Origin of the sequence: Streptomyces sp. NPDC058195, from assembly GCF_042883525.1 — a bacterium.
GTDB lineage: Bacteria > Actinomycetota > Actinomycetes > Streptomycetales > Streptomycetaceae > Streptomyces.
Genome location: NZ_JBHVVM010000006.1, coordinates 170,011 through 225,047, shown reverse-complemented (window position 1 = coordinate 225,047; position 55,037 = coordinate 170,011). Strand labels below are relative to the sequence as shown.

General features: G+C 71.0%; 51 protein-coding genes, 3 pseudogenes and 1 riboswitch (1 of these 55 running past the window's edge). Of the genes and pseudogenes, 17 read left to right on the top strand and 37 right to left on the bottom strand.

The window, feature by feature from the left end:
* The 6 genes from ACFVWY_RS10550 to ACFVWY_RS10525 all read right to left on the bottom strand — a co-directional run.
* Positions 1-492: the 5' portion of an ABC transporter substrate-binding protein gene (locus ACFVWY_RS10550; protein WP_389869498.1), read on the bottom strand. The gene continues 459 nt to the left of window position 1, outside the view; the window shows 492 of its 951 coding nt (coding positions 1-492); it begins with the start codon at positions 490-492; its stop codon lies beyond the left edge, outside the window.
* A complete protein-coding gene (locus tag ACFVWY_RS10545) occupies positions 489-1,166 on the bottom strand; it encodes an ABC transporter permease (RefSeq protein ID WP_389869496.1) in 678 nt (225 codons plus the stop codon). The genes ACFVWY_RS10550 and ACFVWY_RS10545 overlap by 4 nt, the downstream gene beginning before the upstream one ends.
* The gene (locus ACFVWY_RS10540; protein WP_389869494.1) at positions 1,163-1,840 is read right to left on the bottom strand and encodes an ABC transporter permease; all 678 of its coding nucleotides are present in this window, start codon (positions 1,838-1,840) and stop codon (positions 1,163-1,165) included. Before ACFVWY_RS10540 ends, ACFVWY_RS10545 begins: the two co-directional genes overlap by 4 nt.
* 136 nt (positions 1,841-1,976) lie before the next feature.
* A complete protein-coding gene (locus ACFVWY_RS10535) occupies positions 1,977-2,423 on the bottom strand; it encodes a nitroreductase family deazaflavin-dependent oxidoreductase (protein WP_389869492.1) in 447 nt (148 codons plus the stop codon).
* Between the two features lie 393 nt (positions 2,424-2,816).
* Positions 2,817-3,833, bottom strand: coding sequence for an aminoglycoside phosphotransferase family protein (locus tag ACFVWY_RS10530; protein WP_389869490.1), 1,017 nt, complete (start codon positions 3,831-3,833; stop codon positions 2,817-2,819).
* Positions 3,834-3,897: 64 nt separating this feature from the next.
* Positions 3,898-4,407, bottom strand: a complete 510-nt coding sequence (locus ACFVWY_RS10525) for a DUF664 domain-containing protein (RefSeq protein WP_389869489.1) — start codon at positions 4,405-4,407, stop codon at positions 3,898-3,900.
* Between the two features lie 81 nt (positions 4,408-4,488).
* Here ACFVWY_RS10525 and ACFVWY_RS10520 point away from each other — a divergent pair, with 81 nt between their 5' ends.
* A complete protein-coding gene (locus ACFVWY_RS10520; protein WP_389869486.1) occupies positions 4,489-5,400 on the top strand; it encodes an aminoglycoside phosphotransferase family protein in 912 nt (303 codons plus the stop codon).
* Here the strand turns inward: ACFVWY_RS10520 and ACFVWY_RS10515 are convergent.
* The 3 genes from ACFVWY_RS10515 to ACFVWY_RS10505 form a co-directional block, all read right to left on the bottom strand.
* Positions 5,397-6,455, bottom strand: coding sequence for an MsnO8 family LLM class oxidoreductase (locus ACFVWY_RS10515; protein WP_389869485.1), 1,059 nt, complete (start codon positions 6,453-6,455; stop codon positions 5,397-5,399). The two genes, ACFVWY_RS10520 and ACFVWY_RS10515, sit on opposite strands and share 4 nt — an antisense overlap.
* A 149-nt stretch (positions 6,456-6,604) precedes the next feature.
* Positions 6,605-6,796, bottom strand: a complete 192-nt coding sequence (locus tag ACFVWY_RS10510) for a DUF6381 family protein (RefSeq protein ID WP_389869482.1) — start codon at positions 6,794-6,796, stop codon at positions 6,605-6,607.
* Positions 6,797-6,798: 2 nt separating this feature from the next.
* Positions 6,799-7,242, bottom strand: coding sequence for a hypothetical protein (locus ACFVWY_RS10505; RefSeq protein ID WP_389869479.1), 444 nt, complete (start codon positions 7,240-7,242; stop codon positions 6,799-6,801).
* A 378-nt stretch (positions 7,243-7,620) separates the two neighbouring features.
* Between ACFVWY_RS10505 and ACFVWY_RS10500 the strand changes: the two genes are divergently transcribed.
* The 3 genes from ACFVWY_RS10500 to ACFVWY_RS10490 all read left to right on the top strand — a co-directional run bounded on the left by ACFVWY_RS10500 (position 7,621) and on the right by ACFVWY_RS10490 (position 10,825).
* Complete coding sequence (locus ACFVWY_RS10500) at positions 7,621-8,682, top strand: tetratricopeptide repeat protein (RefSeq protein WP_389869476.1); 1,062 nt, start codon at positions 7,621-7,623, stop codon at positions 8,680-8,682.
* Complete coding sequence (locus ACFVWY_RS10495; RefSeq protein ID WP_389869474.1) at positions 8,679-9,731, top strand: polyprenyl synthetase family protein; 1,053 nt, start codon at positions 8,679-8,681, stop codon at positions 9,729-9,731. The genes ACFVWY_RS10500 and ACFVWY_RS10495 overlap by 4 nt, the downstream gene beginning before the upstream one ends.
* 101 nt (positions 9,732-9,832) lie before the next feature.
* Entirely contained in the window at positions 9,833-10,825 is a 993-nt protein-coding gene (locus ACFVWY_RS10490) for an Acg family FMN-binding oxidoreductase (RefSeq protein ID WP_389869471.1), read from the top strand.
* 51 nt (positions 10,826-10,876) lie between these two features.
* Here ACFVWY_RS10490 and ACFVWY_RS10485 read toward each other — a convergent pair whose 3' ends face one another.
* Complete coding sequence (locus tag ACFVWY_RS10485) at positions 10,877-12,499, bottom strand: amidohydrolase (protein WP_389869469.1); 1,623 nt, start codon at positions 12,497-12,499, stop codon at positions 10,877-10,879.
* A gap of 272 nt (positions 12,500-12,771) precedes the next feature.
* Here ACFVWY_RS10485 and ACFVWY_RS10480 point away from each other — a divergent pair, with 272 nt between their 5' ends.
* Positions 12,772-12,933: a hypothetical protein gene (locus ACFVWY_RS10480; protein ID WP_389869466.1), complete on the top strand. Its 162-nt coding sequence runs from the start codon at positions 12,772-12,774 to the stop codon at positions 12,931-12,933.
* A 177-nt stretch (positions 12,934-13,110) separates the two neighbouring features.
* Here the strand turns inward: ACFVWY_RS10480 and ACFVWY_RS10475 are convergent, their stop codons facing one another.
* From ACFVWY_RS10475 to ACFVWY_RS10435, 9 genes are all read right to left on the bottom strand, one after another.
* A complete protein-coding gene (locus ACFVWY_RS10475) occupies positions 13,111-13,368 on the bottom strand; it encodes a hypothetical protein (protein WP_389869464.1) in 258 nt (85 codons plus the stop codon).
* Between the two features lie 76 nt (positions 13,369-13,444).
* Positions 13,445-14,077, bottom strand: a complete 633-nt coding sequence (locus ACFVWY_RS10470) for an SGNH/GDSL hydrolase family protein (protein ID WP_389869461.1) — start codon at positions 14,075-14,077, stop codon at positions 13,445-13,447.
* 41 nt (positions 14,078-14,118) lie between these two features.
* Positions 14,119-14,931 carry a sugar phosphate isomerase/epimerase family protein gene (locus ACFVWY_RS10465; RefSeq protein WP_389869456.1) on the bottom strand — a complete coding sequence of 271 codons (813 nt, stop codon included), beginning with the start codon at positions 14,929-14,931 and terminating at the stop codon, positions 14,119-14,121.
* Positions 14,928-16,355 (bottom strand): polysaccharide lyase 6 family protein, encoded by a 1,428-nt coding sequence (locus ACFVWY_RS10460; RefSeq protein ID WP_389869454.1) that lies wholly within the window; start codon positions 16,353-16,355, stop codon positions 14,928-14,930. Before ACFVWY_RS10460 ends, ACFVWY_RS10465 begins: the two co-directional genes overlap by 4 nt.
* A 132-nt stretch (positions 16,356-16,487) precedes the next feature.
* On the bottom strand, positions 16,488-17,924 hold the full coding sequence (locus tag ACFVWY_RS10455) for a polysaccharide lyase 6 family protein (RefSeq protein ID WP_389869452.1): 1,437 nt from the start codon (positions 17,922-17,924) through the stop codon (positions 16,488-16,490).
* A 44-nt stretch (positions 17,925-17,968) separates the two neighbouring features.
* Positions 17,969-19,282 (bottom strand): alpha-L-fucosidase, encoded by a 1,314-nt coding sequence (locus tag ACFVWY_RS10450; protein WP_389869449.1) that lies wholly within the window; start codon positions 19,280-19,282, stop codon positions 17,969-17,971.
* A 94-nt stretch (positions 19,283-19,376) separates the two neighbouring features.
* Positions 19,377-20,243, bottom strand: a complete 867-nt coding sequence (locus tag ACFVWY_RS10445; protein ID WP_389869446.1) for a carbohydrate ABC transporter permease — start codon at positions 20,241-20,243, stop codon at positions 19,377-19,379.
* The gene (locus tag ACFVWY_RS10440; RefSeq protein ID WP_389869444.1) at positions 20,240-21,202 is read right to left on the bottom strand and encodes a carbohydrate ABC transporter permease; all 963 of its coding nucleotides are present in this window, start codon (positions 21,200-21,202) and stop codon (positions 20,240-20,242) included. The genes ACFVWY_RS10445 and ACFVWY_RS10440 overlap by 4 nt, the downstream gene beginning before the upstream one ends.
* On the bottom strand, positions 21,199-22,446 hold the full coding sequence (locus ACFVWY_RS10435) for an ABC transporter substrate-binding protein (RefSeq protein WP_389869442.1): 1,248 nt from the start codon (positions 22,444-22,446) through the stop codon (positions 21,199-21,201). The genes ACFVWY_RS10440 and ACFVWY_RS10435 overlap by 4 nt, the downstream gene beginning before the upstream one ends.
* A 560-nt stretch (positions 22,447-23,006) precedes the next feature.
* Here ACFVWY_RS10435 and ACFVWY_RS10430 point away from each other — a divergent pair.
* On the top strand, positions 23,007-24,017 hold the full coding sequence (locus tag ACFVWY_RS10430) for a hydroxyacid dehydrogenase (protein ID WP_389869441.1): 1,011 nt from the start codon (positions 23,007-23,009) through the stop codon (positions 24,015-24,017).
* Between the two features lie 145 nt (positions 24,018-24,162).
* On the opposite strand, the gene ACFVWY_RS10425 is transcribed toward ACFVWY_RS10430, so the two are convergent.
* Positions 24,163-24,399, bottom strand: coding sequence for a hypothetical protein (locus ACFVWY_RS10425; RefSeq protein WP_389869440.1), 237 nt, complete (start codon positions 24,397-24,399; stop codon positions 24,163-24,165).
* Between the two features lie 112 nt (positions 24,400-24,511).
* Positions 24,512-28,108, bottom strand: coding sequence for a cobaltochelatase subunit CobN (gene cobN / locus ACFVWY_RS10420; RefSeq protein ID WP_389869438.1), 3,597 nt, complete (start codon positions 28,106-28,108; stop codon positions 24,512-24,514).
* Between the two features lie 70 nt (positions 28,109-28,178).
* Positions 28,179-28,330: riboswitch (cobalamin riboswitch) on the bottom strand.
* A 57-nt stretch (positions 28,331-28,387) separates the two neighbouring features.
* Between cobN and ACFVWY_RS10415 the strand changes: the two genes are divergently transcribed.
* From ACFVWY_RS10415 to ACFVWY_RS10405, 3 genes are all read left to right on the top strand, one after another.
* Positions 28,388-29,713: a hypothetical protein gene (locus ACFVWY_RS10415; protein ID WP_389869710.1), complete on the top strand. Its 1,326-nt coding sequence runs from the start codon at positions 28,388-28,390 to the stop codon at positions 29,711-29,713.
* 64 nt (positions 29,714-29,777) lie between these two features.
* Positions 29,778-30,404: a precorrin-8X methylmutase gene (locus ACFVWY_RS10410; protein ID WP_389869708.1), complete on the top strand. Its 627-nt coding sequence runs from the start codon at positions 29,778-29,780 to the stop codon at positions 30,402-30,404.
* A 2-nt stretch (positions 30,405-30,406) separates the two neighbouring features.
* A complete protein-coding gene (locus ACFVWY_RS10405) occupies positions 30,407-31,912 on the top strand; it encodes a precorrin-2 C(20)-methyltransferase (RefSeq protein WP_389869436.1) in 1,506 nt (501 codons plus the stop codon).
* 2 nt (positions 31,913-31,914) lie between these two features.
* On the opposite strand, the gene ACFVWY_RS10400 is transcribed toward ACFVWY_RS10405, so the two are convergent.
* Entirely contained in the window at positions 31,915-32,772 is an 858-nt protein-coding gene (locus ACFVWY_RS10400; protein ID WP_389869434.1) for a cobalt-precorrin-6A reductase, read from the bottom strand.
* A gap of 11 nt (positions 32,773-32,783) precedes the next feature.
* Between ACFVWY_RS10400 and ACFVWY_RS10395 the strand changes: the two genes are divergently transcribed.
* Positions 32,784-33,920 (top strand): cobalt-precorrin-5B (C(1))-methyltransferase, encoded by a 1,137-nt coding sequence (locus ACFVWY_RS10395; RefSeq protein ID WP_389869432.1) that lies wholly within the window; start codon positions 32,784-32,786, stop codon positions 33,918-33,920.
* A gap of 10 nt (positions 33,921-33,930) precedes the next feature.
* Here the strand turns inward: ACFVWY_RS10395 and tpg are convergent, their stop codons facing one another.
* From tpg to ACFVWY_RS10380, 3 genes and pseudogenes are all read right to left on the bottom strand, one after another.
* A complete protein-coding gene (gene tpg, locus ACFVWY_RS10390) occupies positions 33,931-34,512 on the bottom strand; it encodes a telomere-protecting terminal protein Tpg (RefSeq protein ID WP_389869429.1) in 582 nt (193 codons plus the stop codon).
* A gap of 15 nt (positions 34,513-34,527) precedes the next feature.
* Positions 34,528-35,122, bottom strand: a pseudogene (locus tag ACFVWY_RS10385) (transcriptional regulator); the annotation flags it as partial.
* A gap of 161 nt (positions 35,123-35,283) precedes the next feature.
* Positions 35,284-39,063: a helix-turn-helix domain-containing protein gene (locus ACFVWY_RS10380; RefSeq protein WP_389869427.1), complete on the bottom strand. Its 3,780-nt coding sequence runs from the start codon at positions 39,061-39,063 to the stop codon at positions 35,284-35,286.
* A gap of 474 nt (positions 39,064-39,537) precedes the next feature.
* Here ACFVWY_RS10380 and ACFVWY_RS10375 point away from each other — a divergent pair, with 474 nt between their 5' ends.
* Complete coding sequence (locus tag ACFVWY_RS10375) at positions 39,538-39,774, top strand: hypothetical protein (RefSeq protein WP_389869425.1); 237 nt, start codon at positions 39,538-39,540, stop codon at positions 39,772-39,774.
* Positions 39,775-40,449: 675 nt separating this feature from the next.
* Here ACFVWY_RS10375 and ACFVWY_RS10370 read toward each other — a convergent pair.
* The 3 genes from ACFVWY_RS10370 to ACFVWY_RS10360 form a co-directional block, all read right to left on the bottom strand.
* Positions 40,450-40,737 carry a hypothetical protein gene (locus ACFVWY_RS10370; protein WP_389869423.1) on the bottom strand — a complete coding sequence of 96 codons (288 nt, stop codon included), beginning with the start codon at positions 40,735-40,737 and terminating at the stop codon, positions 40,450-40,452.
* 414 nt (positions 40,738-41,151) lie between these two features.
* On the bottom strand, positions 41,152-41,307 hold the full coding sequence (locus tag ACFVWY_RS10365; RefSeq protein WP_389869422.1) for a hypothetical protein: 156 nt from the start codon (positions 41,305-41,307) through the stop codon (positions 41,152-41,154).
* Between the two features lie 224 nt (positions 41,308-41,531).
* Positions 41,532-41,894 (bottom strand): hypothetical protein, encoded by a 363-nt coding sequence (locus ACFVWY_RS10360; protein ID WP_389869419.1) that lies wholly within the window; start codon positions 41,892-41,894, stop codon positions 41,532-41,534.
* A gap of 434 nt (positions 41,895-42,328) precedes the next feature.
* Here ACFVWY_RS10360 and ACFVWY_RS10355 point away from each other — a divergent pair.
* Positions 42,329-43,443, top strand: a pseudogene (locus tag ACFVWY_RS10355) (IS630 family transposase).
* A 28-nt stretch (positions 43,444-43,471) separates the two neighbouring features.
* Here ACFVWY_RS10355 and ACFVWY_RS10350 read toward each other — a convergent pair.
* Both ACFVWY_RS10350 and ACFVWY_RS10345 read right to left on the bottom strand, forming a co-directional pair.
* Positions 43,472-43,789: an Imm51 family immunity protein gene (locus ACFVWY_RS10350; protein WP_389869417.1), complete on the bottom strand. Its 318-nt coding sequence runs from the start codon at positions 43,787-43,789 to the stop codon at positions 43,472-43,474.
* A 479-nt stretch (positions 43,790-44,268) separates the two neighbouring features.
* A pseudogene (locus tag ACFVWY_RS10345) lies at positions 44,269-44,646 on the bottom strand (transposase); the annotation flags it as partial.
* Between the two features lie 92 nt (positions 44,647-44,738).
* Here ACFVWY_RS10345 and ACFVWY_RS10340 point away from each other — a divergent pair.
* Together ACFVWY_RS10340 and ACFVWY_RS10335 are read left to right on the top strand one after the other, a co-directional pair.
* Positions 44,739-45,743: a helix-turn-helix domain-containing protein gene (locus tag ACFVWY_RS10340; RefSeq protein ID WP_389869414.1), complete on the top strand. Its 1,005-nt coding sequence runs from the start codon at positions 44,739-44,741 to the stop codon at positions 45,741-45,743.
* Between the two features lie 261 nt (positions 45,744-46,004).
* Positions 46,005-46,553: an RICIN domain-containing protein gene (locus ACFVWY_RS10335; RefSeq protein ID WP_389869413.1), complete on the top strand. Its 549-nt coding sequence runs from the start codon at positions 46,005-46,007 to the stop codon at positions 46,551-46,553.
* A gap of 301 nt (positions 46,554-46,854) precedes the next feature.
* Here the strand turns inward: ACFVWY_RS10335 and ACFVWY_RS10330 are convergent, their stop codons facing one another.
* Both ACFVWY_RS10330 and ACFVWY_RS10325 read right to left on the bottom strand, forming a co-directional pair.
* On the bottom strand, positions 46,855-47,391 hold the full coding sequence (locus ACFVWY_RS10330; protein ID WP_389869411.1) for a hypothetical protein: 537 nt from the start codon (positions 47,389-47,391) through the stop codon (positions 46,855-46,857).
* 369 nt (positions 47,392-47,760) lie between these two features.
* Positions 47,761-48,027 carry a hypothetical protein gene (locus ACFVWY_RS10325; protein WP_389869409.1) on the bottom strand — a complete coding sequence of 89 codons (267 nt, stop codon included), beginning with the start codon at positions 48,025-48,027 and terminating at the stop codon, positions 47,761-47,763.
* A 339-nt stretch (positions 48,028-48,366) separates the two neighbouring features.
* Between ACFVWY_RS10325 and ACFVWY_RS10320 the strand changes: the two genes are divergently transcribed.
* Both ACFVWY_RS10320 and ACFVWY_RS10315 read left to right on the top strand, forming a co-directional pair.
* A complete protein-coding gene (locus ACFVWY_RS10320) occupies positions 48,367-49,392 on the top strand; it encodes an ArsR/SmtB family transcription factor (protein ID WP_389869406.1) in 1,026 nt (341 codons plus the stop codon).
* Between the two features lie 231 nt (positions 49,393-49,623).
* Positions 49,624-50,265: a transposase gene (locus ACFVWY_RS10315; protein WP_389869404.1), complete on the top strand. Its 642-nt coding sequence runs from the start codon at positions 49,624-49,626 to the stop codon at positions 50,263-50,265.
* Between the two features lie 20 nt (positions 50,266-50,285).
* Here ACFVWY_RS10315 and ACFVWY_RS10310 read toward each other — a convergent pair whose 3' ends face one another.
* The 4 genes from ACFVWY_RS10310 to ACFVWY_RS10295 all read right to left on the bottom strand — a co-directional run bounded on the left by ACFVWY_RS10310 (position 50,286) and on the right by ACFVWY_RS10295 (position 53,968).
* Positions 50,286-50,741: an alpha/beta hydrolase family protein gene (locus tag ACFVWY_RS10310; RefSeq protein ID WP_389869401.1), complete on the bottom strand. Its 456-nt coding sequence runs from the start codon at positions 50,739-50,741 to the stop codon at positions 50,286-50,288.
* Positions 50,738-51,325, bottom strand: a complete 588-nt coding sequence (locus ACFVWY_RS10305; RefSeq protein ID WP_389869398.1) for an alpha/beta hydrolase family protein — start codon at positions 51,323-51,325, stop codon at positions 50,738-50,740. The genes ACFVWY_RS10310 and ACFVWY_RS10305 overlap by 4 nt, the downstream gene beginning before the upstream one ends.
* A 156-nt stretch (positions 51,326-51,481) precedes the next feature.
* Positions 51,482-52,132, bottom strand: a complete 651-nt coding sequence (locus ACFVWY_RS10300) for a fasciclin domain-containing protein (protein WP_389869395.1) — start codon at positions 52,130-52,132, stop codon at positions 51,482-51,484.
* Between the two features lie 246 nt (positions 52,133-52,378).
* Positions 52,379-53,968: a molybdopterin-dependent oxidoreductase gene (locus ACFVWY_RS10295; protein WP_389869393.1), complete on the bottom strand. Its 1,590-nt coding sequence runs from the start codon at positions 53,966-53,968 to the stop codon at positions 52,379-52,381.
* Positions 53,969-54,228: 260 nt separating this feature from the next.
* On the opposite strand from ACFVWY_RS10295, the gene ACFVWY_RS10290 reads away from it, so the two are divergent.
* A complete protein-coding gene (locus ACFVWY_RS10290) occupies positions 54,229-54,648 on the top strand; it encodes an ATP-binding protein (protein WP_389869390.1) in 420 nt (139 codons plus the stop codon).
* A 140-nt stretch (positions 54,649-54,788) separates the two neighbouring features.
* Here ACFVWY_RS10290 and ACFVWY_RS10285 read toward each other — a convergent pair whose 3' ends face one another.
* Positions 54,789-55,028 (bottom strand): chaplin, encoded by a 240-nt coding sequence (locus ACFVWY_RS10285; protein ID WP_389869387.1) that lies wholly within the window; start codon positions 55,026-55,028, stop codon positions 54,789-54,791.
* Positions 55,029-55,037 lie beyond the last annotated feature (9 nt).

Genomic DNA, 55,037 nt, shown 5'->3' with positions numbered 1-55,037 from the left:
GGTCCTGAGGTGGTGGCGGGCCGCGTAGCGGGCGGTGACGGCGAAGGCGTTCTGGTCGACGGCGCGCCCGGGGTCGAGGACGGTGAGGCCGCGGGGCCCGGCCAGCGCGCGCAGGGCCTTCATGGTGGCGCCGAGGTCGGGTGAGCCGGCCGGGGCGGCGTCGGGGCCGTTGCTCCTGGCGTTCAGCCAGTCGGCGAAGGTGGCGGCGTACTCCGGTACGACGTCGATCCGGCCGCTCTCCAGCGCCGGTTCGTAGATCTCCCGGTTGGTGACGGAGATGATCTTCGTGGTGTATCCGGCGTGGTTCAGCAGCAGCGCGTACAACTGGGCGAGCAGGTCGCTCTCGGTGAATCCGGCGGAGCCGATGGTCAGGTGTCTGCTGTCGCCCGGCGGTGCGGTGACCTCGCTCCGGTTCTCCAGGGCCGGGCCGGTGGCGCAGGCCGCTGCCCAGAACAGCACCAGCAGCGCGGGGACGCCGCTACGGGCCCTCATCCTGGTCCTCGGTCACCGAACCGGGCGGGGGCGAGCAGCCGGCCCGCCTCGAAGAGCCCTTCCACGACCAGCGCGAAGGCGGCGACAAGCACCGCCCCGGCGACCACCTGGGGGGTGGAGGCGAGATTGAACCCGGCCGTGATGATGCGGCCGAGCCCGCCACCGCCCGCCAGCGCGGCGAGGGTGGCGGTCGCGACGAGCTGGACGGCGGCGATCCGTACGCCGGTGAGGATCAGCGGCAGGGCGAGCGGCAGTTCGACGCCCAGCATCAGCTGTCTGCCCGTCATGCCCATGCCCCGGGCGGCGCGCACCACGTCGCGGTCGACCTCCCGCATGCCGACGTAGGCGTTGGTGAGCAGCGGCGGTACGGCGAAGAGGACCAGCGCGATGATGGTCGGCCAGGCGCCGTGGCCGCCGATCGGGGTGAGGATCAGCAGCACCAGCACGGCGAAGGTGGGCACGGCGCGGCCGATGTTGGAGAGGTTGACGGCGAGTGCGCCACCCCGGCCGAGGTGGCCGAGGAGCACCGCGGTCGGCAGCGCGATGAGGCTGCTGATCAGCAGGCAGACGACCGTGAGGAAGAGGTGCTGGCCCAGGCGGTTGGTGATGCCGTCGTCGCCGGACCAGTGCGTGGCGGTGGTGAGCCAGGACCAGGTGTCGGCGAGGGTCTTCACGACCGCCTCCGGGTCCAGGGGGTCAGCAGCCGCTGCGCGAGCAGGAGCAGCAGGTCGGCGGCGACGGCGATGACGACGCAGAGGACGGAGGCGGTGAGCACCTGGGCCTTGAAGTAGGTGTTCATCCCGGAGTAGATGAGGTTGCCGAGTCCGCCGTAGCCGACGATCGCGCCGACGGTGACCAGGGAGACGGCGGAGACGGTCGCGATCCGCAGCCCTGCCATGGCCGCGGGCAGGGCGAGGGGCAGTTCCACGGTGAGCAGCAGCCGCAGCGGCCCGTAGCCCATGCCGCGTGCGGCCTGCCGGGTCTCCTCGGGCACGGCGCGCAGCCCGGCGAGAAGGTTGCGGACGAGCAGGGTGAGCGAGTACAGCACGAGTCCGGTGACGACGAGCGAGGCGGAGAGTCCGTAGACCGGCAGCAGCAGCGAGAACATGGCGAGCGACGGCACGGTGTAGAGGACGGTCGTCACGCCGAGCACGGGGCCCGCCGCCCAGCGCCACCGCCGGGCCGCGAGGGCGAGCGGCACGGCGATGGCGAGGCCGATGAGCACCGAGACCGCGGTGAGCTCGATGTGCTGCACGACGGCGTCCCGGAGGATCTCGCGACGGCTGGAGAGGTAGGCACCGCAGAGCCACTCGTTGCGCGCGAGGCAGTCGTCCGGGGGCGCGGTCACCTGCTCATTGGAGCCCGCCCGGCCGGGCGGGCGCGCGTCCTGATCGGCTGTCCGGGGCAGGACGTCCGCGGCTCCGGCCCGAGCGGTGCGCCGTGCGGGTGAGGTCAGCCCGGTCGCGGCCCCGGCACGGGCGGGGTCAGTGCGGCTGGTCCGCCGGTTCGAGGACGAAGACCGGGATCTGCCGGTCGGTCTTGCGCTGGTAGTCGGCGTAGTCCGGGAACGCCTCGACCGCGCGCCGCCACCAGAGGTCCTTCTCTTCTCCCGTGACCTCGCGGGCGGTCATGTCCTGGCGTTCCGGGCCGTCCTGGAGCTCGACGCGCGGGTCGGCCACGATGTTGTGGTACCAGAACGGGTGGGTGGGAGCGCCTCCCTGGGAGGCGACGACGGCGTACGTCCCGTCGTGCTCGACGCGCATCAGCGGCGTCTTGCGGATCTTCCCGCTGCGGGCACCGCGGGTGGTGAGGATGATGACGGGCATGTCCCGCATCGTGGTGCCCTCGGTGCCACCGGAGCCCTCGAACAGCTCGACCTGGTCGCGGACCCACTGCTGGGGGCTCGGCTCGTACTCTCCCTGGAGCGGCATGAAGGATGTCCCCTCGTCTCGTCGTCGCGGCACACGGCCGGTGGCGGCAGGCGTGTCCTGCCACACGGAGAACTCTCGCACCCTCGCGCGCAATCGGCGCCCGGTCCGCCCGGTCCGGGTACGCGCCCGGCTCCCGTGAGGGAGACGAATCTGATCATGGTGGGACCAACGGGGCGGAATACCTGAGGCGTCTGGTCTCCCGGCATCAGGTGCGGGCCGGGTACGACGCCCGTAGGGCCGTCGTGTTCCAGGTGTGCGCACCGGCGACCGCCGGGCTCCGGCACAGCGGCCGCTGCCGCCCGAGCGGGTCTGTCCGGTGCCCCGGCCATGACAAGGAACCCGCGGACCGGCGCCCGAGAGGCCCTGACGGCGCTCCGGCAGGGCCCGGTCGCGCTACAGCGGCGGTTCGGCGGCGAGTTCCCGCAGCCAGTACGCGCCTTCCGGGTCACCGGCCCCGCCCAGGTCGTCGGCCGTACCGGGGAAGAGCCGCCCCCAGGCCCCGGCCCGGCCGATCGCTCCGAGCCGCCAGGCCAGGCTCAGCGCGCGCCGCAGTTCGGTCCGGGTGTGTCCGTCGCCTGTCCACTGTTCCAGGTACGCGTCCCGCAGCCGGGGCAGGACCTCGGGGCCGAAGCGTTCGCGGGCCGCGCGGGCGGGGATGAGGAAGCTGTGGAAGGGGTGGCCGATCAGCGCGTCGCCCCAGTCGAAGAAGGTGTAGCGGCCCTGCTCCGGTGCGAACAGCTGGCCGTCGTGGAGATCGCTGTGGTCGAGCGTATCGGCGATGCCCGTCGCCGCCAGCTCCTCGCACCAGCCGGCGAGCCGGGGCCGCAGCGCCCGCAGGGTGTCGCGCTCGCCGGGCTCCAGCGCGGTGTTGTCCCGGACGGCCAGGTCGAAGAGGTCCGGCAGCACGGCGGCGGGGGCGCCGGGCACTCCGAGCGCCGCGATCTCGCCGACGTGCGGGGTGAGTGCGCGCTGCACCGCGGCGTACTGGCGCAGCGGCTCCTCCCAGGCGCGGGGGTCGGCCGCGCTGCCGGTGGCCGTGTCGAGCACGTCCCGGAAGAGTGCTCCCCCGTCCGGGAGCAGTACCCAGCCCCGGGCCGCGTCGACGGCGAGCGGGGCGAGCACCCGCCCCGGCACCCACCCGGCCAGGGCCTCGGTGAGTGCCGCCTCGAAGGCGCTGCCGGGCGCGTTGGCCTTGAACCAGACGGCGCGGCCGTCCTCGACGGAGAGCCGCACCAGCACGGACCACGGGCGCAGCCGCGCCTTCCGGGCCCCGGTCTCCCGCAGCCCGTGAGCGGCCAGGGCCCGCTCCGCCCAGCCGAGGGCGTCCGCCCGCCACTCGTCCCGCTCCCAGGGCGTCCTCGCTTCCGGATATCGTCCCCGGTCCACGGCTGTCGGCACATCGATACGCATCGCGCCATCCCATCACCGCCCGGCCCGGACCTCATCCGGTTTTCCGGCCCCGGAACGGCCCGCGCTATCTGCGTTCCAGCACGCCCCGGACGAAGGCGGCCTGACCGGCGTGCTGGAGGTCGTCCGCGATGACGCTGATCAGCCGTACGCCGAGGGTGACCGGCGGCGACCACGACGCGTCGACGATGTCGCCCAGGGCCCGTCCGTCCAGGTCGCTCACGAAGTCGAGGGTCTGTTCGTGGACCGCGTCGTAGTAGCCGAGGAGCAGGTCGCCCGATTCCACGCGCAGCGCGGCGACGTCCGCGCTGCTCTGTCCGTAGCCGGTGGCCTCCCCCGCGAAGGGCAGGCGGAACCGGCCGACCCAGTCGTCCCGGAACCACACCTGTTCGATCCCCGCGGCGTCGGCGACATGGTCGTCCTGGACCCGGGTGAGGTGCCATACGAGCCAGGCGATCGAGTTCGCCTCGCCGCCGATACGGGCGTGGAGATCGGCGTGGGACAGGCCCTCGACCGCCGAGTGCACGGTCTCCTGGACGCGGTGGAACGCGTCGGTCACAAGGTCAGCGCTCTTCATGCCCTCACCTTGGCCGTCGGCGGGGCGCTCCCGGGCCATCGACACGCCTCGCGCGCGACGACACCCCTTAGGGTGGACGGCATGCCCATCGATGTTCCTGCCGCCTTCGTCGCTTCGTATGGTGTGAACGGCGGTGAGTCCGGCCGCGCATGGCTGTCCGCGCTGCCTGAACTGGGCGCGGAGTTCCTGGACCGCTGGGCCCTGCGGCCGGACGGTCCTCCGGCGCACGGCATGGCCTCGCTGGTGCTGCCGGTGACCCGCGCCGACGGCACGCCCGCCGTGCTCAAGCTCCAGCAGATCACGGAGGACAACGCCGGGGCGGCTGCGGGGCTGCGGGTGTGGAACGGCGACGGGGTGGTACGGCTGCTCGACCACGACGCGGAGAGCGGCACGATGCTGCTCGAACGGCTGGACGCGGCACGGCCGTTGTCGGTGGTGGCCGATGACGTGGCCGCCGTCCAGATCCTCGCCGAGCTGATGGCCCGGCTGGTCGCGGTGGCCGCGCCGCCGGGGTTCCGCACGCTGGCCGAGGTGGCCGGGGCCCTGGTGGACGGGACACCGCGCGCCGTGCCCATGCTGCACGACCGTGCCGAACAACAACTGCTGCGCACCTGCGCGTTGGCGGTGTCCGACCTGCTGCCTGAGCCCGGGGACCGACTGCTGCACTGGGACCTGCATTTCGACAACGTCCTGGCGGGCGAGCGCGAACCCTGGCTCGTCATCGATCCCGAACCCCTGTCCGGCGACCCCGGATTCGAGCTGCTGCCCGCCCTGTCCAACCGCTGGGCCGAGGCGGAGGCGACCGGCGGCGTGACCGGGACCGTGCTCCGCCGCTTCGACCAGCTGACCGAGGTGCTGGGACTGGACCGGCAGCGGGCGACCGGCTGGACGCTGGGCCGCATCCTGCAGAACGCGCTGTGGGACGTCGAGGACGGCAAGAGGGCCCTGGATCCGGCGCAGACCGCCATCGCCGGGGCCCTGTTGAACCGTTAGGACACGGCCCGGGGCCCGTCCGGCCGGGTCCGCGCACCACGCGGACGGGGGGTCAGCCGCGCGGTCCGGGCCAGTCGGCGCAGGGAGTCGACCAGGGCCGCACGGTCGAACGTACTGGTCGTGACGAGCACTTCGTCGGCGCCGGTCCGTTCGATGACCGCGTCGAGCTGCCCGGCGACCTCGTCCTCCGTGCCGTGGAGCTGGCCTCGCAGGCCCCGCTCGTAGAGGTGGCGCTCCTTGTCCGTCATGGGCCGTGCCTCGATCTGCTCGGCGGGGGCCAGCGGCGGGAAGACCCCGTGGGTCCGTGAGTGCGCCAGGGACCATGCTTCCGGGATCAGGATGCGGCGGGCCTGCGAAGTGCTCGCGGCGAGCGCCACGGTGCCCGCCACGATCACGTAGGGCCGCGCCGCCCAGGCGGAGGGCCGGAACTCGCGGCGATAGCGTTCGACGGTGCCGGACAGCTTCTCCCGGTCCCGCAGGTCGCCCGCCACCAGGGGCAGGCCCGCCGCGGCCGCGATGCCCGCGCCCTCTCCGGTCGCGAGCACGAACGGAGGGATGCGCAGCCCCTCGGCGGGCAGGGCATGGACCTGCGGGTGGATCCGCTGGGAGCCGTCCAGCCAGCCGAGGAGTTCGTCGAGCTGCCCGGCGAAGTCGGCGGCGGCCTGCCTGCCGCGGCCGAGCGCCCGGCGGATGCCTTCGGTGAAGCCCACCGAGCGGCCGACGCCGAGGTCGATCCGGCCGGGAAACAGCGACTCCAGTACGCCGAACTGCTCGGCCACCACCAGGGGCTGGTGATTGGGCAGCATCACCCCGCCGGTGCCGACCCGGATGGTGCCGGTCGCGGCCGCGACCGCCGCGGCGAGCACGGTCGGCGCCGACCCGGCGACGCCCGGGACACCGTGGTGCTCGGACACCCAGAAGCGGTGGAACCCGAGCGCCTCGGCCTCCTCGGCCAGGCGCACCGTATCGCGCAGCGCCTCCGGGGTGTCGTGGCCCTCGCGGACGCGGGAGCGGTCGAGCACGGAGAACCGGGTGGATGCGATCAAGGAGCTCACACCGTTGTGCAACGCCCGGGGCGCCCGGACATTCCCCGCTCACGCCCCGGCGCGCGTACGGAACGCAGCGTACGGGCCCCGGGGCGCGGAAGCGGGCCCCGGGGCCGGGATCGCGGACCCTGCCGGAGCCGGGGGGCTTGGCCGGGGCCTTACTGCATGGGGTAGATGTCCCCGCTCGCCATGCCGCTGACCTGCTCGCTCTCCGACGCGATCCGGTTCGCCTTCTCCTTCAGGCGGCGGCGTTCCTCGGGGTCGGAGGCACGCTCGGCCTCGGCGTTCAGGTCTTTCGCCTTGGCCCGCAACTGCTGCACGCGGCTGCGGAGTTCTTCGGATTCCTTCATGATCACTCCTTGGGTGTGCGAGCCCCCCGGCGGCAACGGGGCCCGGCGCCCAGGAAACCGAGGCCGATGCCGAGCATCCAGAAGTCCTTGGCCAGCGGAATGCCGTTCTGGCTGGGCCGGAGGCTGCCGGGCTCCCGCATGCCGGGAACGCGCAGGTACAGCCCGGCCAGTCCGCTGGAGAAACCGGTCAGCGCCAGCCCGGCCAGTCGGGTGGGCACGCACGGGGCGAGCAGTGTGGTGCCGACCGCGATCTCCGACCAGGCGAGCAGCCGGGTGAACCGCTCGGGCTCGATCTTCTTCAGGAACGGGTAGGCGATGCAGGCCATGCCGTGCAGCCCCTGGGCCGTCTCGGCGTCGGCCTTCAGCTTGCCGAGGCCGGAGTTCAGGATGAACGCGCCGGTGGCGAGGCGAGGGGGCGCGTCACGCGGTTCGTAGATCGTCCTCATCGGACCCTCCGTCCAGTACCGGGCCCCCCGTCGAGCTTAGCCAGAAGGCGCCGGTGGCGCTCTGCCGGACGGCTCGCGCCCCTGGCGCGGAGGGGCCGACGCGGAGAAGTCGACTTCTGTTGAACGTGGAGCAACCTCCGGGGCGCAGCCGTCGTCTTGATCCACAACAAGGGGGCGCACCAGCACCGCCAACACCACCAACACCGTCAGTGCGACCGGCACTGTCAGCACCACGAGCACCGCCAGCACCACAAGCGACAAGGTGCGCCCGATCCCCGTGAATCACCCAGGTCAGACCACCAGACAACTATGCACTGTATGTATACATAGAGCGCATAGTTGCCTCCCGCCGTGATCCGGCCGCGCAGGAAGGCCCCCATGCAGAGCAAGGCACTGGCACCCGAGTACCAGGGCGCCCTCACCAAGTTGTCCGTGAACTCCTCCCTCACCGACGTACTGGCCGAAGGCATACGCCACTTGAAGGAGGCCGAGCGCTCCGGATCGCAGCAGGAGGTGGCCCGGTGCGGACTCGCGGTCGCCGAGGCGCACCGCAGGCTCGGCAATGTGGCGGAGGCCGACCGGGCCTGGAAGGCCAGTTACCGCTCCGCCCGTTCGGCCGACGACCTCGGGGCGATGGCCTGGGCCCTGTGGAGCGGCGGTACCCTGGCCCGGCAGCGCGGTGAACTCCGGCTGGCCTTCCGGCTGCTGGGGCTGGCGGCCGACATGGGCAAGCGTGGCGGCGACATCGTCGCCCGCGGCTACTCCCTCGCGGGACTCGCGGAGACCGGCCGTATCCAGGGCGACTACCGGACGGTCGCGGCGCTGCACGAACAGTTGCTGGCCGAGGCGCGGGCGCGCGGCGAGGCGCGGCACACGGTGTGGGCGCTGGAGGGCATCGCCCAGATCCACCGCAACACGGGCTCGCTCGACACGGCCCTGGCCATGTTCGAGGAGGCGGCCGAGCTCGCCGGGAACGCCGACGACCAGCGGGGCCGGGCCTGGGCGCTGCGGGGCATGGCCGACATCATCTCGCTGCGGGACGACCCCGAGGCGGCCCTGGCCCTGCTCGCCGAGGCGGAAACGACCTGCCGCGAGATGAACCTGTCCAGCGCGCTCGCCTACAACCACAAGATGCGCGCCAACGTCCTGTTCCGGGCCGGGCGTTACGAGGAGGCCCGGGAGGGTTACACGGGGGCGCTCGCGGAGTTCCGCGCCATGACCGAGCCCCGGGGCGAGGCGCTGGCCCGGCTCGGTCTGGTCAAGTCGCTCGCCCGGCTCGGCCGTGACCGGCAGGAGACCGCGACGGACCTGGACGAGCTGCGCCGCACGCTCGGCCGGATCGGACTGCTCAACGCCCGCGAGATGGTCGACAAGGCGTACGCCGAACTCGGCGTGGCACCAGTCGGCGGCAGCACCGCCGAGGAGGGCCGACGACGATGACCGCATCACCCACGACCGAGCAGATCGCCGTGGTGGAGGTCCTCTCCCGCTGTCGTGAGCTCGTCCGCCCGGCACTGGTGCGGGCCGTGAAGCGGCTGCATCCGTGGCACGCGGAGATGGCCGCCTTCTCGCTCGGCTGGGAGCGGGTGGACGGCACTCCCGCCCCGGGCTCGCAGGGCAAGGGCGTACGCCAGGCCCTCACCCTGCTCGGCGCCGAAGCCGCCGGGGCACCGGCGCGGGACGCGGTGGCCGGCGCGGTCGCGGTGGAGCTGGTCCATGTGTTCTCGCTGCTCCACGACGACATCATGGACGGCGACGAGACCCGCAGGCAGCGGGCCACCGTGTGGAAGGAGTACGGCACGGGCCCGGCGATCCTCGCGGGCGACGCGCTCTTCGCGCTGGCCGTGCAGACCCTCGCCGAGGCGCCCGGGAGCCGGAGCGCGCCCGCGGTGCGGCTGCTCGCCTCGACGCTGGCCGATCTGGTCCGCGGCCAGGCCGACGACCTGCTCTTCGAGTCGCGGCCGTGGGTCGGGCCGGAGGCGGTCCAGCCGCAGGAGTACCGGTGGATGGCGGAGCACAAGACGGGGGCGCTGCTCGGCTGCGCGGCGGGCCTGGGCGCGGTGCTCGGCGGGGCTCCGGCGAGCACCGCCGAGGCGTTGCGCCAGGCGGGCCGCCACCTCGGGGTGGCGTTCCAGGTGGCGGACGACCTGCTCGGCACGTGGGGTGATCCGGAGGTCACGGGCAAGCCGGTGCACAGCGATCTGCTCCGGCGGAAGAAGACGTACCCGGTCCTCTCCGCGCTGGCCGCGGACCACCCCGCCGCCCGGCGGCTGGCCGCGCTGCTCGATGCCGGAGAGCCGCTGGGAGCCGTCGAAGCCCGGCGGGCCGCCGAACTCGTCGAGGAGGCTGGCGGACGCGCCGCCGCCCTGGCCGAGGCACAGCGCCAGCTGGCCGGAGCCCGTCGCAGCCTGGAGGGCGTCCCGCTCGTCCCGGCCGCGCTCGGCGAGCTGCTGGCACTGCTCCCGTACCTCGTCGAGCGCACCGCGTAGGGGACGCGCGGGGAGCGGCGGACGCACACGCGCCGCCCCGGGCGGGCCGGGCGTGGGAGGGTGGAAGGACCACCATGCGCTCTGCCCCGGGGAGGTGCCGGATGCCGGCGCAGCCGCTCGACGACACCACGCTGCGGGATCTGGTCGGCGATGCCGTCGCCGCCCCGTCGATGCACAACGCCCAGCCGTGGCGGTTCCTGTTCCGGCGTTCCAGCCGGACGCTCGCGCTGCGGGCGGAGTTCGGCCGCGAGATGCCCGAGGCGGATCCGTCCACGCGCGGTCTGCACGTGGGCTGCGGGGCGGCGCTGCTGAACCTCCGGGTGTCGGCCGCGCACCGGTGTCTCGACGCGGTGACCACGCTGTTCCCGCGCCCCGTCGAGCCCGATCTGGTGGCGACGGTCCGCCTGGACCCGGGTTCTGGTGGGCCCGGGGACGCGGCGCTCGCCGCGCTGCACCCGGCGATCCGGCTCCGCCGCACCAGCCGGTATCCGTTCGACGGCCGGGTGATCCCCGACGGCGTCCGCGCGCTGCTCGCCGACGCGGCCCGCCGCGAGGACGTCGCGTTCGCGTTCCTGGCGCCAAGCGACCTGGACGGCGTACTCGTACTGATCCGGGACGCCGAGGTGCTCGACCTGACGGACCCGGCGCGCGAGGCGGAGCAGCGCTACTGGACGCGGAGCCCGGGGGCCCGGATTCCGGCCGACGGCGTCCCCGACTACGCCTTCGGCCCCACCGACGCCTCGGGCCGGGCGCTGAACCGGGATTTCGCGGGCACCGAGGCCGTACCGGGCCGGGCCCACGCCCTGTTCGAGGCCCAGCCGCAGCTCGCTCTGCTCCGTACCGCGCGCGACCGCCCGGCCGACTGGCTGCGGGCCGGTCAGGCGCTGGAGCGCGTACTGCTGACCGCGGCGGCGCACGGGCTCGTCGCCTCGTTCGCGACCCAGCCCCTCGAATGGCCGGAGCTGCGCCGTCTGCTGCGTGAGGAGGCCCTCGGTACGGGGCATCCGCAGATGATCCTGCGTCTCGGCTACGGTCCCACGGGCCCGCCCACCCCGCGCCGCGCAGTGGACGCTGTGCTGACGATCGAGCCCTGACGGCGGGCCGAGCCGTCCGGCTTCCTGTACGGGAGCCTGGCCGGTGGCCCGTCAGAGGGTGGTGTCGCGGTGGGTGGGGCGGCCGTCGGCCGCGGTGAGCAGGACGGGCAGCTGGGCCAGGTCGGTGGCGGGGGTGGTGAGGGGGTTCTCGGCGAAGACGGTGAGGTCGGCGCGGTAGCCGACGGCCAGCCGTCCCCCCTCGTGCTCCTCGCCCGCCGCGCGGGCCGGGTTGAGCGTCATGCCCTGGAGTGCCTGGAGGGCGGTGAGCGCCTGGTCCGGGCCGTGCGGGGGGCTTGTGAGGTCGCGGGCGGGGCGGCGGTGACGGGATCCGGCCATCACTCCGAGCGGAGGACAGGGCGCGACGGGCCAGTCGGAGCCGAGGACGACGGTGGCGCCCGAGTCCCACAGGTCGCGGCAGCGCCAGGCGCGCGCGGCACGCTCCTCGCCGAGCCGCCGTGACCAGTTGTCGGTGTGGTCGGCGCGGGTGAATTCGCAGCAGTGGGTGGGCTGCATGGACGCGATGACGCCGAGTTCGGCGAAACGGCGCAGGGTGTCGTCCGGGACCGTCTCGACGTGCTCGATCCGGTGGCGGACCACGCGGTGATCCATACGGGCCGCCTCCCGCACCGCGTCGAGGACATGACGTACGGCGGCGTCGCCGATGGCGTGGGTGGCGGTGGGCACACCGGCCCCGTGGAGTGCGCCGATGACGGCGGTGAAGGCGTCCGGGTCGGGCCAGAGGGCGTGGGTGGACTCGCCGTGGCAGTCAGGCCGCTCCAGCCAGGCGGTGCCGTTGTCGATGGTGCCGTCCATGAAGAGCTTGACGCCCGCCACCCGCCACAGCCGCCCGCCGGTGCCCTGCTGCGCGACGAGACCGGCGACGGTCTCACGGTCGGCACCGGGCCTGCACCAGGGAGCGACCCTGAGCCGCAGCGGCAGGTCTCCGGCGTCGTCGAGCGCGGCGTACAGCGAGAGGCTCTCGCCATGGGCGTCCATGGCATGGCCGCCGGTGAGCCCGGAGGCGGCCATCTCCCGCAGGGCCGCGGCGAGGCGGGACCGCCGCTCGTCCGGAGCGGGCCGGGGTGCCGCCCGTTCGACCGGTTCGAACGCGGCCTCCTCCAGCAGCAGTCCGGTGGGGCGGCCCGCCTCGTCGCAGACGATCTCGGCGGACTGCCCGAAGCGGCGGGGGCCGTCGATGCCCGCCAGTTCCAGCGCCCGGGGGCTGGCCAGTACGGAGTGGGCGTCGAAGAGCATCAGGAGGGCCGGGATGTCGTCCAGGACCGGCCCGATGGAGGCGGACGCCACCGGCAGGCCGCCGAAGACGTTCGGGTCCAGCCCGTGGGCACGCAGCCACGCCCCGGGCGCCAGGGACCGGGCCTCCCGTGCCAGGGCGTCGCGCACCTCATCGAGGGTGGCACAGCCGGAGAGATCCAGGCCGTGCGCGAGTTCGGCACCCATGACGGGATGGAAGTGCCCGTCCACCAGTCCGGGCGTCACCACGGCGCGCCGGAGGTCGATCACCGTGGTCGCCGGGCCCGCGAGGGCGCGGACGCTCCGGTCGTCGCCGAGTGCGGAGATCCGTCCGCCGCTCGCGGCCAGGGCCGTCTGCGGGAGCAGCTCGCCGGTGACGACATCCAGGAGACGGGCGTTGAGCAGGACGAGGCCGGGATGCACGTACGGGCTCCTTCGGGCTGACTGGTCGATGAGCGGCACGGAGGGGCGAACGTCTCCGCCGCCCGCTCGACCGCTCCTGTTCCTTCCTGTTCATTCCGAAATATTCCAGAATGTTCTGGCGCGGCGACCGGACCGAGCGCCGGGTCCACGATCACCGCTCCCTTCGGCGCACCACGGCACCGATGCTATTGATCGCACAACCAATAGACAAGTGCGGGGGTATCCGCGCTACGCTCGGTCCATAGGTACGCAGCCCGGACACGGAGGCGGCCATGAGGGAGAACATCGAGTATTCGACCCCGTCGCAGGCCGAGGGCGAGCGGCTGGACGAGGACCGTGATCCGGCCGAGGAGCGCCACCCCGCTACCACGCGCACCCAGCCGTCCCAGGCGGAGGGCGAGCGCGGCACGGAGGACGACGAGCCCCGGCCGTGACCGGCAGGACACCACCCACCGCGCGGCCCCGGCCTTCGGCGCCTGGCCCGCGCGGTCCACGGCGGCCCCGGCGATATCGGCCGGGGCACAAGGGGCGGTGCCCACCCGTCCGGCATGACCAGCCCCGGCGAGAACGGTCCGCTCCCCGAGGGACGCGTGCGTGGCCCGGTCGGGGTTTCACTGTGTCCGCTGCCCGTACGCCGCGCGGGCGACGGCGACGCCTTCGCACCCGGTGGTGTCCTGGGCCGCGCGGGCCACCGTGGCACCGGGAATCCCCGCGGCGGCCCGGCGGAGCGCGGCACTCGCCTCCGGGGCCCAGCCCTCGGTCGGCGGATCACCGGGCGCGCCGGAGGCCACCCGCACCCGGGCCCGGGGCACCGGCGCGCCCGCGATCAGGGCGGGTACGCCGGAGGCGAGCGGCGGGACGGGGTCCACCGCGCACTCCTCCCATCGAGCCCCATCGAGGCGGGCGCGACGCCCCCAACGCCGGGTGAGGTGGCCAGGATTCCCGTCAGGAGGCGGAATCGACCTCGGCGAACCACGCGTCGGCGATCAGCCGGTGGCCGAGCGCGGTCGGGTGGACGCCGTCGCGGGCCAGCTCCGTCGCCGCCTTGCCCTCCGCGGCACGGGGCAGCACCAGATCCGCGCGGACCAGCAGGGCGTCGTGGGCGCGCGCGGTCCGCAGCACCGCTTCGGTACGGGGCGTCAGATCCTCGGACCACTTCTCCTGGTCCGGGGTGACCGGGAGCAGGAATGGGGTGATGACGACCAGGCGTGCGGAGGTCTCCCGCACCACCCGGGTCAGCAGGCCGCCGAGGCAGCTCTCGAACTCGTCGACGGGGCTGAGGAGTTCCTGGTCGTAGCGGCGCCAGGTGTCGTTGATGCCGATCTTGACGGTGACCACGTCGGGCCGGTGGTCGATGACGTCGGTGGCCCAGCGGGGTTCGAGGTCGTAGACCCGCTGGCCACTGATGCCCCGGTTGATGACGGCGGGGGCCTGCCCGCCGCCCGCGCGCTCGCCCAGGGTACCGGCGATCCGCTGGACGTACCCGTTGCCGAGCGACGCCGGGTCGGTGCGGTCGCGGCCCGCGTCGGTGATCGAGTCACCGATGAAGAGCAGGGTGTCCGTGTCCTTGATGTGCATGTTCTCGCCGTCCAGGGTGGGGATGGTGGAAGGGGCGCCGCTCAGCGCTGAGCCGCGACGCGCCGCAGCGTATCCGCCTCGCGCGCGAGTGCGGCGGGGTCGTCGCCGGGCACGAACTCCAGGAGGGCCTCCAGCGGGACGCCCCTTTGGCGGAGCAGTCCGAAGACGCGGGTCCACAGATCCCCGCGCTCCGCCAGCGGCAGCCGGCTGTTGCCGGGCCACCAGGAGAAGACATGGACCCCGCTGACCCGGTCGGCCAGTGCGCCGAGCCCGTCCAGCGCCTCTTCGTCGGGGGCGTTCTGCGGCGGCTGCCAGTAGCTGCGGAGATTGTCCGCACCCACTTCCTCCAGCAGCCGGACCGTGGAGGCGACGGTGTCGGTGAGGGTGTTGCCGTGGAATTCCAGGGCGAGTTCGAGCCCGTGGTCGGCTCCGGTCCGGGCCGCCTCCCGCAGCCCCGCGACGGTCGCGGCCCGTTGCTCCGGGGTGGCCTCCCGCGATCCGGTACCGCCCGCCCAGACCCGCACCCGGGGCGCCCCGAGGAGCACCGCGGCACGGGCGACGGGGGCGAAGCCGGACGGCTCGTCCGGTGCCGCCCGGAAGTAGGACCCGTACGAGCAGCAGCGCAGCCCGTACTGCCCGGCCGCGTCGCGGGCCGCGCGAACGGCGTCCGGGTCGCCGGGCGGCGCGTGCACGTCCGCTCCCCACTCCACCGCCGCGAGCCCCGCGTCACGGGCCAGACGGGCGACCTCGGCGACGGGCAGCCGCCGGAAGGTGACCGAGCAGATCCCCGGGGTGATCAGGGGGACGGGCGGCCCGCCCGGGGAGGGCGGGCCGCTCTGACGGTTCCGGCTCACGACGCGTTCGGACCCACGTCCGCGGTGGTGAGGGGGTGGCGGAGGGCCGCCGCGGTGGAGTACTGGTCCGCGCCGATGTCGCGCTTGCTGCCGCGCGGGTCGCCGTCGAGGTCGTCGGTCACGGACGTACCGGTCAGGGTGGCCGCGCCGATCGCCGGGCTGCCCGCCGAGAGCCGGGCGACGCCGTCCGCTCCCGTCACCAGCTTCGGGTCGGCACGGGTGAAGCCGCCCGCCGGGATGTTGCCGTCGGCGGCGGCGCCCCACAGCAGGTTGGTCTTCCAGGTGAAGTTGGTGGTCGTCCCCATCTCGACCAGGCTGCCGGTGCCGCCGACGAGCAGGTTGTCCGCGATCACCACGTCGCGGGGCTCGTACGCCCGGGACTCGCCCGACAGTGAACCGGTGTTGTTGTACAGGGTGTTGTGCACGATGATGGCGCGGTCGCAGGCGTCGTTGCCGCGTCGCTCCTCCTTCGTCTCGCCCGAGTTGTGGTCGCGGGTGGAACCGCTGCCGACGACCAGGGCCCGCTTGGACAGCCCGGCGAGGTAGTTGTTGACGATCAGGTGGTCGTTGCCGTAGATCCGTACGCCCTCCTCACCGCCGATCAGGTGGTTGCCCTCCACCCGGGAGCCGTTGCCGTGGCGCAGCACGATCCCGCCGCGGCTGTCGCGGATGGTGTTGTACCGGATGGTGTTGCCGGAGGACTTGACCGAGATGGCCTCGGGGTCGCCGTTGGCGCGCTCGAACAGGTTGTACTCCACGGTCGCGTTCGCGGCGGACAGGGCACGCTCGCTGACGCCGAGGCGGATGCACTCGCCGCCGTTGTCCCCGGCGAAGCTGTGGTCGGAGAAGTAGTTGCGGAAGATGTGGGTCTTCTGGGCCATGTCGGTCGAGCCGGGGCCGTCGACGATCAGGAAGATGCCCGTGGTCGTCTTGTTGTGGAAGTGGTTCCGGTCGATCTTCGTGTCGTTGGCCCGTACGACGACCCAGTACGGGTCGCCCCCGTCCGCGTGCTGGAAGTCGTTGCGGGTCAGCCGGATCGCGGAACAGGTCACCGGGATCTCCAGCGTGGTGCTCTGCCGGAAGGCGAAGCCGCTGATGGTGATGTTGCTCGAATTGGCGAGGACGAAGCCGCGTTCGCCCTTGAGCACCGCGCCGCCGCGGCTCTTGGACACGATGGTGATGGGCGCCGCGCCGGTGCCGTTCTTGCCGGAGATGTTGATCGCCCCGCCGGCGGGGACGGTGTACGTGCCGTCGGCCAGGATGATCCGGTCCCCGGGGACGGCGGCGTTGATGGCGCTCTGGAGCTCGGCCAGGGTGCTGACGGGCTTGTCGGCCGCCGAGGCGACGAAGGACATCGAGGTGCTGAGGGGCACGGCGGCGAACGCTGCCACCGCGGTGCCCCTGAGGAACGTACGTCGTTGCATGGTGCCTCCTGTGGCGACGAGTGCATGACGGGCCGGTCCGTTCAGCCCCCGCGCTGGACGTGCCGGTGGTGCGGGGCCGGGGAGGGGCGGCCGGTGCGGTCGTGTCCGGCCGCCCCCGCCCGGCGGGGGGGGTCAGCGGGCGAGCGGGCCCACGTCGGCCGGGGTGAGCGGCGGGGTCCGGGGCGCCCGCCTCGCGTACTGGTCCGCGCCGACGTCCCGCGAGCGGCCACGCGGGTCGCCGTCGATGTCATGGGTGACGGGCGGGTGCCGCAGGGTGCCCGCGCCGATGGCCGGGCTGTCCGGGGCGAGCCGGGCGACCCCGTCCGGTCCCGTCACCAGCTTCGGGTCGGTGCGGGTGAAGCCGCCGGCCGGGATGTTCCCGTCGGTGGCCGCGCCCCAGAGGATGTTGCCGGTCCAGGCGAACCGCACGGTGTTCGCCATCGCGACCAGCTCGCCCGAGTCCGCGACGAACAGGTTGTCCGCGACGGTCACATCGCGCGGCTCGTGGGGGCGGTGGCTCTCGCCGGAGAGGGTGCCGTTGTTGTTGACCAGGGTGTTGTACGCGATGAGGACCCGGTCGGGTGCGTCGTTGCCGCGCCGCGCCTCGGGGGTCTCGCCGGGCAGGTGGTCGCGTTCGGAGCCGCTGCCGATCACCATGGCCCGTCCGGCCAGGCCGGAGAGGTGGTTGTTGACGATCACGTGGTCGTTGCCGTAGATCCGGACGCCCTCGGTGCCGGAGAGGAGGTGGTTGGACTCCACCCGGTTGCGGTTGCCGTGGCGCAGGACGATGCCGCCGAAGCTGTCGCGGATGGTGTTGTGCCGGATGATGTTGTCCGAGCTCTTCACCGAGATGGCCTCGGGGTCACCGTTGGCCCGCTCGAACAGGTTGTACTCCACGACGGCCTGGGCACTGGACAGGGCACGGGGGCTGACGCCGAGCCGGATGGGCTCGCCGCCGTTGTCGCCGGGGAAGGTGTGGTCGGAGAAGTAGTTGCGGAAGATGTGGACGCGCTGCGCCATCTCGTCCGTACCGGCGCCCTCGACGCCCAGGTAGATGCCGAGGGTGGACTTTCCGTGGAAGTGGTTGTGGTCGATGGTGCTGTCGTCCGCGCGCACCATCAGCCAGTGCAGGCCCTCGATGTCGGCGAGCTGGAAGTCGTTGCGGCTGAGCCTGATGTGCGAACAGTTCGGCGGTATGTCCAGGGTGGTGCTCTGGCGGAAGGAGAAGCCGCTGATGGTGACGTGGCTGGACGCGTCGAGGACGAAGCCCTGTTCGCCGTCGAGGATGACGCCGCCGGGGGTCCGGGCCGTGATGGTGAGGGGGGCACGTGCGGTGCCCCGCTTGTCGCGGACGGTGATCGGCCGGCCGGACGGAACGGTGTACCGGCCGTCGGCCAGGACGATGCGGTCGCCCGGCTTCGCCCGGTCGATCGCGGCCTGGAGCTCGTCCAGCGAGGCGACGGCGGCCGGGGCCGGGGCCGCGCTCGCGGCGGACAGGCCGCCGGTGGCGGTGGCGGCGAGTGCCGCCCCGGCCGCCGCGGTACCCATGAGGAACGTGCGGCGTTGCATGGTGCCTCCGTGAGTGTGGTGGTGGTACGCGGGCCGTGCCGGTCTCAGCCGTCGGCCGGGTCCTGAAGGAACAACTCGATGACGGGTACGGGGGTGTCGGGGCGCTGCACGGGGATCTCAAGGGTGAGCGTTCCGGCGGGCTGTCCGCCCATCTCGGTGTTCTGCGCGGGGCGGTCCGGGTCGATGTGCACCCGGACGATCTCCGAGGCGTCGTTCAGCAGCTGGGCGTAGCGGACCCGCCCGGCGAGCCCCGGCAGGTGGAGATGGCGCAGTGGCCAGGCGAACAGGTGGACGTAGAGCCGGTCGCCGCGCTGGGTGTAGCGGCACTCGGGGGGTGCGGTGTACGGGGAGGGGCCGCAGCCGCGCACCGCGCGCTCGTGCAGATCCATCCAGCGGCCGATCCCGTCGAGGACGGCGACGGCGCGGGGTTCGAGGTCTCCGCGTCCGGTGGGGCCGACGTTGAGGAGCAGGTTGCCGTCCTTGGAGACGCCGTCGACGAGCATCCGGATCAGCAGGTCGGCGCTCTTGTGGTCCAGGTTGTCGCGGTCGTAGCCCCAGCTGCCGTTGAGGGTCTGGCAGGCCTCCCACAGGACGGGGCGGCCGTCCTTCGTCATCGGGCCCGAGGGCTGGTACTGCTCGGGGGTGATGAAGTCACCGGGCAGGCCGGTCCGGTCGTTGACCAGGATGTGCGGCTGGAGTTCGCGGACCGTCTCCAGCAGCTTGGCGGAATCCCAGTCGGCCGGGCCCTTGCCGCCCCACCAGATGCGGCCTTCGTAGGAGAAGTCGAAGAAGAGGTAGTCGACGCGTCCGAAGGAGGTCAGCAGTTCGCGGACCTGGCCGTGCAGATAGCGCTGGTAGTCGCGGATGTCGCGGTCGGCGTTGGCGGCCTTGAACGCCTCGTCGTCGCGCTGCGGGTGGGTGCCGTCCACGGGGAAGGACGGGTGGTGCCAGTCGATGAGGGAGTAGTAGAAGCCGACCTTGAGTCCTTCGGCGCGGCACGCCTCGACGAAGGGGCCGACGAGGTCACGGCCGTAGGGGGTGTTGGTGACCTTGTACTCGGTGAGGGCGCTGTCCCACAGGCAGAAGCCGTCGTGGTGCTTGGTGGTGAGCACGACGTACCGCATGCCGGCGGCTTTGGCTGTCCTGGCCCACTGGACGGGGTCGTAGCGGTCGGGGTCGAAGTGGTCGAAGTAGACCTGGTACTGCTCGTCGGTCAGCTCCTCCCGGTTCTTGACCCACTCGTGCCGTGCGGGCAGCGCGTACAGGCCCCAGTGGACGAACATGCCGAACCGGTCGGTGGTGAACCAGGTGGTGTCGGGGGCCTGGGGCACGGCGGGGGTCTCGGCGCTCGGGGTCATGGGCAATCGTTCCTTGTCATCGGCGCCCGGCGGGGGTGGCGGTGCGCTGGCGAAGGGGCGGTCGGTACGGGGCGGGCGGGGCGGGCGGCCCCGGTCAGCCCTTCAGGGCGCCGGAGGACAGTCCGTGCACGAAGGAGCGCTGGAAGAAGAGGAAGACGATCACGGAGGGCAGCAGCGCCAGCAGCGAGGCGGCCATCACGACGCCGGGGGTGACGGAGGGGTCGATCCGCAGGGTGCGCAGCGCGAGCGGGAGGGTGTACGAGGAGGAGTCGGTGGAGACCAGGAGGGGCAGCAGGTACTGGTCCCAGATCATGGTGAAGCCGAAGACTCCGATGACACCGAGCGCGGGCTTGCACATCGGGAGGATGATCTGCGCGAAGATGCGCAGGTCTCCGGCGCCGTCGATCCGGGCGGCCTCCTCCAGCTCCCGGGGCACGTCCTTCATGAACTCCGTCATCACCAGGATGGAGAATCCCCAGGCGCCCAGCGGGACGATCATTCCGGCCAGGGTGCCGATCAGGTTGAAGTGGACGACCGGCAGGTCGGAGAGGATCACGGAGAGCGGGAGGGCCAGGATCTCCTCGGGCAGCATCAGGGTGGCCAGGACGGCGACCAGCACCAGGGTCATCCCCGGGAAGACCTTCCGGGCCAGGGCGTATCCGGCGAGGACGGATACGGCCACCTGGAGGAGGAGCCCGAAGCCGACCACGAAGAAGGAGTTGAGCAGGTATCCGAGCACGCCCTGGTCAAAGGCGATCTTGAAGTTGTCCAGGGTGGCGCCGGTGGGGATGACACTCAGCTGTGTCGGGTCCTTGACCTGGCTGAAGGCACTGACCAGCAGGGCGAGCAGCGGCCCGGCGAAGACGATCAGGACGAGCAGGTAGGTGACGGCCTTCAGGATCCGTCCGCCGGGGCTTCGGCTCTCCGTCAGGCCCAGCGCGGTCTCGGTCGGCCCGTTCATTTGCTCTCTCTCCGTCGCAGCAGGTGGACGACGACTGTCAGGATCAGCGTCGCGAGGAACAGCAGGACGGCTCCCGCCGCGCCGACGCCGAGCCGGTTCTGCTCCAGCCCGAGCTTGTAGATCAGGGTCATCACGACTTCGGTGGACCCGTCGGGTCCGCCGTTGGTGAGGAGGAACACCTCGGTGAACACCCGCAGTCCGCGGATCGCGGCGAGGATGAACAGGATCGAGAAGACCGAGCGCAGTCCGGGCACCGTGACGTGCCAGACCCGCTGGAGGCGGGAGGCGCCGTCGACCTTCGCGGCCTCGTACAGGCCGCGGTCCACACCGGTCAGACCGGCGAGGAAGATCATCATGTCGTAGGGGGCGCCCCGCCAGATGCCGGTGACCATGATGGAGGCCATCGACGAATCGGGGTCGTTGATGAATCCGGAGGGCCCCAGGCCCACCAGGCCGAGCAGGGAGTTGAGCATGCCGTCCGAGCTGGGGTGGTACATGATCCGCCAGAGCTCGGCGACGACCGCGATCGGCACCACCACCGGAAGGAACGCGGCGGAGCGCACGAAGCCCAGCCGACGTCCCTGGCCCTCCATCAGCAGCGCGAGCACCAGGCCGAGTGCCATCGATCCGGCCGTCTGTCCGGCGGCCAGGACGATGGTGTGCCACGCGGCCTCGCGGAAGCCGTCGGACTGGAGCACCGTGGCGTAGTTGTCGCTGCCGACCCACCTGTTGCCGAGGTAGGGCTGGACGTCCTGGAAGGACATGGTCAGGGCGCTGACCATGGGGATGAACTTGAAGTACAGGAAGAGCAGCAGCGCCGGGGCCAGGAACAGCCACGGTGTCCACCGGCGGCCGGAGCGGGGGCTGTGCCCGCGGCGGCCGTCGGCCGCGCGGCCCGCCTTCCGGGGGGCGGGCCCGGCCTCGGGCAGAGTGGCCGGACCCGCCTGGTCGAGACTCATGACGCGGCGATTCCCTGTTCCTTGAGGATGTCGGCGAGCTGCTGGTCCAGCTCCTTGAGCTTGGTCCCGGTGTCCAGGTCACAGTCGGCCATCAGCGCGTTCACGGTGTCGGCGGTGGTCTGCCGGACCGGGGTCCAGTTCGGGATGGACGGCGCGTACCGGCCGGAGCTGCGGTAAATGTCCGCGTAGGTCTTCCAGCGCGGGTCGGGGCGGACCTGCGAGATGTCGACCGTCTTGTTGACGGGCAGCTGGACGGTGAAGCCGGTCTCGCCCTCCATGCCGGTCTTCTGGCCCTCGGCGGAGAGCGCGAAGTCGGCGAAGGCGTCCTGGCCCGCCATGTTCTCGGAGCCCGCCATCAGGTAGACGGAGCCGCCCTCGGCGAGCACGGTGGCGTCCTTCGGCCCCTTGGGCATCGGCACGACCTCGTACTTGTCCTTGCCGAGGGTCTCGTCGAAGCGGGGCAGCAGGTACGGGCCGACGACGAACATGCCGGTCCGGCCGGCCTCGAAGGTCTCGTTGGTGGGCGGGGTCTCCATGGTCACCGCGCCGGGCTGGATGACCTTCTTCTTGCAGCCGAGGTCGCGGAACCACTGCACGGCCTGGACCGATTCACTGGTGGTCATCGCGGGCTTGTACTTTCCGTCACCGGCGTCGGTGATGAAGTCACCGCCCGCCGCCCAGAGGAAGTTGGAGAAGTACCAGGAGGCGTATCCGCGCTTGGTGGACAGCGGGGCGGCGAGACCGTACGTGTTGTTCTTGCCGTCTCCGTCGGGGTCCTTGGTGGTGAACGCCTCGGCCATGGCCGCGAAGTCGTCCCAGCTCGTGGGGGCGTCCAGCTTCAGCTTCTCCCGCCAGTCCTTGCGGATGAGGAGGGCGGAGGCCTGGGCCGAGTACGGCAGGCCGAACTGCTTGCCGTCCACGCTCTTGCCGGAGTCCAGGCCCTGGCCGAGGATCTCCTTGCCGTTCTTGAGCTTGTCCAGGTCGATCTCCCGGAGCAGGCCCTGGCTGTGCATGGCCCCGAGCTGCGTCACGTCGTTCATGACGATGTCGGGGAGGTTCTTCTGTGCGGCCCGCTGCTGAAGCTTGGTCTCGAAGTCGTCGAAGATCGCCGTGACCTTGACCTTGAAGCCGGTGGACTTCTCGAAGGCGGCGGCGAGCCGGAGCGTGCCCTGCTCACCCGGCCCGCCCGGTGTCGTCCGGGTCCACAGTTCGAGCGGTGCCTTCGCGTTCTGCTTGGCATCCACTCCCGCAGGCCCTGAACTACAGCTGGTGAGGACGAGTGCGGAAGCGAGAACACCCGCACCGATCCACCGCGATCTCTGCATGACAACTCCTGTTTTCGCCGCATCACAGCTGGCCTGGAAAGCGCTTGCTCGGACGCTAACGGGGTCCGAATCCGTGGTCAATAGTCCGATGAATACAAAGTCTCGCGAAGATGAACGCACCCCCGGCCAGACGGGCTCCCCCTCACCCGCCGTCAGCGCGAGAACCCGCAGACGCCTGGGCCTCTACAAGAAAACGCCTGATGACGAGGCAATTTAGCTGCCCAGGGCAACGATCCCCCACCGCGACCCACTCACACCCCGACATCGCCGGGACGGCGACCGCGAGGGCCGGACGGTCAGACATCATCCGAGGTCTTTTCAATCATCCGATGTATCGTGCTGCACACACATCAGCCATGGCAATGAACAAGCCACGTCAATCTTCAACATCCGGTCAGACATTTCCCCACGCACCCGACCAGAGGTCACGAGCCGGGCCGCTGACGGCCCGTCCGCGCAGAGCCGAGGAGCACATCGCCATGAACGAGCCGGCACACCGACCGACCGCCCTGTTGGTCATGGAGGAGCGACGGAGGGCGGACGTCTATCCCCCCGAGGTCCTGGCCGAGATCGGACGTCTCACGCGGCTGCAGGGACCGCCCCTGACGCGCCAGCAGCTCGACGCCGCTCCGGAGGTGCTGCACGGGGTCGACATCCTGCTCACGGGCTGGGGCGCGCCCGTCCTGGATGCCGCCTTCCTGTCGCACGCCCCGCGGTTGCGGGCGGTCCTCGTCGCCGCCGGCTCTGTACGGCATCTGACCACGCCCGAGTTCTGGGCGCGTGAGATACCGATCGTCTCCGCCGCGTCGGCCAACGCCGTACCGGTGTCGGAGTTCACCCTCGCGCAGATCCTGCTCGGCCTCAAACACACGCACCGCCTCACCCGGGAGATGGCGAGCAGCCGCCGCTTCCCGTCCGACCCCCGGGTGCCGGGCGCCTACCGGTCACGCGTGGGCCTGCTCGGGCTCGGGCACATCGGCCGTCTGGTCGCCTCCCACCTCGGCCGCTTCGACGTCGAGGTCCTGGCCACCGATCCGCTCGCCTCCCCCGGGGCCGCACGGGAGGCGGGCGTCCGGCTGGTCGGCACCGAGGAACTGTTCGCCACCAGCCATGTCGTGAGCCTGCACGCCCCGCTGCTGCCCGAGACCCGTGGCGTGGTCGGGGCCCGGCTGCTGGCCTCGATGTCCCCGGGGGCGACCCTGATCAACACCGCGCGCGGCGCGCTCGTCGACGAGGCCGCCGCGGCGGAGGTCCTGCGCGCCAGGCCCGACCTCACCGCCGTACTCGATGTCACGCATCCGGAGCCTCCCGCCCATGACTCGCCACTGTTCACCCTTCCCAACGTGGTCCTGACACCCCACATCGGCGGTGCCCTCGGGGCCGAACGTCATCGTCTCGGAGAGCTTGTGCTCGACGAACTCCGACGCTTTATACATGACCTGCCTTTCGCGCACGCCATCGATCCGGCCCACGCGGCGTCGCTGGCCTGAGGCCACACAGGCCGTTACCCCAGGTGCGGCCCCGGTACAGCGGGGCCGCACACGCAACGTCAGCGAAACGTCAGTGAAACGTCAGTGCGAGGGACAAGAGTGCGAAGCGACGGACGGCCCAGCCCGGCGAGCCCGCGCCGGTCTCTCAGTGCGCCCGCCAGGTGAGCTTGTCGCCGCCCACCCAGCGCACCACGCCGGGATCGTCGAGGTCGTGGACGCGGATTCCGGCCGCCGAGGCGAGGGTGAGTACGTCCAGCATCGACGTCGCCTCGCCGACGACCTCCCCGTCGATCTCCACCAGACGGAAGGGCGGGTCGGTGCGCTGCACCCCCAGCACGACGATCCGGGGCATGGCGAGATGAGGACTGCTGCTTTCGGTCATGCCCAGATCGCTTCCACGCGACGGGCGACACTATGCCCAGGAGCGGAATGAGTGACTCCGCCCTGGTCGGGGCGGGTCCGGCCGGGCCGCCGGACGGCGGCCCGGCCCCCGGTCAGTCCTCGCCCTCCAGGTTTCCCTCCGTCTCCAGGTAGGCCTGGCGCAGGGCTTCGAGGACCGCCGGGTCGGGCTCGGCCCACATGCCCCGTGACTCCGCCTCCAGCAGGCGTTCCGCGATGCCGTGCAGGGCCCAGGGGTTGGCCTGCTGGAGGAACGCCCGGTTGACCGGGTCCAGGACGTACGTCTCGGTGAGCTTGTCGTACATCCAGTCGGCGATCACGCCGGTCGTCGCGTCGTAACCGAAGAGGTAGTCGACGGTGGCCGCCAGCTCGAAGGCGCCCTTGTACCCGTGGCGCCGCATCGCCTCGATCCACTTGGGGTTCACGACCCGGGCCCGGAAGACCCGGGAGGTCTCCTCGACGAGGGTGCGGGTGCGGACCGTCTCGGGGCGGGTGGAGTCGCCGATGTACGCCTCCGGGGCGGTGCCCCGCAGCGCGCGGACGGTGGCCACCATGCCGCCGTGGTACTGGAAGTAGTCGTCCGAGTCGGCGATGTCGTGCTCGCGGGTGTCGGTGTTCTTGGCGGCGACCGCGATCCGCTTGTACGCCGTCTCCATCTCCTCGCGGGCCGGGCGGCCGTCCAGCTCACGTCCGTAGGCGTAGCCGCCCCACACCGAGTAGACCTCGGCGAGGTCCGCGTCGGTGCGCCAGTCCCGGGAGTCGATGAGCTGGAGCAGACCGGCACCGTACGTGCCGGGGCGAGAGCCGAAGATACGGGTGGTGGCGCGCCGCTCGTCGCCGTGGGCGGCCAGGTCGGCCTGGGTGTGGGCGCGTACGTGGTTCTGCCCGGCCGGCTCGTCCAGCCCGGCGACGAGCCGGACCGCGTCGTCGAGGAGGCCGATGGTGTGCGGGAAGGCGTCGCGGAAGAACCCGCTGATGCGGAGGGTGACGTCGATACGGGGACGGCCGAGTTCGGCGGGCGGGATCGCCTCCAGTCCGGTGACCCGGCGTGAGGCGTCGTCCCACACCGGCCGGACGCCGAGCAGGGCGAAGGCCTCCGCCACGTCGTCGCCCGCGGTCCGCATGGCGCTGGTGCCCCACAGGGACAGGCCGACCGAGGTGGGCCAGTCGCCGTTGTCGGCGCGGTAGCGCTCCAGCAGCGAGTCGGCCAGGGCCTGGCCGGTCTCCCAGGCGAGGCGCGAGGGTACGGCCTTGGGGTCGACGGAGTAGAAGTTGCGCCCGGTCGGCAGGACGTTGACCAGGCCGCGCAGCGGGGAGCCGGAAGGTCCGGCGGGCACGAACCCGCCGTCCAGCGCGTGCAGCGCGTGGTCGAGTTCGGCGGTGGTGGCGGCCAGCCGCGGCACCACCTCGCGGGCCGCGAAGGCGAGGATGTCGGCGACCGCCGCCGGGTGCCCGGCCGCCACCGCGGCAACCGCGTCCGGCGCCCAGCCGGCGTCCTCCATCGCCTGGACCAGCGCGCGGGCCCGCTCCTCGGCCTGGTCGGCGGTGATCCGGGTCGCGGCGGACTCGTCGAGCCCCAGGGCCTCGCGCAGTCCCGGCAGCGAGGCCGTACCGCCCCAGATCTGACGGGCCCGCAGGATCGCGAGGACGAGGTTGACGCGGTCGGGGCCCGCGGGAGCGCCGCCGAGGACGTGGAGGCCGTCGCGGATCTGGACGTCCTTGATCTCGCAGAGCCAGCCGTCCAGATGCATGATGAAGTCGTCGAAGCCCTCGTCCTCGGGCCGGTCCGCCACACCCAGGTCGTGGTCGAGCTTGGCGGCCTGGATGAGGGTCCAGATCTGGGCACGGACCGCAGGCAGCTTCGCCGGGTCCATCGCGGCGATCTGCGCGTGCTCGTCCAGGAGCTGTTCCAGCCGGGCGATGTCCCCGTAGCTGTCGGCCCGCGCCATCGGCGGCACCAGGTGGTCGACGAGGGTGGCGTGCACCCGGCGCTTGGCCTGGGTTCCCTCGCCCGGGTCGTTGACCAGGAACGGGTAGACCAGCGGGAGGTCACCGAGCGCGGCGTCGGGGCCGCAGGCCGCGGAGAGTCCGGCGTTCTTGCCGGGCAGCCACTCCAGGTTGCCGTGCTTGCCGAGGTGGATCATCGCGTCGGCCCCGAAGCCGTTGTCGTCGGCACGGGCGGCGATCCAGCGGTAGGCGGCCAGGTAGTGGTGCGAGGGCGGCAGGTCCGGGTCGTGGTAGATCGCGATCGGGTTCTCGCCGAAGCCGCGCGGCGGCTGGATGAGGATCAGCAGGTTCCCGAACCGCAGGGCGGCGAGCACGATGTCGCCGTCCGGGTTGCGTGACCGGTCCACGAACATCTCGCCCGGGGCGGGGCCCCAGTGCTCCTCGACGGCCTCGCGCAGCTCGGCCGGGAGCACCGCGTACCAGCGCCGGTAGTCGGCGGCCGGGATGCGGACGGGGTTGCGGGCCAGCTGCTCCTCGGTGAGCCACTCCTGGTCGTGGCCGCCCGCCTCGATCAGCGCGCGGATCAGCTCGTCACCGTCGCCCGACACCAGGCCGGGGATCTCCTGCGTACCGAAGTCGTAGCCCGCGTCCAGGAGTCGGCGCAGCAGGGCGACGGCGCTGGCGGGGGTGTCGAGCCCGACGGCGTTGCCGATCCGGGAGTGCTTGGTCGGGTACGCGGACAGCACCAGCGCGATCCGCTTCTCGTCAGCCGGGATGTGGCGCAGCCGGGCATGGCGCACGGCGATCCCGGCGACGCGGGCGGCGCGTTCGGTGTCGGCGACGTACGCGGGCAGTCCGTCCTCGTCGATCTCCTTGAAGGAGAAGGGCACGGTGATCAGGCGGCCGTCGAACTCGGGCACCGCGATCTGGCTGGCGGCGTCGAGCGGGGAGACGCCTTCGTCGTTGTCCTCCCAGTCGGTGCGCGATCCGGTGAGGCAGAGGGCCTGGAGGATGGGGACGTCGAGACCGCTGAGGACGCCCGCGTCCCAGGACTCGTCGTCGCCGCCCGCCGATGCCTCGGCCGGCCGGGTGCCGCCCGCGGCGAGGACGGTCGTCACGATCGCGTCGGCGGCGCCGAGCGCCTCGATGAGCTCGGGTTCGGGGCTGCGCAACGAGGCGACGTACAGCGGCAGCGGCCGGGCGCCCGCCTCCTCGACGGCCCGGCACAGCGCCTCGACGAAGGCGGTGTTGCCGCTCATGTGATGGGCGCGGTAGTAGAGCACGGCGACCACGGGGCCGTCGGTGCGGTGGGCGGTGCGCTCCAGCGGGCCCCAGGAGGGGGCCGGGGCGGGCGGCTCGAATCCGTGCCCGGTGAGCAGCACGGTGTCGGAGAGGAAGCGGGCGAGCTGGTCCAGGTTGGCGGGCCCGCCGTGGGCCAGATAGGCGTGTGCCTCGGCGGCGATGCCGACGGGGACGGTGGAAGCGGCCATCAGCTGGGCGTCGGGGGCCTGTTCGCCGGTGAGCACGACGACCGGGCGGCCGGTGGCGAGCACCTGGTCGAGCCCTTCCTGCCAGGCCCGCACGCCGCCGAGGAGGCGGACCACGACCAGTTCGGCGCCGTCCAGGAGTCCGGGGAGGTCCTGGAGCGGAAGGCGGGAGGGGTTGGCGTAGCGGTAGGGAACCGGGCCGTCCGAGGCGCGGGCGCTGAGCAGGTCGGTGTCGGACGTCGACAGGAGCAGGATCATGCGGCGTCGGGCCTTCCTCGGGGTGTCCACGCCCCGGGCGGTGTCGGATGGAGCACCCCTGCCCGAAGAGGGCCGGGGGTCCGGTGAGGGGAGTTCCTGACTCACCCGGCCGTGGCCGGGCTCACAGTGGCGGGACCGTGCCGGAATCGCACCGGACTTCCTCCCCTTTGTCGCCGTCTGTGGCGACGACGTGCCGGATGGCCCGTCACTAGGCATAGTAAGGGCCGGTCGGCCTCGGGGGGGCAGGCGGATCCGTTCGGATCCGTCCGTATGGTCGGTATGCTCGCCGCCATGCCCCCACCTGCCATTTCTTCACCCGCCTCGTCGGGAGCTCCGTCTTCCCGGGGCCGTGGTGACGCCTGCCCCGGTGCGCTGCGGCTGCACCGGGCGGACGACGGTGCGCTGGCCCGGGTCCGTGTGCCCGGCGGTCTGCTGACGGACACACGGGCCACGGCCCTGGGATCGGCGGCGGAGAGCCTGGGCGATGGTGAGGTGCATCTCACTTCGCGCGGCAACGTCCAACTGCGCGGGCTGCGCCCGGACTGCGGGGCCGAGCTGGCCGAACGGCTGGGCGCGGCGGGGCTGCTGCCCTCCGCACCCCACGAGCGGGTGCGCAATGTCGTGGCCTCGCCCCTCAGCGGGCTCGACGGCCGTGGTGTGCGGGACGTGGGGCCCTGGCTGTCCGAACTGGACGCGCTGCTGTGCGCGGACGACGGGGCGGCGGAACTGTCCGGCAGGTTCCTGTTCGTACTCGACGACGGCCGCGGCGATGTGGACGCGCTGGGCGGCGATGTGTCCCTGCTGGCGGAGGACTCCTCGTCGGCACTGCTGCGGATCGGTACGGGCCGGAGCGTGCTGCGCGTCCCGGCCGCGTGGGCACCGCGGGCCGCGCTGATGGCGTCCGCCGCCTTCCTGGAGCGGGCCTCGGACACCGGGGCCTGGCGGGTCTCCGACCTGCCCGGCGAAGGCGACGGCCTCCTTGACCTGGTCGCAAAACGCCTGCGGGCGGCGGGAGTTGACGTCGTCGCGGCCGGGTACCGGGACGCGCCGGGGCGCTCGGACGGGCCCGGCACCGGCATCGTGACCGGCACCTCACCCGGGCAGGCCGCGCTGTCGGCCGGCCTGCCGCTGGGGCGCGCCACGTCCGCGCAGTGGCGGGCGCTGGTGGACACGGCCCGTCACCGGGGCCGCGGCGAGCTGCGGCTGACCCCGTGGCGCGGCGTCGTCGTACCGGCGGTGGAGCGGCGGGGAGCCGCGGAGGCGCTGGGGGCGCTGGGGAAGGCCGGTCTCGTCGTCGCGCCCGATTCCCCCTGGACCGGTGTGGGTGCCTGTATCGGCCGCCCCGGCTGCGCCAGGTCGCTGGCCGACGTACGGGCCGACGCGGCGGCCGCGGCGGGGGCCGTGGGACCGCTGCCGGTGTACTGGTCCGGGTGCGAACGCCGGTGCGGCCATCCGCGCGGCACCTGGGTCGATGTCGTGGCCGTTCCCGGCGGGCACCATGTCTCCGTCGTACGGGAGGGGGAACCGGCTGTGCCCGTGCGGGTCTGCGGCGGACCGGACGGGCTCGCCGCCGCGGTGGCCGCGGCACGCCGCGCCCACGGCTGACCCGCCCCGCCCCGCTCCCCCGTACCCGAACCGTTGTATGTCCGAGGAAGAAAGCGAAAGCACTGTGCACCAGTACGAGAAGGACGGACCGGCGATCTACCGCCAGTCCTTCGCCACGATCCGCGCGGAGGCCGATCTGGCCGGTCTGCCCGCCGATGTGAGCCAGGTCGCGGTCCGGATGATCCACGCCTGCGGGATGGTCGACCTCGTCAGGGACCTCGCCTTCTCGCCGGACGCGGTGGCCCGTGCCCGCGCCGCGCTGCGGGCCGGTGCGCCCATTCTGTGCGATGTGGCGATGGTCGCCAGCGGTGTCACCCGCAAGCGGCTGCCCGCGGACAACGACGTGGTGTGCACCCTGTCCGACCCGGCGGTGCCGGAGCTCGCGAAGCGGCTGGGCACCACCCGCAGCGCCGCCGCGCTGGAGCTGTGGCGCGACCGGCTGGAGGGTGCGGTGGTCGCCGTCGGGAACGCGCCGACCGCTCTGTTCCGGCTGCTGGAGATGATCGAGGAGGGTGCTCCGCGTCCGGCCGCCGTCATCGGTGTACCGGTCGGTTTCGTGGGGGCCGCCGAGTCGAAGGACGCGCTGGCCGCGCATCCGTCCGGGCTGGAACACCTCATCGTCCGGGGCCGCCGCGGCGGCAGCGCCATAGCGGCCGCCGCCCTCAACGCGATCGCCAGCGAGGAGGAGTAGACGTGAGCGAACAGAAGACGGGCCGCCTGTACGGGGTCGGGCTGGGGCCCGGTGATCCGGCCCTGATGACGGTACGCGCGGTGGAGATCATCGCCGGGGCCGATGTCGTCGCCTATCACAGCGCCCGGCACGGGCGGTCCATCGCCCGCTCCATCGCGGCGGAGCACATCCGTGCCGATCATGTCGAGGAGCAACTGGTCTATCCCGTCACGACGGAGACCACGGACCACCCGGGCGGCTACCGGGGGGCGATGGAGGAGTTCTACGCCGAGGCGGCGGCCCGGCTGGCGGCACATCTGGACGCCGGCCGCACGGTCGCGGTGCTGGCCGAGGGCGACCCGCTCTTCTACGGCTCGTACATGCACATGCACAAGCGGCTCGCGGACCGCTATCCGACCGAGGTGATCCCGGGGGTCACCTCGGTCAGCGCGGCCGCCGCACGGCTGGGCACCCCGCTCGTCGAGGGCGAGGAGGTGCTGACCATCCTGCCCGGCACCCTGCCGGAGGAGGAGCTGACGGCCCGTCTCGCGGCCACCGACGCCGCCGTGGTGATGAAGCTGGGCCGTACGTTCCCGGCCGTGCGCGGTGCCTTCGAGGCGTCCGGCCGGCTTCCGGAGGCGCGGTATGTCGAGCGCGCCACGATGGCCGGGGAACGGGTGGGCGAGCTGGCGGACGTCGAGCCCGGCTCGGTGCCGTACTTCGCGGTCGCGGTGCTGCCCAGCAGGGTCGGGGCGGAGCGCCCTGAGCCCGCGCCGGAGCGCGGCGAGGTGACGGTGGTGGGCACCGGACCGGCCGGTCCGCTGTGGCTGACGCCCGAGACGCGCGGGGCACTGGCCGCCGCGGACGACCTGGTCGGCTACACCACCTACCTGGACCGCGTGCCGGTCCGGCCGGGTCAGGTGCGGCACGGCTCGGACAACAAGGTCGAGTCGGAGCGCGCCGAGTTCGCCCTGGACCTGGCCCGGCGCGGCCGTCGGGTGGCCGTGGTGTCCGGCGGCGACCCGGGCGTCTTCGCCATGGCGACGGCCGTGCTGGAGGTGGCCTCGCAGGACGTGTACGCGGACGTGCCGGTGCGGGTGCTGCCGGGGGTGACGGCGGCGAACGCGGCCGCGGCCCGTGCGGGCGCGCCGCTGGGCCACGACTACGCGACGATATCGCTCTCCGACCGGCTCAAGCCGTGGGAGGTCATCGCGGAGCGGCTGCGCGCGGCGGCGACGGCGGATCTGGTGCTGGCGCTGTACAACCCCGGGTCACGGAGCCGGACCTGGCAGGTCGGCAAGGCCCGTGATCTGCTGCTGGAGCACCGCTCGCCGGACACTCCGGTGGTGCTGGGCCGGGATGTGGGCGGCCCGGCGGAGCGGGTACGGACGGTGCGGCTGGCCGATCTGGACCCGGCGGAGGTGGACATGCGCACGATCCTGCTCGTCGGGTCCTCGCAGACCCGCTGGGTGCGGCGCGAGGGCGGACGGCAGATCGTGTGGACTCCGCGCCGCTACCCGGAGGGCTGAGGTCACGGTCCCGGAGGTGGCGTCGCGCCGTCGCCGCCCGGAGGACTGAGGTCACGGTCCGGGGGCGGCGTCGCGCCGTCGCCGCCCGGCGGGCGGCGGTGCGGTGCCAGGCCCGGGAAGACGTGCTCGCGCAGCCAGGCGACGGCCGGTTCCGGAGCGTCGACGGCCGGGACGCCTTCGGGGACGGGGGGCCGCCGCACCACCACCACGGGAATCCGTGCCTCACGGGCGGCGGTGAGTTTGGGGGCGGTGGCGGCGCCTCCGCTGTCCTTGGTGACGAGGACGTCGATGCGGTGGCGGCGGATCAGCTCGCGCTCCCCGTCCAGGGTGAACGGCCCCCGGTCCAGCAGCACTTCCATCCGGGCCGGGTGCGGTGCCTCGGGCGCGTCCACCGAGCGCGTCAGGAACCACAGCCCGTCCAGCCCGGCGAAGGCGGCCAGCCCCATGCGGCCGGTCGTGAGGAAGACCCGCCGCCCCAGCGCGGGCAGGGCCGCCGCCGCCTCGGCCAGCGAGCCGGCCGGGTGCCAGGTGTCGCCGTCACCGGGCACCCAGCCGGGGCGGCGCAGCGCGAGCAGGGGAACATGGGCGGCAGCGGCGGCGGCAGCCGCGTGAAAACTGATCGTCCCGGCGAAAGGATGGGTGGCGTCGATGAGCGCGTCCACCTGGTGCGTACGCAACCACGCGGTCAGTCCGTCCACTCCCCCGAACCCGCCGATCCTGACCTCGCCGGGCGGCAGCCTCGGGCCCGCCACCCGGCCGGCGAGCGAGCTCGTCAACCGGGCACCGGCGGGAAGTTCTTCCACCAGTGACTCGGCGAGCCGGCGGGCCTCCGTCGTACCGCCGAGTACGAGTACATGCATCGGAACCATCCATGGGTGAGATCGAGGGCGGGCGCAGCGCCCAGTTGAAGCACACCGGTCTGCGACCGGGCTGGACCACCGGCGCCTGTGCGACCGCGGCGGCCACCGCCGCGTACACGGCCCTTCTGACCGGCGAGTTCCCGGACCCGGTGACGATCACCCTACCCAAGGGGCAGACGCCCGCCTTCGCGCTCGCGGTGGAGGAGCTGGCCGGGGGGCGGGCGACGGCCGGGGTGGTCAAGGACGCGGGGGACGACCCCGACGTGACGCACGGTGCGCTGGTCCGGGTGACGGCGCGGCGGATGCCCCCGGGGGCGGGGGTGGTGTTCCGGGCCGGGCCCGGGGTCGGCACCGTCACCCTGCCCGGACTGCCGCTCGATGTCGGGGAGCCCGCGATCAACCCCGTGCCGCGCCGGATGATCCGGGAGCATCTCGCCCGGGTCGCCGCGGAGCACGGGGATCCGGGGGACGTCGAGGTCACGGTGTCGGTGGACGACGGCGAGGAGATCGCCCGCTCCACCTGGAACCCGCGCCTGGGCATCCTGGGAGGTCTGTCGATCCTCGGCACGACCGGGGTCGTGGTGCCGTACTCGTGCTCGGCGTGGATCGACTCGATCCGCCGGGGGGTGGACGTGGCTCTGGCCGCCGGGCACACCCATGTGGCGGGCTGCACGGGCTCCACGTCGGAGCGGACCGTGGTGTCCGAGTACGGGCTGCCGGAGATCGCGCTGCTCGACATGGGGGACTTCGCGGGCGCGGTGCTGAAGTACGTACGCCGTCACCCGGTGGACCGGCTCACGGTCTGCGGGGGGTTCGCGAAGCTGTCGAAACTCGCCGCCGGGCACCTCGATCTGCACTCCGGCCGGTCCCAGGTCGACAAGCCGTTCCTGGCCCGGCTGGCCCGGCGGGGCGGGGCCGACGAGGCACTGGCGGCCGAGGTCGCGGTGGCGAACACAGGGCTCGCGGCGCTCCAGCTGTGTCTCGCGCGGGGCGTGCCGCTGGGGGACCTGGTGGCCGTGGCGGCCCGGGACGAGGCGCTGTCGGTGCTGCGGGGCGCACCGGTGTCCGTGGACGTGATCTGCATCGACCGGGCGGGCACCGTCGTGGGACGCAGCGGTGTGCGCGGGCCGCTCCGGGGCGGCGGCTGAGCCCGCGCCGTCAGCTTGTTCTTTTCTTCCGACCTCGAACGGCGTCTCGAACTGAGTCGCTCACCTGAGAGTTCGCCGGACGTGGGGGCGGCCTTCGTCTGATCATGTGCTCCGACCAAGGTGCACTGATCAAGTGAGGCGCGATCTCCTGGAGCTCGGTGCTGCTGGCGCCGACCTCCTGGGCGTCGAAGAGGCGGGCGGCGTAGACCGGGGGCAGGGCGACGGTCAGGTGCCGGATGCGGTCCTGGTCGGTCGACCCGATGGGTGCGGTGTAGCCCATGCGGGCGCGGGTGTCGATGACGATGCCGCCGGTCGTCGCCGCCTTCTGCCGGGCCTTGGCCCTGATCTGCGGCTGCCACCGCTTGGTCACCTCGTGCTCCAGGCGCGCGGCGAGACCGCGGCGGGGCTTCTTGGCCTTGCCCGCCACGTACCGTTCCACCTGACGCTGGAACACGCCGAGCAGTTCGGCGACCGCCTTCGTGCCGCCGAGTTGCTTGACCATGTATCGCGTCTGCGGGCCCGCGGACTTGGGTGCCGGGCGGGTGAACGCCTTCTGCACCGCCTTGTCCAGGCCGTCCCCGAACATGCTCATCGCCTGCGTACTCCCCTACTCGCCGTTGTCGGCGTCGGTGACGGTGCCGTCCTTGATGGACCGGGCGAGGTTGAGCTCCGGCGCGGTGAACCGCTCGCGGACCTCCTCTCCCCACAGGACGGTCTGGCTGCCTTCCCACTTCACGAGGCCGGGGTTGATGCCTAGCTTGAAGCCGCCGGGCAGCGGCTTTCCCTCTCGGTAGGGCAGGAAGTCCAGCGGCGAGGGCCCGCTGGCCGCGTAGACGACGCAGTCGGACAGGATCGCGATGGGGGTACTGCCCGGTGAACGCCGCGTGCTTGACGATCTTCCTGTGGAGGTTGACCCGGGTGCGGGAGATGACCGCCGCCCGGATGTCCGGCCGCCACGTCGGGCGGGACAGGGCCCGCCACGGCTCGCCCGGCCGCCAGCCCTCGCCCCGGGACCGCTCGCGCAGCTTGCCGATGCCGCCCTTGACCGTCGCCTTGACCGCCGAGACGACGATCGCCAGCTCCGGATCGCGGTTCTTGTAGCCGTCCATGGCCGCGAGGAAGTCCTCGGGCGACAGGTCGGCGTCGACGCCGAGGTCGGCCATCGTGGCGAGGTAGGCGTCACGCAGCCGCTGGTACCAGCCCATCTTGGTCCGCAGGTCCTTGCCGGACAGGTCGCCGTACCCCCGCTTGGGCACAGACGCGGCAGAACCGGGCGAGGCGCAAGCTGTCGCACCCGTGCTGTATGGGGGAACCGGCGTCCAGGCCATACCCCCGCCCCGACTGGTAGAGCGCCCAGTCAGGATCAGCAGCTCCTGCGGTAGGGGATATCAGGCAGGTACGCCTTCCAATCCGTGCGGGAGAGCCCGGAGCCGGTGCGGGTGCAGACCTGCTGAGCCACCCGGGCGGGAGCGATGCCGTACGTCTGGAAACGGACGTGCGCGCCCGCCGCGTGCAGTGTGGTGCCGTTCCGGTCGAAGGCGAGGGCGAGGGGAAGGTCGCCGGGGGTCGGGAAGGCGGAGCCGAGGGGGCGGCTGGAGGCCACGTCCCAGAGCCGGACGGTGCCCCCGCTGCCGGCCACCGCCAGCGTGGCGCCGTCGGGCGAGAAGGCGAGCGCGGTGACGGACTCGCCTGGTCCCGTACCGGTCGCACCGACGCGATTGCGCACGTCGCCGTCCCACACGGTGACATGGCCCAGGGCGTCGCCCGCCGCGAAGTGCGCCCCGTCCGGGCTGAAGGCCAGCACGTCGGCTGTGCCGTCGCCGAGTGCGCGGTAACGCGTCTTTCCGGTACGGAGGTCGGTCACCTGATCCCGCGCGGTGACGAGCAGCCGCTGGTCGTCGCGGACGGCCATGCCCCCCGCAGGAACATCGTCCAGTGTCCGGAGGCGTTTCCTGCGCGGCAGGTCCCAGATCTCCAGGACCTGCCGTGTGGTGGTCCGGGACACGTACAGCGTGCGGCCGTCGGGGCTCAGGGCCAGTCCGTCGACGCCGGTTGTTCCGTCCGGATCGGGGCGGACGGTGATGCTCACGCGCCTGCGGTGTGTCGACGTGTCCCAGACGGTGACGGGCTGTCCGGAGGGCGTGGCCGGGAGGGTTCCGCTCCGGGCGTACGCGAAGGAGCGGCCGTCGGCGCTCAACGCCATCAGGTTGAGGCAGTCCACACTCTCCGGTGCCGCTTGCGGTTCCTCGTTGCCGACCGTGGCCGTCTCGTTGTCGGCGCGCGGTACCAGAGGCAGGTCAGCCGCCGCCTCGGGGTCGGCGGCCTCGACGGGGCATGGCTTGTCCGGCAGGGTCAGGAAGGCCTTGCCGGTCCGGTTGTCCCACAGGCGGACACTGTTGTCGCCCTTGCCGTCCGCCGGGGCGCTCAGGGCGGCCGACGTCCGGCCGTCCCGGGACAGCAGGGCGTCGTCCACGGTCTGCCGACGCCAGCCGGACCTGGTCGCGGGATCCAGTGCCAGGGACCGGACGGCCGTACCCGAGCTGTCGAGGTAACGGATCTCGGCCGAGGCGAAGTCCACCTCGTACTGGTCGGCCGTCTCGTTGACCAGGGTGTGGCGGAACACGGGGGCGGCATCGGGGGACGCGAGACGCCACAGGAGGACCTGGCCCTCCTCGTCGATCGCGGCGACGAACGCGCCGTCCCGGCTGAACCGCAGGTCAGCCGCCCCCTTCGTGTCCAGCCTGGCGAGGTCCCGCCCTGAGGCGATGTCCCGGACGAGAACCTTTGTGGGGAACCCGAGCGCGATGGCGGTGCCGTCCGGCGACAGGGTGAGCCCGGCCCCGGAGCAGAAGCGCCGGCCGTACTCGGCCGCCCGGGGCAGGGGCAGGGCGGCACGGCGGGAGATGTTCCAGATCCGCAGCGAGTGCTGAGCGCTGCAGATCGCCATTCGGCGTCCGTCCCCGCTGATGACGGCTTCCGACGTCACTTCTCCTTCGCTCCCCGCCGGGACACGCAGCCGCAGCCGGTGACTGGGTACGTCCCAGACCTGTACCTCGGTCGCGGTCTGGACCAGGAGACTGCGTCCGTCCCCGCTGAAGGCGACGGTCGTCGGCACCTCCGCTCGCAGGCGTCCCGTCGGCCGTCCGGTGCGGATGTCCCACAACGTCACGGTGTCCTCGCGGCTCAGTGCCAGCGTTCTGCCGTCTGGGCTGATCACGTCGTCGTCGGGGCCGGACAGCCTCTCGCCGGGCCCCGGGTAGGTGTGAGTGAGACGGTGGGTGCGCAGATCCCAGACGCGGACGTGGTCGTGGGAGGCCGACACCAGGGTCCGTCCGTCGCTGGTGAGACGGCGGACGGCGAGGCGGTCGTCGCGTTCCGGGACGGTGAAGGCATCCCTTTCCTGGCGGTTGAGCGCGGACAGCACGGCCGAGCGCGTCTCCGCGGTGTGGGCGAGCCGCCAGGACACGACGCTCAGCCGTGCCGCCGTGACCGGGTCGGTGGCGCGCATACTGTCAGCCACCGCCGCGATCCGGCGTGCCTCTGACTCCCGGTGGCGGCGGTCGCTGGTGCGGGACTGCTGCCAGGCGGTGACGCCCGCCACGAGAGCGAGCGCGAGGAGCGTGGCGAAGGCGGTCAGCAGGGTGCGGCGGCGGCGTAGTTCCCGCCTGTGGGTGGTCCGGCCAGCGGTCAGGAAGGCCTGCTCCGCGGAGGTCAGCAGCTCGTCGGAGAGATGTTCGTCCGCCATGGCCAGGCGTGTGCCCCGGTAGAGGGCCCCCGGATCACGGCTCAGGGCCTCCCACGCGTCGGCCGCCTCCGTAAGACGGCGATGGGTGCGCAGGCGGTCGCGGGTCTCCTCGACCCAGGCGCGCAGGCGGGGCCATGACGTGATGAGGGCCTCGTGGGCGAGGTCGACCGTGTTGTCGTCGAGAGTGAGCAGCCGCGCCCGCGCCAGATGGCCGAGTACCAGAGCTACCTTGTCGGCCGGGGCGAAGTCCAGCTCCGTACGGTCGACGGGGCGGCGGGTGTCCGGGGAGCCCTCGCCGGGGGTGATCAACCGCAGCAGCACCAGCCGGGCCAGCTCTGCGTCGTCAGCGGACAAACTCGTGTACACCTCCTCGGCGGTCTTCGCGATCGCGCCATGAACGCCGCCCGCCGCCTCGTACGCCTCCATCGTCAGCGCCCGGCCCCGGCGACGCCGCCAGGTCTCGCGCAGGGCGTGAGAGAGCAGTGGTAGGCCGCCGGGCTCGCCGTCAACGGCCTCCACGAGACGGGTGGTCAGTTCGCGTTCGACGATGAGCCCGGCTGTTTGCGCCGGTCTGACGACCACCTCGCGTAACTCTGCGCGGTTCATCGGCCCCACCAGCAGGTTGGCCTCCCGCAGCGCGTCGGCGAGCTCGCGGTACTCGGCGCAGCGGCCGTAGAAATCGGCACGTACGGCGATCACGACGCGCAGCCTGCTGTCCGGCCGGCGGGCGGCGAGCAGAGCCTCAATGAACTCGGTGCGCTCCTGCGTGTCCCGGCACAGCGTGAAGACCTCCTCGAACTGGTCCACCACCAGGACGGTGTCGCTGTCGGCATCCCTCGGCGTCAGTGCCTTCGCACGGGTGCGTAGCGGATGCTCGCCTGGAGTGAGGACGCGGATCTCTGCCAGGGAGGTGCCCTCGGCGCGCAGCGCCGGGATCAGCCCGGCCCGCAGCAGCGAGGACTTGCCGCTGCCGGACGGGCCGAAGACGGCCGCGAAGCGGTGCGTCAGCACCAGTTCGCGCACGTCCTCCACCAGCGTGCTGCGGCCGAAGAACCGCTCGTAGTCTCCGGTTTCGAACCGGGCCAGCCCCTGGTACGGCGACTGCCCGCTGTCGTCCTCGCGGCTGCGGACCACCGACTCCTCGGAGGCCTCGCGCCACCGCCGCTCCCACTCCTCCGCATCGCCGCCGCAGGCCGCCACGTAGGCCAGAGCGACCGCCAGCGACGGCATCTGCTCCCCGGCCGCAGCCTGCGAAAGCGAGGTCACCGAGTAGTCGGCCCTGCGCGCCATCTCCCGGTAGGTCAGCCCGCCCGCCTTGCGCCGCAGCGTGCGCAACTCGTCCGCGAACCGCTGTACCGGCCCCGCGGCCGGATCCAGCGGTGTCTCACGACGCCCCATCCCACTGATCCCCTCGTGTCCCTCTACTCCGTGTCATGGTCACGGTAGGAACCCGTCGCGTCCACCGCCAAGCGCCCGCCCCGGCCCACCGGTTTGCGCTCGATGTTTGTTTGGTGTGGCGGGGAGGCCTGCTGAACAACGGTGCGGGCGGCTGGACTGGTCGTCGTCGGGCCGATCGCCGGGCCGGCGCAGCACAGCGCACCCCTGTGCAGTGCGCATCCATCACCACCACGAAGAGGAACCCGAATGCTGAACCTCCGAAGGACCCTCGCTCTTTCGACCGGCGCCCTGGTGCTGGGCTCCGGGCTGGCCGTCGCGGCCCCCGCCGCACAGGCGGTGCAGCCACTCCGTTCCCCCGCGGCATCCGCCGCCCGGACAGATGTCACTGTGCAGGCGCGCAGGGACGTCTGTTTCACCGGGGCCTGCGGCAGCGCGACGGTCAAGCCCACTGGTAAGTACAGTGCGAATGTCAGCATGTCCGTGAAGGACACCGCATGCCGGGACAACAAGAAGCCCAAGATGCGCATTCAGGCGAGGCAGTACAGCTCCACTCAGGGCACGTACGTCCACAACGGGCCGTGGCACAAGTACACCAGGAGCTGCGGCGGCTACCAGGTGTGGAACAGCGCTTTCAGGGGCCAGGACCCGTTGCTGGGCATGCGGGTGCAGATCTGCAATGGCAGCCGGTGCAAGACCTCTTCGTGGATGTAGCGACAGCACCGACACGGGAGTCGGCCGACGCCGGCAAGTTCCCGTGACGGCTTCGTCGGCCTCCACGTCGTCATCGGCGGCGAAGACGACTGCGGCATCGCCGGGCATCCCACGGGGCGGTGACCGGCACCCACTTCGCCCGCGCCTACGTCATCCCGTCACCTGACTGATCCCGCGTCCAGGGGCCCCGGCCTCGGTCCCAGCCCCGGCCTTGGGGCTGCCGCCGGGGCCGAGGCGTCCCACAACCTGGGCTGCGGGGCTGGAAAGCTTGCTCGCGAAGCGGCTCACGTCAAGATCGAATGCAAGCGCAAGAAATGATACGGGTCGCAGCGAGAAGTCCGGGTTCCCGTCGGTACCGAACCGGGGGGCGGACCTCGGTGAACCACTCTTCCAGGACGCTGCGGGGTTCAGCCGAATACGGTCGGAACCCCGCGGCGCTTGGGTGGCGAGCCCTTCTTGGCCTTGCCAAATCGGACCTGCCAACCGCGTTTCGTTCTGTCGCAAGCCGTAGGCGGTCTTAACACTCCGAACGCTTCATTGTCGGCGGCGGTTGAGTACCCCCGATGGGAGCGGCAAGGTCGGCGGCACCGGCCGGGTCATCCGCGTAGCGGGTGGTTTGGAGGGGACCGACCTCAGGAAGGACGATGCCTTCCCGGGCCAGAACATGGACCAAAGTCAACAGCGCGGCGCGGGCGCGGCGTGGATGGCGTGGACGGCCGCCCACGGGTGCCCGGTGTGCAGCAGCTCGGTGGCGGTGAGCGCTGCGGCGATGTCGAAGGGTTCGATCGTGATGAACCGCAGTCCCTGGATGTAGGCGGGGAGGCCGGGCCGTTCGGTGTCGCCGGTGGTGAGGGAGAGCACCGGTGCGTAGAGGGTGCTCAGGCCGCCGGAGGCCTGGACGTAGAACGCGGCGACGGCCTCATTGTGCGGGTCTTTGGGATCGTGGAGAGCGGTGGTGGTCATGTGGTCGAGGACGACCACGACAGGCCCCACTACGCGGCCGCCGAGTCCTGGCGGGCGCCGAGGCGCTGGAGCAAGCCGCGGCCTTCTGCTCGGCCTGCTCGCTCGGTTCGGTTCCCAGGATTGAGGCGAGCTCGGCGCGGGCCTGCTCGGCTCGCTTGGCGTACTCGGCCTGGGGCGGCCGGCCTGCGGCAAGCTCTTCGATGAGCTGCCGGATCGCCGGACGCCTCACCGCTGCTCATGACTGCCCCAGGGGATATGACCGTACTTGCGTGCCCCAGCCGCCCGGCCTCCGCTGCGAAAGATGCTCTCGGGCTCGGCATGCGCGATCTGGTCCGTAACGGCGAGAGCCTGCAATGTGGGGGCCAGCTCGGTCTGTGTCTGCTCCACCCCCTCCAAATCGAACAGGAACGAGGGCTACTCGGGACGCAGCGGGACCATGTACACCTCACCCACCCCGGTCCAGACGGTGTACCCGGCGGCCTTGATCGCTTCGCTGTAGTCGCGGAACTTGCCCTCCTGCTCCGCGACCACGTCCTGAGCAAGGTTCCACTGGCCCGCCTTGAGGATCAACGCCTACTGATGCAGGTCGGCCTCGCGTGCCGGGATGTCGCTCACCTACGCCCCCTCTGATGATCCGTGTCCCTCAGTTCTAGCGGCATGTCCCAGGGCTGGCTCTGTTCGCGAGAACGGGAGTCGTTTGCCGATGAGCTCAGAAGGCGCCCTGCCGGCGGCCAGACCGATGTTCACAAGTCCGGGTTCTGGCTCACTTTTCGTGAAGCGTGCCGTGAGTGACGTCAGGCGTGGCAGTGGAGCCGGACGAGGATTGTGTTGCCGGGAAGATCCGCGAGGTACGCCTCGCTGCCCGGCCATACGGAGGGCTTCGGAGGGGCGTGAGGGCAAAGGTCAGGCTCGCAGGAGGCGTGGACGGCGTTGGTGCTGCCCTCCAACCACCAACCGTCCAACGTGAGAACGTCCGTATCCGGCGGGTTTGGCGAAGCGAAATCACGGATGTACGCGGCACGGGTTCCGTCGTAGCTGATGACAGGGTGCTCCTGGGGATCGTGAGGGCCCAGGAAGCCCAGATACCCCATATTGAGGCTGAAGGGGTGGTCGAGGTAGGCCTCGATCAGCGGCTGGGCCCGGTAAACGGAGAGCATCTCGTCTCCCCACCGGTCACCGGGGAATGCGTCCGGATCGTTCCGCCAACGGTCCACGAAGACCGCGAGGGGAATGGCCGGAGGGTGTACGGCGGACAGGCTGTGCCACAGGTCCCAGGACGCGGCGACCGCACGCTCAGAGGCAAGGTTCGGCTGTGAGAAATCGAGAAGGGCACGCGGCCCTCCGGCGCAGACGCCAGGGGCGCTGGGGCGGGGCGCACCTTCGTATCCAGGGTCGTCGTGGATGAGCCTCGGATCGTCCATGTGTCCGGAGACAACTGCGAAACCCATGCCGTTGCTGCCGCCATGGATACGGCGTTTGTCCCACATGCCACGGTCGACGGGGTTGTCATCCGTGTCTAGTGCTGTGACCGCATAGGTTCGCCGGGTTGCTCGTTGTGCTGGTTGAGAGTCCAACCAGCAGGGGAGGCGGGGTGGCACCACCGGTCAAGGTCCGGAGGCTGACGGAGCAGGAGGGGCAGAAGCTTCAGCAGATCGTTCGGCGGGGCAGTACGAGCTCGGTGCGGTTTCGGCGGGCGATGATGCTGCTGGGCTCGGTCGGCGGTAGCACGGTCCCGGTGATCGCGCGGCTGGTCCAGGCGGACGAGGACACGGTCCGGGACGTGATCCACCGCTTCAACGAGATCGGGCTCGCATGCCTCAACCCTCAGTGGGCGGGAGGCCGTCCCCGCCTGCTGAGCAGTGACGACGAGGACTTCGTCATCCAGACGGCCACCACCCGGCCCACCGTGCTGGGCAAGCCCTTCACCCGCTGGTCCATCCGCAAACTGGTCGATCACCTGCGCAGGAACATAGCCCGGCCTGTCCGGATCGGTCGCGAGGCCCTCCGGTGCTTACTGGCACGCCGGGGGATCACTTTCCAGCGGACGAAGACCTGGAAGGAATCCCCAGACCCGGCATTCGACACCAAGCTGGAACGGATCGAGTACGCGGTCAACGAGCGCCCGGACCGCACGTTTGCCTTCGACGAGTTCGGGCCACTGGGCATCCGTCCCACCGCCGGCTCCTGCTGGGCCGAACAGAGCCGCCCTGACCGGCTACCGGCCACCTACCGACGCACCCACGGCATCACCTACTTCCACGGCTGCTACTCCGTCGGCGACGACAAGCTGTGGGGTATCAACCGGCGTCGCAAGGGCATCGACCACACCTGGGCGGCCCTGCGGTCGATCCGGGCCGCCCGTCCTGACGGCGCCCCGATCTACGTGATCCTCGACAACCTCTCCGCCCACCTGAACTGGAAGATCCGCAGGCCCGCAACAAGGTCGAGCTGTGTTTCACACCCACCTACGCGTCCTGGGCCAACCCCATCGAGGCCCACTTCGGACCGCTGCGGCAGTTCACCCTCGCCAACTCCCACCATCCGAACCACACCGTCCAGACCTGGGCCCTGCACGCCTACCTGCGCTGGCGCAACCAGAACGCCCGCCACCCCGACGTCCTGGCCGCCCAACGCCGCGAACGCGCACGCGTGCGCAGCGAACAAGGTCTCCGCTGGGGCGGCAGGCCACTGCCGGCCGCAGCCTGACCCCGCTCAACCCGGCGAAGTCACAGCATTAATCGTCGAACTCGAAGCCCGAAGCCTCCGCACGGGCAATGATGTCGCGGACTGCCTCGGGGCTCGTGATGACGGATTCAACAGCCATCTTGAGTCGCGCGAGGTCGCTCGAACTGCCGACCGCGCAGAACATGCCAGCCTCGCTGTCGAAATCGACCTGCTCGGCAATATCCGGCCAGGCAAACCGCACGAGCCCCTCCCAGAAGTACCCGTTCGGCTCGTGCCCGGCGGCAACTACTGCGGCATCGGCAGCCAGGCCGCTGGCATCCAACGTCAGCGAGTGCTCGCCATCGAAGTCATGGAGGTGGATGGTCACGGCGCGATCGTCTCATCCCAGCACGCGAACCGTTCGTCCGGTCCCTCACAACTCTCGAACCCGGTGAACCTATGCGGTCAAAGCACTAGGTAGAAAGGTGCGAGGGCCTCTGCAAGTGCCCCTTCGATATCGCCTGCAGCGTCGGCCGGCAGACAGACCGTCACCCATACGCCAGCCATCTACCCCTCCTTGCCGTGTCGGCGAACAGCATGATCGCACGCGTGCTGAGACGCGCCAAAGGCCAGGTCGGCTGGAGTTCTGCTCCGCCGGACCAGGAACGCAACGAGGGCTGCTGTCAGGGCGCTGGCTTCACCGAGGACGGCCTCAAGGATGGGCAGGTCCCGACGGCCCCGGATCCGCTGAGGAGGCGTGGGCAGCTGCCGCTCAGCAGAAGTCACCCGAGTTGGGCCGCTTCACGGCGACCTGAGCCTGGTCTGCCAGCACCTGCGGATGACTCGCAAGCCTCAGAAGGCTATGTCCTATGAGTAGAGCAGGACACGCTTGCGGAGGAGATCGAAGCCGGCTCGACCGAACATCTGGCGTTTGAGCATCTTGATCCGGTTGACGTGTCCTTCGACGACGCCGGAGTTCCAGGGCAGGGTGAGGCCGGCCATGACGGCATCACGGTCGCGATCGATGCCTGCGGCGAGGGTGTGGATGGTGGGCAGGTCGTCCTGCCAGACGGCGTCGAGCCACTCCGGTAGTCGTTCGCCCTCGCGCCCGGTGAGCATCCGGGCGAAGGACCGGACGTGCCCGGTGAGGGCGTCCAGTTCCGGGCAGTGGGCCAGCACGGCCTTGAGTCGCCACATTTCGGCTTCTGAGCCCGACGCCGTCCCGGGTGATGCGCTCGAGCAGGTCCGGGCCCAGCACAGCTGCCAGCCACGGCGATCAAAGCCGCAAGAGTCCGTTTTGCCTTCACTCCGCCTTCGAAGACGGCCACTATGGCGGCATGCCTCAGCCCACTGATGCCACGCCTGTGGTCTCGATGTCGAACAGCGATCTCGTCGGACACGACCGATTCTCTTGGTACGCCGACGTGGTACGTGAAGGAATCGCTCCCCTCACCCTGGCCAGCCCTTACGCCGACGATTTCACGGCACGGGTCGAGGCCACCAAGGTCGGCGTCGTGCGGCTGACCGCTTTCTCCTTTCTTCCCTTGAGTGCTGTCCGAACCCCCGCCCATATTCGGCGCGGTGACCCTGAGACTTACCAGTTGGGACTGGTCGAAGGGAGCCCCATGCGGGCTACACAGCGGCGCGAAGCGAGCGACGTCCAGGTTGGCGGGCTGGTCTTCTTCGACACGTCTTACCCGTTGGAGGCCGATTTTCCAGATTACGGGTGCGAAGTCGTTGTATCGATTCTCAGTCTGCCCAAGAGCACGTTCCCACTACCGAGCGACCACGCGGACCGGCTGCTTTGCAGGCCATTGTCCTCACGGAGCGTCACAGGTTCGCTGTTGCGGCACTTCATGGGCTCCGCTCTGCATCACGTCGCTGACCAGCCGACGAGCGAGAGCCTTCGCCTCGGCGGGATCGCGACGGATCTCGTAGCAGCCTTTCTCGCCGGACACCTGGATTCCGGCAAACTGCTCCCGGTCGACACCCGAACCCGGGCCCTGACGGCAAGGATCTATGCCTTCATCGATGCGAACCTCGGCGATGTGCAGCTCACACCGGCCGCCATCGCCTCACAGCACCACATGTCAGTCCGCGCTCTACACCAATTGTTCAGCAGCGAGCCGAATGCCGTCATGGGGACTGTGCGACGGCGGCGGCTCGAACGCTGCAGGGAAGACCTCCGCGACCCCCTTCTGCAAGAACAGCCAATCGGCGCGATAGCCGCTCGATGGGGTTTCAGTAGCCCTGCGGAGTTCAGCCGAGTGTTTCGAAGAACGTATGGAACAACGCCTAAAGAATTCCGGAATGAGTCCGCCCAGGCGCATTCTCTGCACTGAATGCGCATGCCTTGTGCGCCCGCTGCCAACTCTTTGCTTCGTCTGCGCCCCATGCTGGACAGCAGGCCGGCATGGGTCCGCAGGCCAGACGTAGCCGATAGCTGACGCTCCGATCAGCGGAGGTTCGATGTACAGAGCGAAGGAGGTGCACCTGGAACCTCGAGACTCGGGCGGAAGGGTTGCGGCCCTTCCCAGAAGCAGCGCAAACCAGACTTTCAGCCATTGTTCGGCCATTTTAGGTGATTTTCCTTTGGAGGTGACATGCGTAGATCTTTCAGGGGCTTCTTGCCCATACTCGCGGCCGTCCTTCTGGCCGTGCTCAACTCCGCACCGGCCAATGCTGTCGACACCCCGGATGACGTAGGCAATTATCACCACATAGTCAACCGCCGCTCCGGCCTATGTCTAGCCGTCCCAGGGGGAAGTCAGGCCCCTGCCGAACACCTCAACCAGTTCACGTGCGGAGCGTGGGCTGACCACTTCTGGAACGTGGAGTACAAGTTCAGAGACGCCAACTTGGACCGCTGGTACTACATCAAGAACCAGAACAGCGACATGTGTCTGTCGGTCGACGCGGCCCGCACAGAAAGCAACGCTCCGATTACCCAGTTTCCCTGTGGGGGACACCCCGATCAGTACTGGAAGATCTCCGGCTGGGAATTCAGGGAGAACGGTCAGTTGATCAGTGGTGAAGCTCTGATCAACTGGAACAGCGGCTTGTGCGTGGCGCCGCTGGGCGGCAGCAGCGCCAACACCGCTCCCGTCATCCAGACCAGCTGCGCGTCCGCAAGCGACCGCATTTGGTTGTAACCGAGAAGGAGCGGGGACTGACGCGGTGACAGATGCTCCGTATTCTGGCCCCCGCCACTTCCGGCCTCCGCCTGAGCTTGACTCTTTCGGTGATCTTTGAGTTTCCCGGCACGTCAGCCTGATCAGCGGCATGCTCGGGCTGTCTGAGGCGCAGCGCGGCCGAGAGGATGGTCCGCGATCCACGCCAACCTCATCGACCGTCTCCATGGGGCCAAGGACCAGGGCTGGCTCGGGCAGAGAGACCCAAACCGTGACGAGCAGCGCGGACGGCATGTACAGGCCCAGGCCGTGCACGACCAGGTCACTTGGTGCGGGCCTGCCCGATCGGGGCTGGTGCGCCGTTTGGTGCGGGCGGCTCGGGGAACGCGCGATGGCTGAGCGCGCGCAGCGCGGCGGTCTGCCGTTCCACCGCCGCTTCGATGCCCGGGTCCGTCCGGGAGGAGCGGGCGGTCTGGTGGTGCGCGGCGGTAGCCGGCCGACGGCGCTGGTTGCTGCACCGGCGCGGTAGGCGTGGTCGGCCGCGGGGCAGGGGCGGTGGCCGCCGTGGCTGGGGTGGCCTCACGGGCGCGGGCGCCAGGGTGTTGAGGGTGCGGACGTTCGCCCCGGGCACCGTCTGGTTGGCCGCCGCGATCAGCTTCGGGGCGCTCCAGCGGAGTTTCGTGCCGACGGCCGGGGCGTCGGGGACGATGTCCAGGCGGCCGCCGTTCGCGTCGAACTTCACGGCCCGGACACGGCCGGTGAGTTCGGGCACGGTCGCGGCGAGGATAGCGTTGAACTGGGCAAGGACGGTGCCGCCGCAGCCGGCGCGGACGAGGTGGTCCTTGCCTGGGAGACGCACGACGCCGCCACCACCGCCTGCGAGCTGCCGATCGTCGGCCCGGTGCCGTGCCTCAACATGGTGCTCGCCACCCCGGGCGGGCACGTCCTGCACCAGTTCCCCCTACAGCGAGCAGCTCATGTCCCGCAGCCCCGAGGGCTGGGCGTCGGTCGCCCGGACTGGAGGCCGGCCCCCCCTTCCCACCGTTTCGGGGACGTGGTGGCGGTGATCGCCGCGGGCACGGAACGGCGGGGGCCCTGCCCTCGCGACGGGATCGCGGGGGCAGGGCCCGGTTCATTTACGGCCAGCGGATCGCTCTCATGGACCTGTGGCCGCCGCATGTTCGCCCTCGGGCGGCTTCCTCGCGCACTGGTCCAAAAGAGCAGCGGATCACACCCAGACGTAGAGGTCGTACAGGCCGCCAGCGTTCAGAACGCACTTGGCCGACCCTGCGTAGGAGTCTCGCAGGTCTATGCACGTCGCCCGGGGGAACTCGCCGATGTGCTCCCAACCCTCGGCCCCGGTGGGTGCCAGGGTGACGGGCGTGGCACCGGCCGTGCCCGGAGCCGGGGCGGCCGAGGCTCCCGCCGCGGCCATCATGACGACTGCCGCGCTAGCGGCGAGTGTGGTGAAGGCCCGCCTTGCTGTGGTGTGCATGGTTTCTCCCTCTTCCTAGGATCTGCTGAGTGCTCTCTTTTTTCGACGCCCCGGTTCTCTTTTGGTGGAGCTTTTCCCGGTCGATCTGGACAAACTCCTGGCGAATCGGGGTTAACTCACGGAACTGCTCGGCTCACGTCATGAGCGAGGTGTGGTGATCGAGCTTGCTTCTGACGTGACGTTCCCCGTGCCGAACACCACGATCGTGAAGGTTTTCACTGTCAGTCGGCTACTCCTTTCGGCCTTGACCGAAGCGCCTGACGCAAAGGGATCTGGCCAATGCCGTGAGCGGGGTGGGAGGGTCAGCCCTTGATGGCCAATAAGTGGGAGTGACTGTCAATGCTTCGTATTCACTTCAGCCAGGAAGATCTTGGCAGAATCCGACTGGTAGGCACCTGGGGGCCGCTGGCTGAGACCTTCTTCAGCCTGATGACAGTGCAGCATCACAGCGCGCCTGCTCTGTTCGGAGGGTGGAGCCAGCGCGTACGGCGTGAGTCCGCTGTCCTCTCACATCCAGCCTCAGCGCTGTTCCGCGACTCGGTTCTGGACCTGTTCACCGTCACGGGGCCGACGGCGTCACTGGAGGAGGGTCTCGAAGCTCTGCTGCATGCCCGTCCGGACCACCTGCAAGACGAGATCATCGGCGCAAGTGAAAGCCACGCCCACTATTCCGGGAAGAAGACACTTTGGGGGGGTTCTGCGTGGGGCGACCCGGCCCATGACCGCGCCGATCGTCAGGAACTGGTCGACTTTCTTGGGGCGTTCCACCACCACGCTGTGGCTCCGTACTGGCCGCTCATCCGGTCCCGTTTGCATGCCGAGCAGACCAGTCACGCCCGCGTCCTCGCCGAAGGCGGGGGCGAAGCGATGCTTGCGGGGCTGCCTCCCGGTTTTCGCTGGCGATCACCAGTACTGGAGATCGGGCGAGGCCCTGTGACAGGCGACGTCAAACTCCAGGGCCGGGGTCTCACCCTGGTGCCTTCCGCCTTCTGCCAGACGAGGCCCATTACCTACTCCAGCGCAACTGACGATCAAGCCCCAATCCTGCTCTTCATTCCACTCATACGGACCGCCTCTGATGCCGCCGGCATGCTGGGTACCTCGGCAAGCGGCAGCCTCAAAGCCTTGGAAAATCTCCTCGGTCGCACGCGTGCCCGCACCCTTGACTCCGTTGGTCAGGGCCCCTGCACCACAAGCCAGCTCGCAAGCCGCATCTGCGCATCCCTGGCCACCGCCAGCGAACAGGCCACCATCCTGCGCCAAGCCGGACTTATCACCACTACCCGCCACGGCAGCGCCGTCCACCACACCCTCACGCGCCTAGGAACCAACCTGCTCAACGGCACACCTGAAGATTCTCCGTGAGCTGGATGCGGTGCGGCCGACGGCCCGCTCAGGCCGATCTGAAGCTCCCCCTTGACCTGGACAGCCCGCGTACGGACACCTGCTGGCACTCCTCCTGGCCAACCCGGCGCCGGTAAACGCTTTTCCAGCCGTCCGACGGGGTCTGGCGCTGCGCCAGCGCGACGGGGCGGTCGGCTGCGGGTGAACCGCACCGGGCCAGGTAGAGACTCGATTCCATGAAGGGATTGAGTCATGGCACGACCCTCCTGCGGTCGAGTTCTGGAAGAAGGAGACCTGGCCGCGGGTAAGAGCACCGCGGCGGCGTGCGACGGCTGGATCGTCTTCGAGGACGAGGCCGGCCAGTCGATGACGCTGCCGCGCGCGAGAAGCTGGGGACGCAAGGGCTCAACGCCGGTGGTCCGGGTCCGTGGTCGGGGCTCGGGCCGGGCGTCCATGGCCGGGCTGACCTGCTACAAGCTGGGGAAGCGGTCCCGGATATTCTACTCGGTCCGCGAGTACCGGGGCCGCAAGGACGAGCCGAAGGGCATCGGCTGGCGCGACCTGCGCGACCTGCTGATCAGGGCACACATCCAGCTCGGCGGCCCGATCGTGCTCGTGTGTGACAACCTGCGCATGCACCTGGTCGAACCGATGCGCCAGTTCATCACCGACCACGCGGACTGGCTCACCGTCTTCCAACTTCCCAGTTACTCACCGAACTTGAACCCACAAGAGGGCATCTGGTCGCTGGTCAAGCACGACATCGGCAACCTCGCCGCAGCCGACCTCGGCCAGATCACCCGGGCCGTCAAGCGCAGGCTCAAGCAGATCCAGTACCGCCCGGACCTTGTCGACGGGTGCCTGGCCGGCACCGGCCTGATCACGGGCGACTGACCGACATCACGAGTTCAAGTTCAGTACGCGTTGTGTGGCGGCAGCTTTACGAGCACACGGCCGTGCCGTGGGGCCGTCAGCCAGTCGGCGATGTCCGCGACAACCGCGGGGTTCATATGCTGTGCCGGTTCGTACTCGTCGGGCGTCGACGGTCCAGCGCCCGGGAAGAATAGGTGATTGTCGGCGTCGTAGACGCGAATCGTCACGTGCGGGAGGTGGGCAAGGCCAGCCTCCCAGCCCGCGAGGTCTTCGGTGACTGTCACTTGGTAGTCGCGGCCGCCCTGCAGGATAAGGATCGGCTTGCCCAGCTCCGCAGCGGCAGCGACCGGGTCGTAGCCGCGAAGGTCCAGCCAGTACGGCGCCGGTAGGCCCAGGGGCAGCTCGTCGGTCGGCGTCGACGGGGAAAGGTCAGGGCTGTCGACTGTTTGGGCCTGCCTGGTGATGGCCTCGATGGTGGGCTGAGATGCGGAGGTCATCGCAGGGTATAGCGAGGCGAGGTAGCACAGCTGCCGGACGGTCGTCCAGTGCAGCGGCTGCGTGTTGCCGGCCAGGATGACGATGCCAGCGAGGATGGCTCGCGGGCCGCCACGCGCGGGGCGACGGTGCCGCCCAGGCTGTGGCCGAGGAGGAAAACCCGCGCGGCGTCGACAGCCGGGTGCTGGCGGAGCAGGCCGACGGCTGCGACTGCGTCAGGCACGTACTCGTCGGCCACGGTGAAGTCGCGCACCTTCGTGACCTGGGCGCCGTGGGCGTGTGTGACCTTGTCGAACCGCAAGACCGCCACGCCGCGGCTGGCAAGCCCCCAGGCGAGGTCTTTGAGCGGCTTGTTCCGCCCGATCGTCTCGTCTCGGTCGCTCGGTCCCGAACCGGCGAGCAGAACGACGGCGGACCCTGGCCCTGGCTGAACTGGCAGGCTCAGCGTGCCGGGCACCGCGAGCGGACCGGAGCCGACGGTCAACGTGTGTTCGCTGAACGTCCCGGGGTCCGCATAGGTGGGTGGTTCCCACGGCTGCACAGGTTTGGCAGCGTCCGTGTGCGCGAGCTGAATACCGGTGAGCAAACCTGAGCTGCTGTGGACCGCCGGCCTGGGCGCGGCACCCTGCTGTGCCCAGGCTTCTGGTCCGGCTGCCGGGCCAGGGGTCATACCGGTGGCCCTGCACCCTTCCGAGGAGGTCGGGTGCCGGGCCACCGTGGCTTGCGGACCGTGTGCGATGGCCTACTTGGGCATGAGGACGGTGTCGATGATGTAGACGTTGGCGTTCGCGGTCTTGACGTTGCCGCAGACCACGTTGGAGGTGTCGTTGACCTTGTAGGACTCGCCCGATCCGGTGGTAGTGATCATGCCCTTCTGGAGGGTCTCGAAGCTGCCGTTCTCCAGCTGCTTGGGCGTGAGCTTCTGGCCGACGACGTGGTAAGTGAGGATCTTGGTGAGGGTCGCCTTGTCGGCGAGGACCTTGTCGAGGTCGGCCTTCGGGATCTTGGCGAAGGCGTCGTTCGTCGGGGCGAACACCGTGATGTTCTCGGCGTTGTTGAGGGTGTCGACGAGTCCGGCCTGCTTGACGGCGGTCACGAGAGTGGACAGGGCCGGGTTGTTCGACGCGGCGGTGGCGACCGGGTCCTTGGCCATGCCGTCGAAGGATCCCACGCCCTCCTTCGGCACCCCCGCGCAGGCCGGACCGAAGGGCTGGTCGTCGGTCATGTTGTCGCCCGCAGGGGTGCTCTCGCTGGTCTTCGCGGCGTCCTCGGCGCCCGCGCTCGGGGCTGCTTTGGTGTCGCTGCCGGAGTCGGAGCACGCGGCCAGGGAGAAGGGCAGCGCGGCTGCGGCGACGACGGCGATCGCGGTACGGCGGATCTTCATGCTGTTCATGACCAGTTGCTCCTTGGGGCTTTCTCTGGGTATGGAGGTGGTTGGTTGTGCTGCCCGGTGGTGCCTTGCGGCCGTCCGGGTGGTCTAGGGTCTTTCGTTTGGATCAGGCTGGATCAGGGAGCGGGGGCTGGTGCGTGCAGCTGCAAGGCGGAGGAAGGAGCCGACGCGGAGCGTCGGTGACTGACGACAACGCGGCAGATGTGCGTGCCGGCCCCCGCGAGCCCGGCATGATCCAAACGAGAGGCCCTAGGGGACGGTGACGAAGACGCTGTGCCAGCCGCTCGCTCCGTCGGGGATGGTGCGGGTGCGCTGTTCGGTCTGGACCTGTCCGGTGCCGTCGGTGGCGCGGACGGTGAGGTCGTGTCCGCCGGGGGTGGCGCTCCAGCGGTAGGACCACTGGCGCCAGGTGTCGACGCCTGCCTGGGCGGCGAGGTCGGCGTCCTGCCAGGGGCCGTCGTCGACGCGGATCTGGACGCGTGTGATGCCGCGGCGCTGGGCCCAGGCGACGCCGGCGATGGTGACGGTGCCGGCGACGGCGACGGGGCGGGCGAAGGGTTTGGGGGTGTCGATGCGAGCCTGGGTCCTGATGGGCGCGCGGCGGGCCCACTTGCGCTTGACCCAGTAGGGGTCGTAGGCGTCGAAGGTGGTGAGTTCGATGTCCTCGATCCACTTGCAGGCCGAGACGTAGCCGTACAGGCCCGGGACGAGCATGCGGACGGGGAAGCCGTGGTCGAAGGGCAGCGGCTCGCCGTTCATGCCGACCGCCAGGATGGCATCGCGGCCGTCCATCAGGTCCTCGACGGGGGAGCCGAGCGTCATGCCGTCCACCGAGCGGGCCACCAGCTGATCCGCCCGGCCGCCCTTCGACGGCGGCTTGACGCCGGCTTCCTCCAGGAGGTCGGCGAGGGGGACGCCGAGCCAGCGGGCGTTGCCGATGTAGGGGCCGCCGACCTCGTTCGAGACGCAGGTCAGGGTGATGTCGCGTTCGATGAGCGGGCGGGCGAGGAGCTGGTCGAGGGTATAGGTGCGGGGGCGGGTGACGCCTTTGCCGTGGATGCGCAGCCGCCAGGTGCCGGCGTCGACCTTGGGGACGGTCAGGGCTGTGTCGACGCGGTAGAAGTCGGCGTTGGGGGTGGTGAAGGCCGTGATGCCGGGCACCTTCAGCTGGACACCGGCCGGGACGGCTGGGGCGGGGGAGGCGGGCTCGGGCAGGACCAGGGCCTCGCGGGAGGCGACGGCGCCCTGGCCTTGCCGACCGGTGAAGTAGCGGCCCAGTGCGCCGGCCGAGGTCGCGGCAACGGCGGTCACACCGGCCGCGGCGAGGAACCCCCGCCTGCTCCACGCCCCGGTGCCTGCCTGACTGTTTGGGGCGGGAACGGGGGCGGCTTTGGTCGCGAGCACGTACAGAGCGACAGCTCCCGCGACCGCTCCGGTGATCGAGGGCAGCGCGTCACCGGTGCCGGTGGAGTCGGGACGGCTGAGAGCCGCGGCAGCGCCGACGATCCCGAACAGCAGCACCCCCGCGGCACCGGCGCGCCGATGGGACAAGGCGAGGATGCCGAGGCCGATGGCGATGAGGGCGAGAATCGCGAGGATCCCCAGCTGGAGAACAATCTTGTCGTTCTCTCCGAACGTGCGGATCGCGAAGTCCTTGACCGCGGCGGGCGTCCGGTCGATCACCGCTCCGCCCAGCACGGTCACTGGTCCGGCCGCGGGCCGCACCAGTCCGGCCACCAGCTCGGCCACGGCCAGAGCCGTGAACGCGGCCAGGAGTCCGGCCAGTGCGCCGAGTGCGGCGCGGACGAGTTTGCTGCGGAAGCTGCTCACGTGCTGCATTCGACAGCCCCCGCCCGGCGGATTGGTCCAACCCCCGAAAGAGCGAAACTTCTTGCCGGCGTTGCCTACTCCGTCGGTCCCGCAGCGTGACGTCCCCACCGGCCTGCGCGACCTCGCCGAGACGCACGGTGCGGGGGCCTTCTCACGGATTCCGGCAATCCATCGCGACAGTCGTCACGAATCACCACTGGAAGCAGCACTGGAAGACCGGCTCCAGCATCAGCCGCTGGGTCGAAGACCGCTCACTGCGAGGAATCATCATGGACACCGCCATCGCTCCCTGCGGATGTCCGGCCACCCTGCATCTCCCGCTCCTCCCGGACGAACGCGCAGCCCACCAGGCCCGTCAAGCCGCGGCATGTCTCCTGGCACAGGAGGCCGACGCCTGCCCCCGCGAGATTGCCGAGGATCTCGTACTGATCGTCTCGGAGCTGGTCGGCAACGCGGTACTCCACGCAGCCGGACCCTACGCGCTCACCCTGAGTCTGGAGCGGGGACGGGCGGGTATCGCCGTCAGGGACGGCACGGCTGACCTGACCGGGAACCACCATGACGCGCGGCGCAAGGAACCGGGGGGCCGAGGACTGAAGATCGTCCAGGCGCTGGGGGCAGACCTCTTCGTCAGCCCCTCCGACCGGGGCAAGCAGGTCATCGCGGTCCTCACCTGGCAACCCAGGTAGTAGGCGCGCGGTGCCGCGGGCGGCTGTGCCGACAGCCGCCCGCGGCCGACCCGCCCGGAGCACGCTCCCTCCCGGGCGGATCACCGGTCCGCGCCACCCCGTCTGTGGCGGCGGACCAGAGCTCTTCTCGCGGTGACCGATCAGGCGTTGACGCAGGTGTTGCCGAAGGACGGGTTCAGCAGCCCGATCACGCTGACGGTGTTGCCGCACGCGTTGACCGGGATGTGGACGGGAACCTGAACGAGGTTGCCCGAGCCCACTCCCGGCGAGTGGGCGGCCACTCCCTGAGCACCGGCATCGGCCGATGCCATCGACGCGCCGCCGACGACCACCGCCCCGGCCGCCAGGATCACCGCCACACCATGTCGCACACGAACCATGTGAACCAC

What these genes read in the sequence shown, in the direction of transcription:
- ACFVWY_RS10535 (WP_389869492.1), bottom strand. Translation starts at nt 2,423, where the DNA reads ATGCCGCTCCAGGGAGAGTACGAGCCGAGCCCCCAGCAGTGGGTCCGC.
- ACFVWY_RS10530 (WP_389869490.1), bottom strand. Translation starts at nt 3,833, where the DNA reads ATGCGTATCGATGTGCCGACAGCCGTGGACCGGGGACGATATCCGGAA.
- ACFVWY_RS10525 (WP_389869489.1), bottom strand. Translation starts at nt 4,407, where the DNA reads ATGAAGAGCGCTGACCTTGTGACCGACGCGTTCCACCGCGTCCAGGAG.
- ACFVWY_RS10520 (WP_389869486.1), top strand. Translation starts at nt 4,489, where the DNA reads ATGCCCATCGATGTTCCTGCCGCCTTCGTCGCTTCGTATGGTGTGAAC.
- ACFVWY_RS10510 (WP_389869482.1), bottom strand. Translation starts at nt 6,796, where the DNA reads ATGAAGGAATCCGAAGAACTCCGCAGCCGCGTGCAGCAGTTGCGGGCC.
- ACFVWY_RS10505 (WP_389869479.1), bottom strand. Translation starts at nt 7,242, where the DNA reads ATGAGGACGATCTACGAACCGCGTGACGCGCCCCCTCGCCTCGCCACC.
- ACFVWY_RS10500 (WP_389869476.1), top strand. Translation starts at nt 7,621, where the DNA reads ATGCAGAGCAAGGCACTGGCACCCGAGTACCAGGGCGCCCTCACCAAG.
- ACFVWY_RS10495 (WP_389869474.1), top strand. Translation starts at nt 8,679, where the DNA reads ATGACCGCATCACCCACGACCGAGCAGATCGCCGTGGTGGAGGTCCTC.
- ACFVWY_RS10490 (WP_389869471.1), top strand. Translation starts at nt 9,833, where the DNA reads ATGCCGGCGCAGCCGCTCGACGACACCACGCTGCGGGATCTGGTCGGC.
- ACFVWY_RS10480 (WP_389869466.1), top strand. Translation starts at nt 12,772, where the DNA reads ATGAGGGAGAACATCGAGTATTCGACCCCGTCGCAGGCCGAGGGCGAG.
- ACFVWY_RS10470 (WP_389869461.1), bottom strand. Translation starts at nt 14,077, where the DNA reads ATGCACATCAAGGACACGGACACCCTGCTCTTCATCGGTGACTCGATC.
- ACFVWY_RS10460 (WP_389869454.1), bottom strand. Translation starts at nt 16,355, where the DNA reads ATGCAACGACGTACGTTCCTCAGGGGCACCGCGGTGGCAGCGTTCGCC.
- ACFVWY_RS10455 (WP_389869452.1), bottom strand. Translation starts at nt 17,924, where the DNA reads ATGCAACGCCGCACGTTCCTCATGGGTACCGCGGCGGCCGGGGCGGCA.
- ACFVWY_RS10450 (WP_389869449.1), bottom strand. Translation starts at nt 19,282, where the DNA reads ATGACCCCGAGCGCCGAGACCCCCGCCGTGCCCCAGGCCCCCGACACC.
- ACFVWY_RS10445 (WP_389869446.1), bottom strand. Translation starts at nt 20,243, where the DNA reads ATGAACGGGCCGACCGAGACCGCGCTGGGCCTGACGGAGAGCCGAAGC.
- ACFVWY_RS10440 (WP_389869444.1), bottom strand. Translation starts at nt 21,202, where the DNA reads ATGAGTCTCGACCAGGCGGGTCCGGCCACTCTGCCCGAGGCCGGGCCC.
- ACFVWY_RS10430 (WP_389869441.1), top strand. Translation starts at nt 23,007, where the DNA reads ATGAACGAGCCGGCACACCGACCGACCGCCCTGTTGGTCATGGAGGAG.
- ACFVWY_RS10425 (WP_389869440.1), bottom strand. Translation starts at nt 24,399, where the DNA reads ATGACCGAAAGCAGCAGTCCTCATCTCGCCATGCCCCGGATCGTCGTG.
- cobN (WP_389869438.1), bottom strand. Translation starts at nt 28,108, where the DNA reads ATGATCCTGCTCCTGTCGACGTCCGACACCGACCTGCTCAGCGCCCGC.
- ACFVWY_RS10415 (WP_389869710.1), top strand. Translation starts at nt 28,388, where the DNA reads ATGCTCGCCGCCATGCCCCCACCTGCCATTTCTTCACCCGCCTCGTCG.
- ACFVWY_RS10400 (WP_389869434.1), bottom strand. Translation starts at nt 32,772, where the DNA reads ATGCATGTACTCGTACTCGGCGGTACGACGGAGGCCCGCCGGCTCGCC.
- ACFVWY_RS10395 (WP_389869432.1), top strand. Translation starts at nt 32,784, where the DNA reads ATGGGTGAGATCGAGGGCGGGCGCAGCGCCCAGTTGAAGCACACCGGT.
- tpg (WP_389869429.1), bottom strand. Translation starts at nt 34,512, where the DNA reads ATGAGCATGTTCGGGGACGGCCTGGACAAGGCGGTGCAGAAGGCGTTC.
- ACFVWY_RS10380 (WP_389869427.1), bottom strand. Translation starts at nt 39,063, where the DNA reads ATGGGGCGTCGTGAGACACCGCTGGATCCGGCCGCGGGGCCGGTACAG.
- ACFVWY_RS10375 (WP_389869425.1), top strand. Translation starts at nt 39,538, where the DNA reads ATGTCCGTGAAGGACACCGCATGCCGGGACAACAAGAAGCCCAAGATG.
- ACFVWY_RS10370 (WP_389869423.1), bottom strand. Translation starts at nt 40,737, where the DNA reads ATGACCACCACCGCTCTCCACGATCCCAAAGACCCGCACAATGAGGCC.
- ACFVWY_RS10360 (WP_389869419.1), bottom strand. Translation starts at nt 41,894, where the DNA reads ATGCTCTCCGTTTACCGGGCCCAGCCGCTGATCGAGGCCTACCTCGAC.
- ACFVWY_RS10340 (WP_389869414.1), top strand. Translation starts at nt 44,739, where the DNA reads ATGCCTCAGCCCACTGATGCCACGCCTGTGGTCTCGATGTCGAACAGC.
- ACFVWY_RS10335 (WP_389869413.1), top strand. Translation starts at nt 46,005, where the DNA reads ATGCGTAGATCTTTCAGGGGCTTCTTGCCCATACTCGCGGCCGTCCTT.
- ACFVWY_RS10325 (WP_389869409.1), bottom strand. Translation starts at nt 48,027, where the DNA reads ATGCACACCACAGCAAGGCGGGCCTTCACCACACTCGCCGCTAGCGCG.
- ACFVWY_RS10320 (WP_389869406.1), top strand. Translation starts at nt 48,367, where the DNA reads ATGCTTCGTATTCACTTCAGCCAGGAAGATCTTGGCAGAATCCGACTG.
- ACFVWY_RS10315 (WP_389869404.1), top strand. Translation starts at nt 49,624, where the DNA reads ATGGCACGACCCTCCTGCGGTCGAGTTCTGGAAGAAGGAGACCTGGCC.
- ACFVWY_RS10310 (WP_389869401.1), bottom strand. Translation starts at nt 50,741, where the DNA reads ATGACCTCCGCATCTCAGCCCACCATCGAGGCCATCACCAGGCAGGCC.
- ACFVWY_RS10300 (WP_389869395.1), bottom strand. Translation starts at nt 52,132, where the DNA reads ATGAACAGCATGAAGATCCGCCGTACCGCGATCGCCGTCGTCGCCGCA.
- ACFVWY_RS10295 (WP_389869393.1), bottom strand. Translation starts at nt 53,968, where the DNA reads ATGCAGCACGTGAGCAGCTTCCGCAGCAAACTCGTCCGCGCCGCACTC.
- ACFVWY_RS10290 (WP_389869390.1), top strand. Translation starts at nt 54,229, where the DNA reads ATGGACACCGCCATCGCTCCCTGCGGATGTCCGGCCACCCTGCATCTC.
- ACFVWY_RS10285 (WP_389869387.1), bottom strand. Translation starts at nt 55,028, where the DNA reads ATGGTTCGTGTGCGACATGGTGTGGCGGTGATCCTGGCGGCCGGGGCG.